Genomic DNA, 54,684 nt, shown 5'->3' with positions numbered 1-54,684 from the left:
CCCTCGTGCCGCTGTCGACGATGGCCTCGAATCTCGTCGGCGGCTCGCAGGCGAACTCGGTCTCGACGGTCTACCTGCAGGCGAAATCGGCGGATGCCCTGCCGGCCGCCTACCAGGAGGCCAAGGCGCTGCTGCTGAACCGGCACAACATCGCCTCGGCCGATGATGCGGACTTCACGATCTCGAGCCAGGACGCGCTCGTCGGGGCGGCGACCAGCGTGTACAAGACGCTGACGATCCTGCTCACGGGCATCGCCGCGCTGTCGCTGCTGGTGGGCGGCATCGGCGTGATGAACATCATGCTCGTGTCGGTCTCGGAGCGGACCCGCGAGATCGGCCTGCGCAAGGCGCTCGGCGCACCGCCTGGGGCGATCCGCAACCAGTTCCTGGTCGAGGCAGGCACGCTCGGCCTCACCGGCGGCATCATCGGCGCCGCTTTGGGTATCGTCGCGGCGCTCGTGCTGCCCGGCGTGATCGGCTCGTCGATCGAGGTCTCCGGGCTGGCGATCGGGCTCTCGCTCATCGTCTCGATCGGCATCGGGATCATCTTCGGGGTCTATCCGGCCACCCGCGCGGCGCGGCTCGCGCCCATCGACGCATTGCGCACCGAGTAGCGCACAGAACCATGAGGAATTCAACAATGAACAGCAAATTCTCCATCGTCGCCACTGCTTCGGCACTGGTGGTCGGCGCCGCACTGGTGCTGACCGGCTGCTCGTCGAACTCGTCGACCGGCGCTTCGAGCACGTCGAAGAGCAGCAGCCCGACGCAGGGTCAAGGCCAGGGCGGCGCGGGTGGTCAGGGCGGCTTCGGCGGCGGTGGCACGACGGGTGAGATCGCCGCGGTCAACGGCAGCACGCTGCAGGTGCAGTCCAGCTCGTCACAGACCGCGGTCGACGTCAGCTCGTCCACGACGATCACGAAGACCGTCGACGTCGCACTCTCTGCCGTGAAGGTCGGGGAGTGCGTCACGGCCAGCACGAGGCCGTCACAGGGCTCGTCGAGCTCATCCAGCTCATCTAGCTCGGCCAGCAGCGCCGTGAGCACCGTCGCGATCTCACAGCCGACGAACGGCAGCTGCGACGCCGGCTTCGGTGGGCAGGGCGGCCAGCGCCCGAGCGGACAACCCACCAACCGTCCGAGCAGCCGGCCGTCGAACTTCCCCTCCGGTGCGCCGAGCGGCGGCCGCGGCGGCAACTTCGTGCTGCCGACCAACGGCAAGGTGACCGCGGTCACCGGTTCGTCCATCACCGTCGACGCGCTCGACTTCCAGACCCAGAAGACGAGCTCGAAGACCGTCACGGTCGACAGCTCGACGACGTATACCGAGCAGCAGAGCGGCGCGAGCTCCGACCTCGTGGTCGGGCAGTGCGTGGTCGCCCGCGGCAAGGCGGACGACACGGGCACCGTCGCTGCGACCGCGATCACCGTGTCGGCGCCCGTGAACGGCAGCTGCGAGACCGGCTTCGGCGGACGCGGCTTCGGCGGAGGCCGTGGCGGAAACGGCGGCAACGGCGGCAACGGCGGCAACGGCAGCAACGGCAGCAGCTCGGGCAGCAGCAATGGCTGACCCGAAGCGCGCTCGCGTCCGTCGGCGGGGTCGAATCATCGCCGGGGTGTCGGTCGGCGTGGTGATCTGCCTCGCCGGCGGCACCGCCGCCTGGGCGGCTCTGCGCCCCGACACCCCCAGCTACCGGCTGGCCTCGGCGGAGAAGGCGGATGTCACACAGACCGCATCCCTCGCCGGCACGGTCGCCTCGGCGACGCGCTCCGATCGGGCGTTCCAGGTCTCGGGCACGGTCTCGGGTGTCGACGTCAAGGTGGGCGACAAGGTCACGGCCGGCCAGACTCTCGCGACGCTCGACGCGAGCACGCTGAACGATGAGGTCACCCAGTCGCAGCAGGCGGTCACCACCGCCCAGCAGAAGCTGAACGACGACCTCGCCTCGCAGACGTCGAGCGCGAGCACGAGCACGTCGAGCACAGCGGACGCGGCCGCGGCGACGGATGCCCCGGATGACGCCCTCGCCACCGCGACCTTCGTCGCCGCGGCCACACCGACGAAATCGAGCGCGAACTCGACCATCGCCGCCGACGTGAAGGCCGTGCAGGCCGCGCAAGCCGCTCTGATCGACCTGTACACGGGCACGAGCGGCGTCGATGCCGTCACCAACGACGTCAAGGCCCAGCTGACCGCGGTGCAGGCGACACTCACCGGCCTCGGGGACAGCAACGGCGCCTGCGCCGTGTTCACCGCGCTGCCCGCGGGCACCGACCAGGCGACGGCGGACACCGATCTCACGGCATGCCAGGACGCCGTGACCGCGGCGCTGTCCTCCACGGACGCCGGCGACACGAGCACCAGCGTCGCCGAGGCGCTGACCCAGCTCGGCACCGAGCTGAGCGCGCTGAACGAGTTGCAGACCAAGATCACCGCGGCGGAGTCGGCCCTCGACAACGCCGTGACCAAGCTGCAGAACGACGCCGACGCGGCCGGGCAGAGCAGCGGGTCCTCCCCCAGCTCGCCGAGCACGCCCACGAAGCCGAGCGCCGGCGGCTCGGGTTCGTCGTCGGGTGGCTCCGGCACCTCGGGCGCACCGAGCCGCTCGGGCAGCGCACCGAGCGAGGGCAGCACAGGCAGCGGCTCCGGAAATGGAACCGGCACCGGCACCGGCAGCAGAAGCGGAAACGGAAGCGGCTCAAGCAGCGGAGGCAGCACAGGGACCAAGACCACCCAGGTGGCGACCGCCGAGGACATCGTCTCCGATCAGGCATCCCTCGCCTCCGCCCAGGCGAACCTGGCCGTCGCTCAGCAAAACGTCGGCCTCGCCACTCTCACCACGCCGATCGCGGGCACCGTCGCGGCGGTGGGCATCTCGGCGGGCTCGTCGGTGAGTGCCGGCTCGACCAGTGAGGTGATCAGCGTGATCGGCGACGACGGGTGGGTCATCGACACCTCGGCCACCGCGAGCGCCATCGGGCCGCTGAAGGTCGGACAGACCGCGGACGTCACCGTTTCGGGCGTTTCCGGCACCCAGCACGCGAAGGTCTCGTCCATCGGATTCCTCAACACCGCGACCGACTCCTCCACGCCGTCGTACGACGTGACGCTGTCGATCACCGACCCGGCGAGCGGGCTGCTCAACGGCGCCTCCGCCCGCACGACGGTCGACGTCGACACGGCGCGCGATGTGCTCACCGTGCCGAGCTCTGCGGTGCATCTCGGCACCGGGAACAGCTACACGGTCGACGTGCTGGCCGACGGCAAGGAGACGAGCCGCACGGTCAAGGTGGGCGCGGTCGGCTCCGATCGTGTGCAGATCACGAGCGGGCTCTCGGCCGGCGACCAGGTGGTCCTCGCCGACCTCTCGTCAACGGTCTCGAGCGACAGCTCGAGCACCAGCAGCACCGGCGGTGGCCTGGGCGGCCTCGGCGGCGGCACTCGCGTGCCGGGCACCGGCGGCGGCTTCGGCGGCGGTGGTTTCGGGGGCGGGAACTTCCAGCCCCGGCAGGGCGGCTGACGCGCCCAACGACAACCCAGACCCCTCGGCGACCTCCTGCGCCGAGGGGCCTTGTCGTCTTCCGTGTCAGGCACTCTCGCGCTAGGCTGTTCGCAGAAAGAACGTCTGTTCGCATAGCGAACACGTGCAGCGACATGACACGACGAGGTGGCGAGTGATCGACAAGGAGCGGGCGGATGCCGCGGCCGCGGTTTCCGGCATAGAAGACGGCGCGACCGTCATGATCAGCGGCTTCGGGCGCGCCGGCCAGCCGGTCGAACTCATCGACGCGCTCATCGAGCAGGGCGCGAGCGGGCTCACGATCGTGAACAACAACGCGGGCAACGGCGACGTCGGGCTCGCACGGCTGCTGGCAAAGGGCCGCGTGCGGAAGATCATCTGCTCGTTCCCCCGCCAGGTCGACTCCTGGGTGTTCGACGGGCTGTATCGCGACGGCAAGATCGAGCTCGAGCTGGTGCCGCAGGGCAACCTCGCCGAGCGCATCCGCGCCGCGGGCGCCGGCATCGGCGCCTTCTTCACCCCGACGGGCTTCGGCACGCCGCTTGCCGAGGGCAAGGAGACCCGGAAGATCGACGGCAGGGACTACGTGCTCGAGTACCCGATCCGCGCCGACTACGCGCTCATCGGCGGCTACCTCGCCGACCGGCTCGGCAACGTCATCTACCGCAAGACGAGCCGCAACTTCGGGCCGATCATGGCCGCCGCCGCGGCGACCAGCATCGTGCAGGTCGACGCCGTCGTCCCCGTCGGCGAACTCGACCCCGAGGCCGTCGTCACGCCGGGCATCTTCGTCGACCGCGTCGTCGCCGTCGGCGAGCGCGCCTGGCTCGAAGACGGCGTCTTCGTCGGCGCGGACGACGCCGAGGGCCACCGCGGCGACCGGAAGGAGGGCGCAGCATGAGCCTCGACCGCAAGCAGCTCGCCGCGCGCATCGCGCAGGACATTCCCGAGGGGGCATACGTCAACCTCGGCATCGGCGCCCCGACGCTCATCAGCGACTATCTGCCGAGCGATGCCGAGATCATCCTGCATACCGAGAACGGCATGCTCGGCATGGGCCCGCAGCCCGAGGCAGGGCGCATCGATCCCGACCTCATCAACGCGGGCAAGATCCCCGTCACAGAGCTTCCCGGCGCCGCGTACTTCCACCACGCCGACAGCTTCGGCATGATGCGCGGCGGCCACATCGACGTGTGCGTGCTCGGCGCCTTCCAGGTGGCCGAGAACGGCGACCTCGCCAACTGGTCGACGGGCGCACCGGGCGCGATCCCCGCCGTCGGCGGCGCGATGGACCTCGCGATCGGCGCCAAGCAGGTCTTCGTCATGACCGACCTGCTCACGAAGAACGGCGAGAGCAAGCTCGTCGCCGCCTGCAGCTACCCGCTCACGGGCGTCGGCTGCGTGACCCGCGTCTACACCGACCGCGCGGTCTTCGACGTGACCCCTGGCGGCTTCACCGTGACCGAGGCCTTCGACACGACCATCGATGAGCTGCGCGAGCTCACCGGGCTCACACTGGTGGATGGCACAGCCGCCGACAACACCCGCACCCGCGCCAACACCCAGGAGGCATCATGACCGCGTCCTTCGTCTACGACGCCGTCCGCACCCCGTTCGGCCGTGCGGGCGGAGCGCTGTCGGGCATCCGCCCCGACGACCTCGCCGCCGTGGTCATGAAGGCGGTCGTCGAGCGCAACGGCCTCGATCCGGCATCCGTCGACGATGTGATCTTCGGCGATGCCAACCAGGCCGGCGAGGACAACCGGAACGTCGCCCGCTTCGGCGCCCTCCTCGCAGGCTTCCCGACGAGCGTGACGGGCGTGACGGTCAACCGGCTGTGCTCCTCCAGCATGGAGGCGGTCATCCAGGCCGCGCGCGCGGTCGAGACCGGGGATGCCGGCATCGTGCTCGCCGGCGGCGTCGAGTCCATGAGCCGCGCCCCCTTCATCGTCGAGAAGTCCCCGAAGGGCTGGCCCGCGACCGGCAACCAGACGCTGTGGAACACGAGCATCGGCTGGCGCATGGTCAACCCGAAGCTGCCGAAGGAATGGACCATCTCCAACGGCGAATCCGCCGAGAAGGTCGCCCAGCTCACCGGCCTCACCCGCGAGGCGCAGGACGCCTGGGCGCTGCGCTCGCACCAGCTCGCCGCCGCGGCCTGGGCCGAGGGCCGCTACGACGCCGAGATCGTGCAGGTGCCGGGCGCCGAGCTCGCCCGTGACGAGGGCATCCGCGACGACACGAGCCTCGAGAAGCTCGCCGGCCTGCGCCCGCTGTTCGCACCGGCGGGCCAGGGCACCGTCACCGCCGGCAACTCGAGCCCCATCAACGACGGCGCCTCGGCCATCTTGGTGGGCGTCGAGGGCGCCCTCGAGACCGAGCCGCTCGCGCGCATCGCCGCCCGCGCCGCCCACGGCGTCGACCCCGACGTGTTCCCCCTCGCCCCCATCGAGGCCGCCAACACGGCGCTCGCCAAGGCCGGCCGCACCTGGGCCGACGTCGACCTCGTCGAGCTCAACGAGGCCTTCGCCTCGCAGGTGCTCGCCGACATCAAGGGCTGGCCAGACCTCGACTCCGAGAAGGTCAACATGCACGGCGGGGCACTCGCGATCGGGCATCCGCTCGGCGCCTCGGGCGGCCGCATCATCGGGCACGCGGCCCACGAGCTGAAGCGCCGCGGCGGCGGCGTCGCGGTCGCCGCGATCTGCATCGGAGTGGGTCAGGGCCTCGCCGTCGTTCTGGAACGATAGGCGACATGACCGACGAGGCCGCCCCCGAGCGCGAGTTCGTCCAGTCGCTCGCCCGCGGCCTCGCGGTCATCCGGGCGTTCGGCGCCGAGCGGCCCGAGCTCAGCCTCAGCGAGCTCGCCACTGCCACGGGCTTCAGCCGTGCGGCCACGCGACGCTTCCTGCACACGCTGCTCGCGCTCGGCTACGTGCGCACCGACGGGCGCCTGTTCGCGCTCACCCCGCGGGTGCTCGAGCTCGGCTTCTCCTACCTCAGCAGCCAGGAGCTGCCCGAACTCGCCCAGCCGCATCTCGAGGAGCTCTCGCGCGCGCTCGGGGAATCGACGTCGGCATCCGTTCTCGACGGCCCTGACATCGTGTACGTCGCGCGCGTGCCCACGCACCGCATCATGCGCACGGCGATCACGATCGGCACCCGCTTCCCGGCGTACGCGACGAGCATGGGCCGCGTGCTGATCGCCGGGCTGACGGATGCCGCACGCGATGGGTACCTCGCCGCACTGCGCCCCGAGGCCCTCACGAGCACCACCCTCACCGACCCGGCGGCGCTGCGGAAAGAGCTCGACGCGACCCGGGAGCGCGGCTGGGCGATCGTCGACCAGGAGCTCGAGCCGGGGCTCAGGTCCGTCGCCGCGCCGCTGACCCGCCGTGGCGCGGTCGTCGGCGCGGTCAACGTCTCGACCACGGCGAGCGCGTCGACGCTCGAGCGCATCAGGGACGAGTTCGTGCCCGCCCTGCAGGCAACCGCCGCCGCGATCAGCCGCGACCTCGAGCTCGCGGGCGGCTGACGCGCCGCAACCGGCCGGCCGGGGCCGCATGCCGCTTTCAGGCCCCCTGCGGGGCGAGGACGATGTCGAAGCGCACGCTGCTCCAGCTCCGGTCCGGCGGCAGCTGCCGCCCGTCGGGCGTCGGCTCGCCGGCCTCGTGGCGGCTGAAGGTCTTGATGAGCGAGTCCTTCACGCCGAAGACCGAATCGCCGCGCTCCAGCTGCGGGTCGCCCTCGACGAAGATGTGCGTGACGAGCGTGCGATACCCCTCCGCGACCACCATGAAGTGCAGGTGCGCGGCGCGATAGGGCGAGCGCCCGACGGCGTCGAGCAGCTTGCCGACGGGGCCGTCGTTCGGGATCGGGTACGGCGTCGGCGTGAGGCCCCAGAAGCGGTAGCCGCCGTGCTCGTCGCTGAACAGGTGCGCGCGGCCGTACACCTGCTGCTCCTCCGTGTGCTGCACGTCGTAGAGCCCCTCGTCGTCGGCCTCCCACACCTCGATGCGGGCGCCGGGGATCGGCGTGCCGTCGGTGTCGGTGACGGTCCCCTCGACCCAGCTCGGCTCGCCGGGCGCGCCGCCGGCGATGTCGCCGCCGTTCTCGATCAGCGGGGCGTCGTCGACGAAGAACGGCCCGAACACCGTGGCCTCGGTCGCGTCGCGGTACGCCTCGTTGTTCACGGCGATGGTCTGCATCGAGATGCCGAGGACGTCGGAGAGCAGCACGAACTCCTGACGGCGGTCGTCCGTGATGTGGCCCGCCTTGGTCAGGAAGTCGATCCAGAGGTTCCACTCCTGCTCGGTGAGCCGCACCTCGCGCACGAAGGCGTGGGCGTGCTTCACGAACGTCTCCATCAGGTACTTGAGCCGCGGGTTGCCCGGCGTGTTCGCGAACGAGGCGACGACGCGGTCGGTCAGCTCCTGCTCGCGGCGCGCCTGCTCGGCGGAGATCGGCGCGCCGGGGCCGCCGTGGTGCTCGCTCGCACCAGGGATCATCGCGTCGGTCATAGCTGTCCTTTCGAGACGGGCTCGCCCGCCCACGCGAGCCGCAGGAGCTTCTCCAGCTCGGCCTGGGTGACGGGCCGGGGGTTCGACGGCGGGATCGCCTCCAGCGCGAGGGCCGCCGCTTCGGGAAGGTCGCGCTCGGCGAGTCCGAGCTCGGCGAGCGACGTCGGCGCGCCGATCTCGGCTCGGAACCGGAACAGCGCCTCCCCGGCGGGCACGCCGTCGAACGCCTGCGAGACGCGCCGTGCGGCGTCGGGGGCGGCCGGCGCGTTGAACGCCGTCACGTAGCCGAGCACGACCGCGTGCAGCTCGGCGTGATTCAGGCCGAAACGGCCGCCGAGCACGTGGCAGATCTTGTGGTGCATCCCGCTGCCGGCCGAGGCGAACGCGACGGCGGCGAGGTACGCGCCGTAGAGCGTCTGCTCGACGGCGTCGATCTCGCCGGAGGGCAGCGCCCGCAGGCCGCCGACCAGCGCGCCCAGCCCCTCCGTGCCCATGGCGCGGTTGATCGGGTCGGCGCGCGGCGCCCAGAATCCGTCGATCGCGTGCGCGATCGCGTTGAGGCCCGAGGCCTTCGCCAATCGGGACGGCAGGGTGGTGAGCAGCCCGGCGTCGTAGACGACGACCTTCGGCAGCACGCGCGGGTCGGTGCCCGTGGTCTTCCGCTCGTTCTCGGTCAGGCCCCACACGCTCGTGGCCTCGCTGCCGGCGAACGTCGTCGGCAGCGCCACGATCGGCAGAGCGGTGCGGAGTGCGACCGCCTTCGCCAGACCGGTCGACGAGCCGCCGCCGACGGCGAGGATCGCGTCGACGCCGTGCGCGAGGGCGGCATCCGTCGCCCTGTTCGCGTTCTCGACCGGCACGTGCTGCACGACCTCGCCGATGCGCACCGCGACCGGAATCCGTGCGGCGATCGCATCCGCGGTCTCTGCGGCAGAGACGCCCGCGATCAGCATCACGCGCTCGCTGCCGAGCTCGGCGAGCTGCGCGACCGTGTTCTCCACGCCCTGCCCTGTGCCGAAGACGACGCGCTGGCCGAGTGTCGTGTGGTCGAAGGCGATGCCCATTCCGGAACCCTCCGTCACGCCACGGCCGGAACGCGGCTCAGGAGCGTGCTCAGCACGTCCTCGAGCGTGCGCTCGGGGTCGGCGACGAGGCTCTTCGAGCGCCAGGCGATGATCTTGTCCGGGCGCACCAGCAGCACGCCGTCCTCATCGATGCCGCGCAGCTTCGCCCAGTCGTGGTAGAGGTCGGTCACGCCCTGACCCGGCCCGATCACGACCGCCCCGATCGGCAGGCCGAGCCTCGCACCGACCTTCGCCGCGGCATCCGCCCATGCCTGACCGCTGATGCCGGTGAACACCGTGAACTGCGTCGAGGGCGCGAGGTCGAGGGTCGAGTGCTTGCGCGTGCCGATGCCGAGCCACGCGTGCGGCAGGGGTGAGCCCGGCACCGTCGACGGCTCGTAATACAGCTCGGGGTCGCGGCTCGGCGCGGGTTTCACGGAACCGTCCGAGACCACGGCCGATGACGTGTAGAACTGACCGAGCTCGACGCCGTGGGCGTTGAACTCGTAGTGCTTGGTCTCCATCGCCCTGTGCAGCGCCTCGCGCTTGGCGAGACCGGCAGGCGTGTCCGCCTTGCGCTCCTCGATCTCGGCGAGCATCTCCTCCATCGTCGCGACGCGCGTGATGCCGAGCGCCTCGAAGAAATCGCCGAACTCGCGCGCCGATTTGTTCGCACGGGTCACGATCTGCTTCGCGACGGGCGCCCGCTCGGCCGTGTACGTGTCAAGCAGCGCGGAACCCGCCTGTCCGCGCAGCACCGCGGCGAGCTTCCACGCCAGGTTGTAGGAGTCCTGCACCGAGGTGTTCGAGCCGAGGCCATTCGACGGCGGATGCCGATGAATCGCGTCGCCGACGCAGAACACCCGGCCGCGCTGCAGCCTCGTGGCGTACCACTCGTTGTTCCCCCACAGGCTCGTCCCTGTGATTTCCGGCTCGAGCTCGGGCATCCCGAGCAGATTGCGCACGATCTGCACGGCGGCGTCGTGATCGACGACGGGCGGCGGCTGCGTGATGTCATAGCCCCACACGATCAGCCACTCGTTCCACGGCCGCACCATGCGCACGAGCCCGGCGCCGATGCCGCCGACGTTCGCGCCCGGCTGGACGACCCAGTAGAGCACAGAGGGGCGATGGCCGACGAGCTCCTCGAGGTCTGCTTTGAAGGTGATGTTCATCGAGCCGGCGATGTCCATCGCGCCCTCGCTCGGCAGGCCGAGGTCGGCGGCGACTTTGCTGCGCGCTCCGTCGGCGCCGATCAGGTACCGGGATCGGATGCGGTACCGCAGGCCGGTCGCCCGGTCGAGCACGGTCGTCGTCACGCCGTCCTCGTCCTGCACGTGCGACACGTACTCGCTCGAGAAGCGCGTCTGGGTGCCGCGCTTGGTCGCGTTGGCGACGAGGATCGGCTCGAGGTAGGTCTGCGGGATGTCGCAGTTGAGCGTCGGCGACGCGGCGACGTAATCGGCCTCGCGCGCGGGACTCGTGCCCCAGGTGAGGATGCGCCCGAGCTCCTCCCCGGCGATCGAGGTGCAGAAGACGGTGTCGCCGATCAGAGCGTGCGGGGTGGAGTCCCTCTTGACCTGCTCCTCGATGCCCATGTCGCGGAAGAACTCCATGGCGCGCTGATTGGTGATGTGCGCCCGTGGCGTGTTCGCGGTCCACCGGTACTTGGTGATCATGATGTTCGGGATGCCGTAGGTCGACAGCGCGAGCGCGGCGGAGGCGCCGCTGGGACCCGAGCCCACGATCAGGACGTCCGTCTCGACGAGGTCGCCCTGGGGCAGCGAGGTCTCCGAGATCCCGTCGTTGAATACCGCCATCTGCAGTCCTCCCAGACCCGGCCACACCGGCGTGGCTGCCTCCAGCATGAGGCCGCGGTGCGGCGAGCGCGCCCGGATGTCCGAAACGGGCAAGCCCATGTCCCGTTCGGGCAAGCGACCGCACGGGTGCGGCCGTCACCCGCGCGAGCGCACCTCGGCGGGGCTCAGCTCGAAGCGCTCGCGGAAGACGCGGGCGAAGTGGGCAGGCGAGGCGAAGCCGCAGTATGCCGCGATCTCCGCGACCGGCGCGGTGCCCCGGCTCGTCAGCAGCCGGTGCGCGAGGTCGAGGCGCCGCTCGAGGATCGTGCGCGCAACGCCCGTGCCGGCCTCGCTGAACGCCCGCGCGAGGTGCCGCTCCGACACGCCGACCGCCGCCGCGACGCGGGCCACGGACAGACCGGGGTCGCGCAGCTGCCGTTCGATGACGGCGATCGCGGCCCTGCGGTAGGACGCCGCGGAATGGGCGCCGTCGCTCGAGAACATGGCGCGCAGCAGCTCCAGCGCGGATTCCTCCGTCGCCGCGTACGCCTGCGGGTCCGGGTCGACGAGCGTGCGCTGCACGAGCCGCGCCAGCTCGGCCGCCGCCGCATCGCCGCCGGGGGCGTCGCCGAAGCTCATCGTGATCGGAGAGGCGGGCATCGCTCGCTCCGTGACCGCCTCGAACACGGCGCGGGGCACCGTGAGCACGTATTCCTCGAGACCGCGCGCGAAGCCGCGCATGAAGGGCATCGAGACATCCGCGACCAGCAGGGTGCCCGGCTGCTGCAGCAGCACGCCGTTCTCGTGGTAGAAGAACGCCTCGCCGTGCAGGCTGAAGTAGAGCGCGACGCCCTCCATGGCGGCCCGCTCGATCTCACGCCGGGTGCGCTCGACGAGGTGCGCGCCCGCGGCGACCTCGGCGAGGCGCAGTTCGGGCAGGCTGACGTTCAGCTCGCGTGCCTCGAGCGGACGCTCGTCGAGCGCCCGGCAGCTGAGCCCGATGAGGGCGCGCTCGTTGTGCTCCTCCCACCGCTCGACGCGTTCCCGGTCGGCGAGGCCGGCCGTGCTGAAGAACTCCACATCGGTCCGCCGGTCGGTCATGGACCGGCCGCGCGGCGCGGTTCCGCGCGCCACCTGCGCTGCCGTCGTCATCCGTCGCTCCATTGCGTGAGGCCTCAGCTCGTTGCAGGGCAGACTACCCGTCCCAGCCCTGCTGCGGCGTCTCGCACGACTCGCGGAACACGAACTGCGACGGCAGCTTGCGCTCGTGCGAGGTCCAGTCGATCGCCGGCCGCCGCGCGTGCTCGGGCACGTAGCCGAGCCGATACACCGCCATGAGCTCCAGTGAATCCGGCACCCGCAGCAGCGACACGATGCGCTCCCACTGCCCCGGCGCCTCCATCGGGAACGAGATGAACTGGATGCCCATGCCGAGCTCGACCGTCGTCAGCCAGATGTTCTCCATCGCGGCGCCCATGCTGAACACCGAGTAGAACGACGACAGCTCGCCCGGCCGGTTCTCGCTGCGGTCGAGCATCACCCCGATCAGCAGCGGCGAGCCGGCGACGAGCTTCCGGTTCTCGTCGCCGAGGGTCTGCGGCACGCGCAGCAGGTTCATCAGCTTCTGCCCGCGCGGGGTGAACGCCTGCGAGGTGAAGGGGCGCAGCGGCGCGGGCAGCTTGTCGAACAGCATGCCGCTGCGCTTCTCCTCCATCTCGGCCTGCGAGAAGCGGAAGTACGGCTTGTACCGCTCGAAGAAGGTGCCGTTCGACATCGCCGTCGTCATGCTCGTGCCGCTGATCTCGGCGATCTGCTCGATCGTGTTCTTGTCTTCCACGAGCACGAAGCGCCACGGCTGGCTGTTCAGCTGGCTCGGGGCGCGGCTGGCGGCCTCGATCAGCAGCCGCTGATGCTCTTCGGAGACCGGGTCAGGCAGGAACGGCCCGTTCGTCGTCTTCCGGCGGCGCACGACGTCAAGGAACTCCACGTCTTCCTCCTAGGCGAGCAGCGCGACCGCTGCGGCGAGATAGAACGGCGCGGGCACGAGGCCCGTGATCGGATGCCGCACGCCATGCGTTCCCACGAACGGGATCAGCGCGAACGGCACGAGCGCGGGAAGCAGCACCCACCCGACGCGCGGCTCGCGCCAGAGCCCGGCGGCCACCGCCGCGGCGGCCAGCACGAAGGTGGAGGTGTAGAGCGCGTGGTGCAGCCAGTGGAACCGAGAAGAGTCCACGCGGCGCGTCGCGACCAGCATGCCCAGCGCGATGCTGGCGAGATAGCTGACGGATGCCACGGCCAGCGCCGCCCCGACGATCACAGGTCCCTCGCGAGCACAGCTCGCTCGGCGCGCGACACGCGACGACCCACTGGGTCGTCGCCGCTGTGTGTCGCGCGCACCAGCAGCAGCCGCCAGGGGAACATGCGCTCCACGCGCCAGCCGGGCGCGAGCGCCGCGAGCTCGCGCGCCGCGTAGCTGCGCCGGATCGACCGCAGCCCGTCGACGTGCGCGAACGAGTCCGCGGCGAACGGCAGCGCGCCGACGGCCCACGCGGCGTAGGCGAGCCGGCTGCGCTCGATGTCGTCGTGCACGATGAGCCGCGCCCCGAAGCCCGCGCTGTCGGCGAGCAGCGCTCCGCGCTCGGCCTCCCCGAGGTGGTGCAGCACATGATTCGAGACGACGACGTCGAAGCGCTCGCCCGCCGCGAGCAGCTCGCGCGCGCTCGCGGCGCGGTACCGCACCCGCCCGCCGCGGTCGACGCCGCGGGCGAACCGCAGGGCGCGCTCGTCGGGGTCGACCGCGGTGACGTCGAGACGCAGGCCGTCGGCATCCGCCCATGCTGCGAGCGCGCGCGGGATGTCCCCGCCGCCGAAGCCGATGTCGAGCAGCCGCGCGGGCACCGCAGCCGAGCGCGCGGCGAGCAGCGGCCGCACCCGCCCGACGTAGACCCGCCGCCACCCGCTCACGACGCGGTTCGCGAGCGCGAAGTGGCGGTAGGTGGCGAACAGGCGCGCCTCGTCGCAGGGCCCGTCCATGACCTCGGCGAGCCCCGGTTCGCGTGCTGCGAGCGTCAACTCTCACCGCCATCGACGGTCAACAGCGCGCTCTCGATCGTCACGCCCGGTCCGAACGCCGTCGCGACCACGCGCTCCCCCGCTCGCGCGGTGCGCAGCACCCGTTCGAGCACGAACAGCACCGTCGGCGACGACATGTTGCCGAACTCGCGCAGCACGGCGCGCGAGGGCGCGAGCTGCGCGTCCGAGAGGCCGAGCGCGTGCTGCGCACGGTCGAGGATCGCGCGACCGCCGGGGTGGATCGCCCAGTGCGCGATGCGCGACCAGCTCTCGCCCGGGTCGAGCGGCGCGAGCGCCGGCCCGATCTCATGCTCGAGCAGCTTCGGCACATACGAGCTGAGCGCGAGATCGAAGCCCTGGTCGCCGATCGACCACGCGAGCTCGGCCTCGGTCGCCTTCCCCGCGAGCTCAGAGTGCAGCGCGTCGATGCGCAGCCCCGCTCGCGGATGCGAGGTCACGATCGCAGCGGCCGCACCATCGCCGAACACCGAGGCGGACACGATCTGATCGGGGTCTTCCGACGAGCGCAGGTGCAGCGTGCACAGCTCGACGCAGACGACGAGCACCACGGCCGCCGGGTCGGCGCGGCACGCGTCGACCGCCGCACGCAGCGCCGGGAACGCGCCGTGGCAGCCCATGAAGCCCACGTGCAGCCGCCGCACGTCGGTCCGCAGCCCCAGCCCGCGCACGAGCGCGACGTCGGGCCCTGGCGCGAAGAACCCGGTGCACGACACGGTGATCACATGCGTCACGTCGCGGGCGGCGACGGGTGCGGAAGCCAGCGCCGAGCGTGCCGCGGCGAGCGCCAGCGGCGGGCTCTGCCGCACATACTCCTCGTTGCGCTGCCCCGTCGTCGGCCGCAGCAGTCGCGACGTCGCGGCATCGAAGAACACGGGTGACGCAGGAGACACCGGGGATGCCTCGCGCGCGACCTCCGCGCAGGCATCCGCCTCTCCCCCGACCCCGGCGAACTCCGCGATCACCGTGCGCCGCGCGTCGATGGCCGAGCCGTCGATCGCCGCGCCGATCAGCCGCTGCGCGACCCGGCCGAGGCCGGGCTGCGCGAGCAGGATCTCGCGGGCGGCCCGCTGCGGCACCACGTGGGGCGGCACGGCGGTGCCGATCGCGACGATGCGGGCATCGGCCATGACGGCATCCTCCTCCCGAGAGAGCACACGAGAACGGATGCTCAGGGGTTCAGCACGATCTTGCCGCCCGGGTGGCCCGTCTCGATCAGCTCGTGGGCGCGGGCGGCCTCGGCGAGCGGGAAGCTCTGGGCCAGCTCGACCTCGAAACGCCCCTCGGCGATCAGCGCGGCCGTGTACGGGATCGCCTCGTCGCGGAGCGCGCTCACCTCGGGCGTGATCGACCCGGGCAGCCCGCCGCTGAACACGGTCACGCCGTATTCGGCGGCCCACCCGGGCACGACGATCTCGACGATGCGCGTGCGGTCATCCACCAGCGCGAGCGACACGTCGAGCGCCTCCTGGGTCCCCGCCGCCTCGAGCACCACGTCGATGCCCTGCGACGCGGCGGCGCGCACCCGATCGAGCAGCCCGTCGCCGTAGGCGACCGGCACCGCGCCGAGCGCGCGCAGCCTGTCATGGTTGCGCGAGCTCGCCGTGGCGACGACGCTCGCGCCCCACAGCCTGGCGAACTGGATCGCGGCCTGCCCGACCGCACCCGCGCCCGCGTGCACGAGCAGGGTCTCGCCCGCGGCGAGGCCGGCCGACTTCAGGCACTGATAGGCGGTCGACGCGGGCACGCCGAGCGCGGCACCCTGCGCGAAGCTCACCCCGGCGGGCAGGGCGGTCCACGTGGCGGCGGGGCCCGTGACGTATTCGGAGTAGGTGCCCGGCTGCCCCCAGCCGATCACCGCGTCCCCGACCGCAAAGGGGGCGCCCTCGCCCACCGCGACGACCTCGCCTGCGGCGTCCGCCCCGATCCGCTTGGGCTCGGCGATCTCGCCGCGCGTGCCCTTGCGGATCTTCGCGTCGACGGGGTTCACGCCGGCCGCGCGCACACGGACCAGCACCTCGCCCGGCCCCGGCGGCACGACGGGCACATCGCGCACCTCCAGCACCTCGGGCCCGCCCGCGCGGGTGATCAGAACGGCTTTCGCAACCTCAGGGAACGTCATCCCTTCATCCTGTCGCGGTGATGAAGGCGCTGAAAGGGGTACCCCTCGCTCGAGGGACATGCATAGGGTCGAAGTGATGCGGATACTCGGTCGATTCGGTGCACTGATCGGCTTCGTCGTCGCGGCGGCGGTGGCGGGGGTGCTGGCCGCGGCCACCCTGGCGCCGTTTGCGGTCATCGGCTCCGACGGCGTGCGGGGCACGCTCGGCACCTACTTCGCGATGCCGGATTACCTCAAGATCGACACCCCGCAGCAGATCAGCACGATGTACGCGCAGGACGGCACGGGCCACGACGTGCCGATCGCGACCTTCTACTCCGAGGACCGGGTCGACGTGAACCCCGACCAGATCGCGCAGACCGTGAAAGACGCGGCGATCGACACGGAAGACCCGCGCTTCTACACCGAGGGCGGCGTCGACATCATCGGCACTGTGCGCGCGACGCTCGCGACGGCGCTCGGCCACGGCGACAACATCCAGGGCGGGTCGACGATCACGCAGCAGTACGTCAAGAACGTGCTCGTGCAGGAGTGCGAACAGCTGTCGACAAAGAAGGCGGTCGACGCCTGCTACAACAAGGCAATCGAGATCACCCCGCAGCGCAAGCTGCAGGAGATGCGCTACGCCTCCGCCATCGATCGGCAGTACCCGAAGGAGCAGGTGCTCACCGGCTACCTGAACATCGTCGGTTTGGGCGGCACGGTGTACGGCGTGCAGGCGGGCGCCAAGTACTACTTCGACACGGATGCCGCGCACCTCTCGATCCCGCAGGCGGCCACTCTCGTGGCGATCCTCAACAACCCGTCGAACCTGCGCATCGACCAGCCGGGCAACCCGAAGAACGGCAAGGCGAACGGCTACGCCCTCACCCTCGAGCGGCGCAACTACGTGCTCGACAAGATGCGCTCGCACGACTCGATCTCGCAGGCCCAGTACGAGGCGGCGGTGAAGACCCCCATCGCACCCAAGATCACGCCGCAGGCATCCGGCTGCTCCGCCGCCACGCAGTACGACGCCGCCTACTACTGCTCCTACGTGCGCGACGAGCTGCTGGCCGACCCGAAGCTCGGGAAGACGCCGGCCGACCGGGCCGCCGAGCTCAACACGGCGGGCCTCAAGATCCACACGCCGCTGCGCCTGGACCTGCAGCAGGCGGCGCAGAAGTCCCTCAGCGACTACGTGCCGAAGTCGGCGGCCGGTGTCTCCCTGGGCGGCGCGGACGTCACCATCCAGCCGGGCACGGGCCAGATCGTCACGATGGTGCAGAACACCGACTTCGGCAACAGCGACCAGCCCGGCATCACGAGCGTGAACTACAACGCCGATCAGGGCTATGGAGGGTCGATCGGATTCCAGACCGGGTCGACCTTCAAGGCGTTCACCCTCGCCGAATGGCTGGAAGAGGGCCACACGCTGAACCAGTCCGTCTCGACGGCGGGCCGCGTCTTTCCCTTCGGGGACTTCCACAACAGCTGCTTCAACATCGGCGCCCCGACTCAGCAGTGGTCCGTGCAGAACAACGACAACGAGAAGGTGCCCGGCTCGATGTCGGTGCTGCAGGCGACGGCGGAGTCGATCAACACCGCCTACGCCCACATGGGCATGCAGGTGGATCTGTGCGGCATCGCCAACAACGCCAAGGCGATGGGAATCCACCTCGGCAGCGGCGGCACCTTCCTGGAGTACCCATCGGAGATCCTCGGGACGAACGAGATCTCGCCGCTCACGATGGCGGAGGCATACGCCGGCTTCTCGAACGGCGGCACCGTCTGCACGCCCGTCGCAGTGACGAAGATCACGGATGCCACGGGCAAGGATGTCCCGTTCACCGGGTCGACGTGCCACGGCAGCATCCCCTCGAACATCGCCAACACGGTGCAGTACGCCCTGCAGTCCGTGTTGAAGCCGGGCGGGACGGCGGCGACCGCCAACCCGAACGACGGCGTGCCTCTGTTCGCGAAGACCGGCACGACCGACGGCGACCAGCAGAACTGGCTGATCACCTCGTCGACGAACTACACGACGGCGATCTGGGTGGGCAACTCGATCGGCCAGGTCGGACTCGAGCACTTCCCCCTGCTGCAGGGCACGACCGGGTACACGGCCAAGTTCTCGATCGGGCACGAGCTGCTGCCGGTGCTCGATGCGGCCTTCGGCGGCAATCCGCTGCCGGCGCCCGACCCGGCGCTCGTCGGCGCCGTGAAGCGGGCTGCGCCGAAGCCCAAGGCACCCGCCCCGGCCGCGCCCGCCCCGCCTGCGCCCCCAGCACCGGCCCCGCCCGCCCCGCCCCAGCCGGGCCACGGCGGTGGCGGCCACGGCGGCCACTGACCCGCCTGCCCCAGCCGGTCGTCACACAGGTACGGGATCGCCGCCACGAAGCGCGCAAACGTGACGACCGGGCAGGCGCTACGCGACCGTGCCCGCGTAGCTCTCGAAGTCGGGGCGCGCGAAGCGGTTCACAGCCGGCCACAGCTCGGCGATCACCTCGAGGCCTCTGCGCAGGTCCTCGGGGTCCGCGGCGATCGGGATGCGCAGGTTGCGCTCGAAGGCACCGTCCACCCCGAAGCGCGGGCCGGCGGCGACGAGCAGGCCGCGTGCGTGCGCGGCGAGGGCGAGCTGCGAGCTGACCGGCGCGCCCAGGTTCACCCAGGCGGCGAGGCCGCCCTCGAGCCGGGCCGGGAAGGCCCAGTCGGGCAGCAGCTCGGCGATCGCGGCGCGCGCTGCCTCGCGCCCGGCGCGCAGCTGCTCGCGGCGCTCCTCGACGATCTCCGCGGAGCGGGGCAGCAGGCGCTCGACGACGAGCTGCTCGAAGACGGGCACGGCGAGGTCGGTCGAGCCGCGCTCTGCCGCGATGCGGCGCGCGAGCTGGGGCGTGGCGCGCAGCCAGCCGATGCGCAGCCCGCCCCAGATCTGCTTGCTGGCCGAGCCGATCAGCACCACCTCGGCGCCGTGGGCGTCGGCGAGCGCGCCGAGGGAGGGCAGCACCGCGTGCCGGTCGATGTCCATCTCGCTCGTCACCTCGTCGGCGATGACGACCGTGCCCGCGCCCGCGGCGGCTTCGAGGAAGCGCTCACGGTCGCGCACCGACATCGAGCGCCCCGTCGGGTTCTGGAAGTCGGGGATCACGTAGGCGGCGGTCGGCGCCGAGCGCTGGAACGCGGCTTCGAGGGCCGCCATGTCCCAGCCGTCTTCGACGGTGACCGGGGTCGTGATCAGCCGCGCGCCCGCGTCGCGCAGCGCGTCGTAGGCGTTCGGGTACGACGGGCTCTCTGCCCACACCCGGTCGCCGCGGCTCACGAGTGCCTTCGCTGCGAGGGCGATCGCGTTCTGCGAGCCTGTCGTCACGACGATCTGCTCGGGGTCGGTCGGCACGCCGCGGCGGCCATACCAGTCGGCGATCGCCTGGCGCAGCCCGGGCTGGCCGACGCCGTCGTAGCCGATCGTGTCGAAGTGCCCGCGGTAGTCGTCGAGCAGCTCGTCGTCGAGCACGGTCGACAGCAGCTTCGTGGCGGGCAGCGACGCGTGCGTGAATCCGATCAGGGTGCCGCCGACAGCCGGGGCGCCGGGGCGGGAGTGCGGCAGCTGCGTCGTCGTTCCCGAGCCCTGCAGACTCGAGGCAAAGCCGGCCTCGCGCAGCGAGCGGTACGCGGCGGCGACCGTCGTGCGGCTCAGGCCGAGCGCTTCGGCGAGCTCGCGCTCGGCAGGCAGACGGATGCCGGAGGAGATGCGCCCGTCGAGCAGCAGCAGCCGCACCCGATCCGAGAGGGACTCGTAGGCGGGCGCGTCGCCGCGCCAGTCGCCCAGTTGATCGCGCAGCGCCCGCGCACCGATTCGGCCTCGTGTCATGTGGCCAATTTATCGCATGCGGCATCTTGAGCGCGAGCCAATTGCACGATTGGCTCTAGATGTTCAGTCCACTCAACCCAAGGCACCACCATGAGCAACCTTATTGGCTTCATCATCTGCACCGTTCTCTCCCTCGGCACGATCGCCGCACTGTTCCGGGTCGGCCTGCGCGACGGCGACGTCTTCGGCGACGCGCTCGTGCGCGTGCGCACCATGCGCCTCGCCGCAGAGGGCGCGACGACGCTCTACGCAGAGATCGAGGTCGACAACCAGAACGACAGCCCGGTCATGGTGACGGCACGCGTGCGGCAGGCATCCGTTCTCACCCGGCTGCTCATCGAGCCGCACGTGCGCCGCACGGCGATGTCGCACCGCAGCCGGCTCTCGGGCGCCGAGTTGCTCGGGGCGGTCGACGGGCGCGGCGTGCGGCGCTTCCTGCTTCCGGCGCCCACGGACTGCCGCACGCTACGGGTGACGACGATCGTCGACCAGGTCGGCGGCCGCACCCGCGTGATCACCTCGACCGTGCGCGTCTCGCGCGCCCTCGACGGGGTGCTGCCCGCCGTCCGCAGCTCCGTACCGCGTCGGTAGGAACCGCACCGCCTGCGCCGCCAGCTCGTTGTCGCGGCGGCGCAGGCGCGCGATGCGGCGGTCGTCGCGCAGCGGCAGGCGCAGGTCCCGCGTGGCATCTTCGCCGCCGCGCAGCTCGCGCACCCGCTCGAGCTCGACGTCGAGCCCCGCGCCGAACAGCAGCATGAGGTTCATCAGCCACAGCCAGACGAGGAACACGATGAGGCCGGCGAGCGCGCCGTACTCGCGGTGGAACGATGAGAAGCGGGAGACGTAGAGCGCGAAGGCGGCGGATGCCGCGGCCATCAGCACGAGTGCCGTGATGCCGCCGGCGGTCATCCACCTGAGGCGCGGCTGCCGGACGTTCGGCGTGCCCCAGTAGAGCAGCACGATGATCACGAGCATCGCCGCGGCCGCGATCACCCAGCGTGCGACCGCCCACACTGCGGCAGCGGCATCGCCGAGACTGGCGATGCCGTGCGGGCCGAACACCGGGCCGGAGAACAGCAGCACGAACAGCACGATCGCGACGAGCACCACCACGGCGAGGGTGATGGCGAGCTGCACAAGGCGGTACTTCCAGTAGGGCCGTCCCTCCTGCACGCCGTAGATGCGGTTGAGGGCGCCGCTGAAGGCGTAGACGTAGCGCGACGCCGTCCAGAGCGCGACGACGAGGGCCACCACGGTTCCGATGCCCGCGCCTGCGCCGCCCACTCCCGCAAGATGCTCGATCGTCGAGCGCAACGGGGTCACGAGGTCATTCGGCGCCACCTGCTCTGCGACGTCGAGCAGGGCGCGCGCCGTGTGCCGCCCCTGCCCGGCCAGCCCGAAGATGCCGAACACCGCCAGCAGGGCGGGGAACAGCGACAGCACGCTGAAGAACGCGAGCGTGCCCGCGATGTCGACGACGCGCTCGACGATCAGCACGTGGAGCGCGCGGCGCGCCGCGTAGGGCCAGGCGGACGGCGTGCGTGACATGCCGGTCCGGTACCCGGGGCGGGCGCGACGGATGCCTCAGCCGCTGCCTTCGCGTCGGTTGCGCTGCTCGGATCCGCAGTGCGCTGCCCGGATCCGAGCAGCGCACTGCGGATCGCAGCAGCGCACGCGCGGCCAGAGCGCGCCGCTACTGCTTCCCCAGCGTGAGCGTCGTCGTGTGCCGCGCCCCGTCGCGCACATAGCCGATCGAGACTTCGTCACCCGGCTGCTTGGTGAGCACGACGTGGTTCAGCGCGGACAGATCCGTCGCAGCCGTGCCGTCGATGTCCGTGATGAGGTCGCCGAGCTGCAGTCCGGCGGCCTCGGCCGGCCCACTCGCCGTCACGGACTGCACGAACAGGCCGACCGCGTGCCCCGCCTGCGTGCGCGCCGGCACGGCCTGCAGCCCGAGATACGCGTAGCCGATCGGGTCGCCCTTGATGATCTGCCCGGCCACATGGGCGGTCAGGTTCGACGGCACCGCGAAGCCGATGCCGACGCTTCCGCCGCCGGCCTGGCCGGCCGCGTTCGGCACGGTCGCGATCGCCGTGTTCACGCCGATCAGACGCCCCCGGCAGTCGACGAGCGCACCGCCCGAGTTGCCCGGGTTGATCGACGCGTCGGTCTGGATCGCCCCCTGCAGCACCGTCGTCGTGCCCCCGTCACTCGGCACGGGCACGTTGCGATCGAGGGCGCTCACGATGCCCGTGGTCACCGTGCTCGAGAGCCCAAGGGGCGCGCCGAGTGCCACGACGGGCTGCCCCACGATGGCGCGGTCGGAGTCGGCGAACGGGATCACCGGCAGGTTCCCGTTCTCATTCACCTTGAGCACCGCGAGGTCGGAACGCGGGTCGCGGCCCGTCAGCTCGGCGGGCACGGTGTTGCCGTTCGAGAAGGTGACCGTGATCTGGCCGCCGTCCACGGCGGAGGAGATGACGTGGTTGTTCGTGACGATGTAGCCGTCCTTGCGGATCACCTCGCCGCTGCCGACGCCGCTGGCGCCCGCGGCGCTCACCGTCGAGACGGTGACGACAGAGGGCAGCACGGTGCGCGCGATGTGCGCCGCGTCGCAGACCACGTCGCTCGAGGTGTTGACGCTCACGGCCTCCGTCTTGTGCAGCGCGAGCGCCGTAGCCGCGCCGCCGGCGGCCCCCAGCACCAGCGCGGCGACGACGGTCCCGATCAGCGTCCAGCGCAGAGCGCGGGAGATCGGATTCCTGGCCGGCGGCGGAGCGCTCTGCTCGACAGGCTCCCCCGGCCCTGGCATCCGCTCGCTCATCTGCGCACCTTTCTCTCCCCGATCCGCCTGGTCAACGCCTTGTTCAGCTCCGCGAGGAAGAAGATCACCACGGCGAGCGCCGCCGACAGCACCCACTGGTGCCAATCGATCGCATCCGAGCTGAACCAGTCGTTCATGAACGGCAGGTACACGAAGGCGAGCTGCAGCACGACGAGCGCCGCGGCCGAGATGTAGATGACCCGGTTGCCGCGGAACACCGCCGGCGTGACGCTCGAGCGGTCCAGGAAGCGGCAGCTGAACAGGTAGGCGAGCTGGCTGAGCGCGAGCGTCGTGACCGCCGTGGTCTGCGACTGCCGCAGGTTCTCGCCGTAGCCGATCTCGAAGTAGAAGGTGAACAGGGTCGCGGCGCCGATGAGCAGCGAGACGACCCCGATGCGCACGCCCATGCGGGCGTCGAGCAGGGGCGCGTTCTTTCCGCGCGGCAGCTGGTCCATGAGCCCGGGCTCCGCGCCCGCTCCCGCGAGGGCGAGCGACAGGGTGACCGAGGTCGCCATGTTGATCCACAGGACCTGCACCGGCTCGAGCGGCAGCTGTGTCGCGCCGACGAGCACCGCGATGAGGATGACGAGCGCCTGCGCGCCGTTCGTCGGCAGCAGGAACAGGATCGACTTGCGGATGTTCGAGTAGATCCGCCGCCCCTCTTCCACGGCCCGCTCGATGGTCGCGAAGTTGTCGTCGGTGAGCACGAGGTCGGCGGCTTCCTTGGTCGCCTCGGTGCCCTTCAGCCCCATTGCCACGCCGACGTCGGCCTGCGTCAGCGCCGGTGCGTCGTTCACCCCGTCGCCCGTCATCGCGACGACCTCGCCCTCGTGCTGCAGCGCCGAGACGATGCGGATCTTGTGCTCGGGGCTCGTGCGCGCGTACACGTCGACCGATCCGGCCATGACCCGCAGCTCGTCGTCACTCATCGCCTCGAGCTCGGCGCCGGTCAGCACGCGAGGTTCGGCGGCCCCAGACGTGATGCCCATCTCGCGGGCGATCGACAGCGCCGTGTCGGGGTGGTCGCCCGTGATCATCTTCACGGCGACTCCCGCGCGATGGCTCGTCGCGATCGCCTCGATCGCCTCGGGGCGCGGCGGGTCGACGATGCCGACGACGCCGATGAACTCGAAGCCGCCGGCGAGGTCGTCGTGCGAGAGGGTGCTCTGCCCGGCATCCGGCACCCGGCGCGCCGCCGCCAGCACGCGCAGCCCGCGCTGCCCCAGCTCGCTGATCTGACGCTGCCAGTGCTCCAGATCGATCGGCGCGGACGAGCCGTCGGGCTGCGTCTGCGTCGCGGCGCGCGGCAGCACGCGGTCGGGCGCGCCCTTGAGAAAGACGGATGCCTCACCCGAGGCGTTCCGCGCGAGAACCGCCATGTACTTGGTCTCGGAGTCGAACGGAACCTCGGCCTCGCGCCGCCACTCCGCCGCATCGACGCCCGCCTTGAGGCCGAGCACTGCGAGCGCGCCCTCGGTGGGTGCGCCGATGATGCTCCAACTGCCGGCCGACCCCACCACGCGTGCGTCGTTGCACACCGCCACCGCCTCGGCGAGCGCCCGCAGGTCCGCGTTCTCGGCCGCCGGAGCCGCCGCCCCATCGCGCGTGACCGCGCCCACCGGCGCATACCCGGTGCCGTCGACCTCGTATTCGCGGGCGGCCGTGCGCACGGCCCGCGCGGTCATCTCGTTCTTGGTCAGCGTGCCCGTCTTGTCGGAGCAGATCACGGTCACCGAGCCGAGCGCCTCGACGGCGGGCAGGCGACGCGTGATCGCGTTCCGCCTGGCCATCTGCTGCACGCCGAGCGCGAGGGTGATGGTGACGAGGGCCGGCAGGCCCTCCGGGATCGCGGCGACCGCGAAGCCGATGGCCGCCGAGACGATCTCCTGCAGGCCGAAGCCGTGCACGAAGAATCCGATCGCCGTCATCACGACCGTCATCGCGACGATCGTCCAGGCGATCAGCCGGCCGAAGCGGGCGAGCGCGATCGCAAGCGGCGTCTCGACGGTCTCGACCTCGCTCACCAGGGTCTGGATGTGCCCGATCTCGGTGTTCCCGCCCGTCGCGACGACCACGCCGCGACCCGTGCCTGCGGCGACCAGCGTGCCGGAGAACATCATCGAGGTGCGGTCGCCGAGCTCGGCCGTGGGCGCGACGGGATCGACGAACTTCGTCGACGGCTCGGCCTCGCCCGTGAGCGCGGACTCGTCGACCTGCAGGTTCGCGGCGTCGAGCAGCCGGAGGTCGGCGGGCACGCGGTCCCCTGCGCGCACGCGCACCACGTCGCCGGGCACGAGCTGCGCGGCATCCGCCTCGATCCAGACGCCCGCGCGCATCACGTGCGCCTGCGTCGAGAGCATGCCGCGGATCGCGTTGAGCGCCTGCTCCGCGCGACCCTCCTGCACGAGGCCGATCACGGCGTTGATGACCGCGACGGCCAGGATCACCGCGAAGTCGACCCAGTCGCCGATGATCGCCTTCAGCAGCGCAGAGGCGAGCAGCACGTAGATCAGCACGTCCTTGAACTGCAGCAGCACGCGCTTCCACCACGGCGCCGGCTTCGGCGGCGTGAGCACATTGCGGCCGTGGCGTTGGAGGCGATCGGATGCCTCGGCCGCGGTCAGCCCCTCATGCGAGCCACCCAGCTCGGCGAGCACGGCTTCGGCGGGCGACGCCCACGGCTCACTGGTCTGGATCGTTCGATCGAGGTCCATGGAAATCAGTATGGTTCGCACAGCCTCGATGCGCTAGACTCATCTCAGATACAAGATGCATGGCAACTAGCCAGGCCAGACAGTGAGGAAATGATGAACGAGCACACCACCGTGAAGCGCGAGCTTGTCGTCGGCATCGACGGCTCGCCCGAGGCCCTCGGCGCGTTGCGCGAGAGCCTGCAGATCGCCGAGGCCCTCGACGCGCGAGTGCGCGTGATCGCCGCCTGGAACTGGCCGGTCGGCCAGGGCTTCGTCCCCGGGCCGCCGGTGCACTGGAACCCGGAGGCCGACGCGCTGGAGATCCTGAAGACGTCGATGGCGAAGGTCGAGGTGCCCGCGGGCGTCGAGGTCATCACCGAGGCCGCCTACGGCGACGCCGCCGACATCCTGATCGAGGCGAGCCGCCGCGCCTACATGGTGCTGACCGGAAGCACGGGTGCGGGAATGGCCCGGGCGCTGTTCCTGGGCTCCGTCAGCACGCGCGTCGCGCAGCGCGCGCTCTGTCCCGTGATGGTGTGGCGCCCGTCCGCGATCGGGCTGGCCGCTGACACCGCGATCCGCGAGGAGCTGGCGCTCAGCCGCTAGCACCGCAGCCGCGGATTGCCAGGGGACTGCCGGTTTCGACCGGCAGTCCCTCGGTAGTTTTGGGCGTAGCGATCGGCGCCTTGCCGTTTGTGTCCACGGCCCGGCTGGGCCGCCGAACGAACGGGGGCCGAATGGCCGCACCCACCTCCGCCGCCGCACTGCTCGAAGGCCGCCTCGGCGCAATCCGGTCTACGTCGCCGAAGGGCGACAGCGTCGATGTCACAGCCTCGTACACGGCCGTCTCGCGCGCCGTGAAGGCCGAGGGGCTGCTGCGACGGGCACGGGGGTTCTACCTGCTGCTCGCGATCGGTCTGCTGGCGGCGACGGCAGCAGACATCGTCGGCATGGTGCTGATGGGCCATAGCTGGTTCCAGCTGATCCTCGCCGGAGTGCTCGGCCTGATCCTCACCCAGTTCGCCTTCCTCGCCCACGAGGCGGCGCACAAGCAGATCCTCGTGTCCGGCTCGGCGAACGACTGGGTCGGCCGCATCCTCGGCACCTTCGTGATCGGCATGAGCTACGCGTGGTGGCAGAACAAGCACAGCAGGCATCATGCGAACCCGAACCAGCTCGGCAAGGACCCCGACATCGCGTTCGACACGATCTCGTTCACCGAAGAGGATGCCGCGCGCCAGACCGGCCTGCTCGCATGGATCACCCGCCGGCAGGGATACCTGTTCTTCCCGCTGCTCAGCCTCGAGGGCCTCAACCTGCACTGGACGTCGTTCAAGCTGCTCGGGCGCCCGGAGCCCGTGAAGCACCGCGCGACCGAGATCGCACTCATCGCGGCGCGCTTCGGGATCTACCTCGGCCTGCTGTTCTGGTTCCTGCCGCCCGGCATCGCCGGCGCGTTCCTCGGTGTGCAGCTCGCCGTCTTCGGCATCTACATGGGCGCCTCGTTCGCCCCCAACCACAAGGGCATGCCGATCATCCCGGCATCCGTCAAGCTCGACTTCTTCTCGAAGCAGGTGCGCACCTCCCGCAACGTCGCGGGCGGGTGGTGGGCGACCGCTCTCTTCGGCGGCCTCAACTACCAGGTCGAGCACCATCTCTTCCCGAGCATGGCCCGGCCGCGACTCGCCAAAGCACGTCTCATCGTGCGCGAGCACTGCGCCCAGGCCGGAGTCCCGTACACTGAGACGACACTGGCGCAGTCATACGCCATCGTCATCGCCTATCTCAACAAGGTCGGGCTGCAGGCACGGGATCCGTTCGCCTGCCCCGTCATCGCACAGTACCGGGGCGCATAGCCCCCACGAACTTCCCGCGGAACGCGGCCATCGTCGGCCGAGACCGCGGCTCACGAAACGAATTCTGATTCACCTCTCTGCTTCACCGAACACCTTCGCCCCAGCCGAACCACTTTGGCGCCAGGCCGCGGACGACGTCCACGTCGCCACGGTCTTCGGCGATTTCGCCGGCTTCGTCACCGAAGTCGCCGACGGTTTTCTGTTACGCGATGCGCACGCGACTTCGCGCGGGGTCTTCCCCACGCTTGCGCTCGCATGCCAGGCTCTCACTGACGACGCGCGCGATGCTCCGCTGAGCACCGCGCTGCACGTCCCCCTACGTCCGCGCCGGCGCCGCCGCCGCGGAACGCCGGACAGCAACAGCCGTCCGGGAACACGAAAGAAAGACGACGACATGGCCACCGGCACCGTCAAATGGTTCAACTCGGAGAAGGGCTACGGCTTCATCTCCCCCGACGACGGCTCGGCCGACGTTTTCGCTCACTTTTCCGCCATCTCGGGCAGCGGCTTCCGCAACCTCGAAGAGGGGCAGAAGGTCGAATTCGAGACCGAGCGCGGCCAGAAGGGCCCCCAGGCGGCGAACATCCGCCCCGTTCAGGGCTGACTCGCGGCACAACGGGTGATCGGCGGGGTCAGCCCCGCCGATCACCCGTTTGCGTGCGCGGCATCCCAGATGTGTGCGGTGCCCTATAGAGCGCCGAGGGGGTGGAGGTCAAGGGATTTCTTGCGTCTCGCGAGCTGCGTACGGTCGAGTGCGATTGGCTTGACCGGAAAGACAAAAGAACAGGGGGTCACCGCCATGACTCGATCGGACGCCGATACCCGAGACGTCTGCCCGATTTGCGGAACCACCCTGGTCGTGCGCGGCCACTCGCTGTACTGCCCGAGCTGCGACCTCGTCTACGAGGCCGATGACGGTGACGACGCCGGCGGCGAGGGCGACAGCGACGACGACACATCGTCGTCATGATCATCGACGAGGCATTCCAGAGCGACGACATCGGCGAGGCGGAGCAGATCGCGCGCCGCGTGTACCCGCGCGCCGAGTTGCGCGATTCCACCGGCGGCCACTTCCACTACGAGCACCTCGCCCGCGGCGCCGACGGCATCAACTTCACGCGCTTCAAACTCAACTCGCAGATGGACATCGCGGTCGAGTTCGACAACGTGGCCGCCTTCGGGGTGCGGATCGCGGGCCGCTACGCCGTCGAGTCGAACGATCACCGCGTCGACTCCTCGCAGCCCTTCCTCTTCACACCGGGCCCGGGCAGCTCGACCTCGGAGCGGCTCGACGTGCTGATGATCAACGTCGACACCGACGTGCTCGCGCACTCGGCGGCGCGGCACCTGGGCGTCGACCGCGTCAGGCTGCGCTTCGACCGGCATGAGCCGACCAGCCCGGCGATGCGCGCGCACTGGCTGCGCACGGTCAACTACGCGTGGAACAGCGTGCTCCAGGTTCGGGATGTCTTCGCCAACGACGCGATCCGCACGGCGACGCTCGACGCGGTGGTCGCCAGCGCGCTCGCCGCGTTCCCCATCGAGGTGGCGGCTTCGGTCCGGGCATCTGAACTCTCCACATCGGCGGCGATCCGCCGGGCACAGGCGTTCATCGAAGACAGCGCCGATCGGGCGGTGACCGTCGCCGATATCGCGGAGGCGGCTCGCCTGTCCGTGCGCGCGCTGCAGCTCGGGTTCCAGCGCGAGTTCGAGACCACGCCGATGGGCTATCTGCGGCAGGTGCGCCTCGAGGCCGCGCGCGAGGAGCTGCTCGAAGCCGACGAGGACACGCGTGTCGCCGATGTCGCGCGGCACTGGGCGTTCGCCAACGTCGGGCGCTTCGCCGCGCAGTACCGCGCGCGCTTCGGGGAGAACCCGGGCGACACCCTGCGGGGCTGAGTGCCGTCGCGCGCCGGGTGCGTGGAGCGGACAGCGGCTGCGCCATCCGGACATCCACATCGCGCGAATTGGACCGGATGCCCGCGCATCCGCTCCACTGAGAAAGTGGCACGACTCATCTACGGCTCCGACGAGGGCTACGAATTCGACGAGCGCACGCTCGCCCATCTCAAGATCGCAATGACATCCAAGCTCCGCGTGCGTGAGTCGTTCCTGCTGAACTGGGTGATTCCGGCGGAGAGGGGGTCCGGCCGCATGAGCCTCTGGATCTCCCCAGAGGTCCCGTTGGTGTTCGTCTTCAACGGCTCGAAGCCGCCCCAGCTCAACAAGGTCTGGGTCGATGCGATGGCACGTTCGGCCCACGGCATCCGCGGAATGACCGTCATGCCCGAGGCGGAGGCCGAGGCCTATCTCAAAGCGGCGGGTTCCCCTGCGGCGCCATAGGGACAAGGCTTGAGAGCGTGAAATATACGCATCTCGGACGCTCAGGACTCACCGTCTCCCGCATCGTGCTCGGCACGATGAACTTCGGCCCGCAGATCGGCGGGGCCGACGCGCACACGATCATGGACGACGCGCGCGAGCAGGGCATCAACTTCTTCGACTAGTGCGAGGCGGCGCCCTGCTGCTGGGCCTGCTCGGCCGCGGCGGCCGCCTCGCTCGCGGCCTTCAGCTTCGCCTGCAGCTCCGCGGCCGCGGCCGCGGTCGGCTGGGGCCCTGGGTCGCGCTCGTTCAGATTGTTGACGAGGCATCGCGTTCCCTGCCGTAGATCAAGGGCATCGACGCGGATCGCGACGCCGAAATTCTGGATCGTCGCCACGGTGAACAACAACGCCTGCCCGGCGTTCTCACCGGCGGCATCGAGCACATAGCCGCCATTCGTCACGGTATCAGAACCGACCTGCCAGATGCCGGCGCGCACCGGCATGCCGCTCGGCGGGTTCTGCGTCAGCCAACTCAGCGCGTCGTCGACGCTCAGGTCCGCGACGGTCCAGAAACGCGCGTCGGTCGAGACCGTGCCGCACACGCTGCCGTCGTTGTCGAACGGCAAGCCCGGCGACGCCTGCGTGCCGGCGATCGCCCCGGACGGCAGCTTCGCCTTCGCCAGCAGCCCCGAGCTCGGGATGGACGCCGTGGCCGGCGGTGCGGACGTCACGACCGGCGCGCCCGCGTCGATCTTCAGAGGTCCGGCCGCGTTCCCGAACCCCCGGAAGGCCGAGATCCCGCCGAACACGACGGCCACAGCCGCGATCACGACGGCGGCGCCGACGAGCACGCGCCACGGCTGAGCGCGCGCCGGCACAGGCATCCGCCCGTGCTCCGGGTACAGCCTGACGGGCTGCCAGCGCGCGTCGTCCCTGAGCGCTTCAAGCCGTTCTTCCGGACCCATTCAGCTCACCTCCCTGCATTGCGCGGTCGCCCGCGTCGGTCTTCTCGCGCAGCTTCGCGAGTCCGCGGGACGCCTGCGAGCGCACCGTCGCCTGCGTGCAGCCGAGCACCCGCGCGATCTCGCGGTCATCGAGCTGCTGGTGGTAGCGCAGCACCAGCACCGCGCGCTGTCTCTCGGGCAGCTCCTGCAGCATGCGGGTGAACTCGATGTCGCCCTCAAGGCGCAGGTAGCCCGCGTCGGGCCGCCCGAGATCGAGCACCTCGTCGAGCGGCAGGTGCCGCCGCCTGCGCACGATGTCGATCGCGCGGCGCGTGACCGCCGTGCGCAGATAGCCCGCCGGCGACTGCTTCGACATGGCCTGCCAGTTGCGCGCGACCGAGATCACGGCATCCTGCACGGCGTCCTCGGCGTCCGCGCGATTCCCGGTCAGCAGGAACGCGAGCCGCGCGAGCCGCTCGCCGTGCTCGGCGAGCAACGAGGTGTACTCCTCGTCGGGCCACTCGAAGCCGATGCCCACGCGTCCTCCGTTCCCGCACGTCCACAAGAAGAACGGACCAGGGCCGGCATCCGTTGCATCACGCCAAGAATCGATGGGGAGAACGGATGCCGCAACCCAGGCTGTCTCGGAGGGCCCGGCCGCACTGCACCCGAGGGGTGCCTTCGGGTCCCCGCCGTTCAGCACAGACGACCCGAGCTGCGACTTCGCAGCACTTTCGTCCAACCCGGTACCGTCGAGCCATGGCCCTCATCCACAACGCGGCGCTCACGCCGACGAAGACCGAGCTGCTGACCACGTGGCTGCCGCGCCAGCCGTGGTTCCCCGCCGGCGCCGAACCGGTCGAGCCCGAGCGCATCGGCGCGTTCCGCTTCGACGACCCCGAGGGCGAGGTCGGCGTCGAGACGCTGATCGTGCGCGTGCCGGGCGCGCCGCCGCTGCAGGTGCCGCTGACCTACCGCGGCGCGCCGCTCGCCGGGGCCCAAGCGTGGCTGATCGGCACGATGGAGCACTCCGTGCTCGGCACCCGCTGGGTTTACGACGCGCTCGGCGACCCGGTCTACCTGAGCGAGCTCGCGAAGGCCGTGCTGCAGGGCGGCACCGAGGTCGAGCAGCATCGCGACGGGCCGGACGGGCCGGTGCCCGTGCCGTCCACTGCGCAGGTGCGCGGCGACGGCGAGCCGGGTGCCGCGGTGCCCGAGCTCGCACAGCTCGGGATCGAGGTCGTGCGCGTGCTCGATGGGTCGACGGATGCCGTGTCTCGAAGCACCCTCCGAGGGACCTGGCCCGGGCAAGAGGAGCCGGTCGTTCTCGCGATGGTGCGCCCCGCGTGACCGACACCACAACCCTCACCGCCGAGTTCCTGCCCGACGGGCTCATCGTGCGCAGCGCGCGGCCCGTCACGGGCGGCAGCGCCAACGCCGTGTTCTGGTGCGAGCTCGACGACGGGAGCGAGGTCGTGGTCAAGCTCGCGCGCGCCGATCAGCCCGACCTCAGCGAGCTCGAGGCGGAAGGCCTCACCGCCCTCTCCGAGCTCGGCGGCCTCGCGACTCCGCGCGTCATCGCGTTCTCACCGCGCACGCTCGTGCTCGAGGCGGTCGGCACCGGTGGGCTGCCGCCCGACGACGCCGGGTTCTGGGCCAACGCGGGGCACGCCGTCGCCCGCCTGCACGCGGTGCGCAGCGAACGGTTCGGCTGGGCGCACGACGGCTGGCTCGGCCAGTTCCGGCAGCGCAACGGGTGGGATGCCGACGGCCACCGCTTCTTCGCCGAGAAGCGCATCCTCAGCTTCCTCGACAAGCCGGGCGCCGAGGCGGCGCTCGACGCGGGCGACCGCGCGGGCCTCGAGCGCCTCTGCGCGCGGCTGCCCGAGCTCATCCCCGACACGGGTGCCGTCCTCACGCACGGTGACCTGTGGCGGAACAACCTGCTCGCAGGCGATGCCGGGGAACCCGTCTTCATCGACCCCGCGGTGAGCTACGCCTGGGCCGAGATCGACGTCGCCATGATGCTGCTCGCGGGTCCCGTCGTGCCCGAGAGCTTCTTCGCCGCCTATCAGGAGCTGCGGCCGCTTCACCCCGGCTGGCGCGAGCAGGCGCGCATCCTGAACCTGCGCGAGCTGCTGTCCATGATCGCGACCTTCGGCACCGCGTTCCCCGGCAACCCGGAGCGCATCGCCGAGCTGCGCGCGGTGGTCCGGCAGTACGCATAGCCGGCTCCGGTCTCACCTCGCGGGCTGCGCCCGCTGGATGCGCTGTGACAGGGCGTGCGCCTGCTCCATGAGCAGGCGACCGAGCTCGGGCCGGCGATCCGCGCCGAAGCGCGGCTGGATCCCCGTCAGGCTCAGGGCCCACTCGGGCGCGCCGCCCGCGTCGAACACCGCGGCGCCCATGCCCCAGCTGCCTTCGACGATCAGGCCCGGGTTGACCGCATAGCCGGCGCGGCGGGTCTGCCTGAGCCGCGCCGCCAGCGGCGCCGCGGCGTGCTGCTCACCGAACCGGGCCACCAAGTCCGCATTCGCCAGATACTCATCGATCGCCTGGTCGTCGAGGAACGCGAGGATGGCGAGCCCAGCGGAGGCGACGCCGAGCGGGAAGCGCACGCCCTCGTACAGCACGAAGGAGCGGATCGGGAAGCTTCCCTCCTCCCGCAGCAGGCAGACGGTCTCGTTGCCGCGCCGCGCAGAGAAGAACGCGCTCTCACCGGTCCGGGCGGCGAGCTCGCGCACGCTCTCGCGCGCGAGCTCGGTGACGTCGTAGCGCTCGGCGGCGACCGCGCCCATGAGGTAGAGCTCGGGGCCGAGCACCCACCGCGCCGTGCGCGCATCCCGGTCGAGGAAGCCGTTGGCGGCCAGCGCGGCGAGGATCCGGTACGCCGTAGGGCGTGACAGCGCTGCGCGCTCAGCCACCTCGGCCGTCGTGAGGCCGCGCGGCATCATCCCGCTCACGGCACGCAGCGCCGCTGCGGCGCGGCCCAGGAGCTGCGTGCCGGCCACTTCTCCCGTCATGCTCACATTATGAACATATCGCCGCCCACTCGTTCACCATCTGCCCAGTGTTGCCGCACTCTCAGGGCATCGCTACGGTTTCCTCACTGCACATCGTGGACAGCGAAGGGGCTGGAATGACCGGGAAGACGCGCCGCACCGCCGCGGAGGCGCTGCACGGGCTGCTGTTCGACGGCATGACGATCGCGGTCGGGGGCTTCGGCTTGAGCGGGAATCCGTCGGATCTGATCGAGGCGGTGCGCGACTCCGGGGTGCGTGACCTGACCATCGTGTCGAACAACATGGGCGTCGACGGCAAGGGCCTCGGGCTGCTGCTCGAGAGCAAGCAGGTGCGCAAGGTGCTCGCGAGCTATGTCGGCGAGAACAAGCTCTTCGCCGAGCAGTACCTCGACGGCACGCTCGAGGTCGAGTTCGTGCCCCAGGGCACGCTCGCCGAGCGGCTGCGGGCGGGCGGCGCAGGCATCCCCGGCTTCTACACCGCCACCGGCGTCGGCACGCTCGTCGCCGAGGGCAAGCCCACCGCCGAGTTCGACGGGCGGCGCTACGTGCTCGAGCGCGGCATCGTGGCCGACCTCGCGCTCGTGCACGCGCATACCGCCGATGCGGAGGGCAATCTCGCCTATCGGCTGTCGGCGCGCAACTTCAACCCCGTGGTCGCCACCGCAGGCCGGGTGACGGTCGCTGAGGCGGAGATCGTGCGAGACGACGGATTCCTCGACCCGGACGCCATCGTGACGCCGGGCGTCTTCGTGCAGCGCCTCGTGCGGTCGATCCCGCGGGCGAAGGACATCGAGCAGCGCACGGTGCGCTCCCGACCGGCATCCGCTGCCGCGCAGAGCGCCGAGCAGAAAGCGGTGGCGTGATGCCCTGGAGTCGTGACGAGATGGCCGCCATCGCCGCCGAGGAGCTGCGCGACGGGGACTACGTGAACCTCGGCATCGGCATTCCGACCCTGGTCGCCAACCATGTGCCGGCGGGGGTGTCGGTGACGCTGCAGAGCGAGAACGGGCTGCTCGGCGTCGGCCCCTTCCCCTTCGAGGGCGAAGAGGACGCCGACCTGATCAACGCCGGCAAGCAGACGGTGACGCTGTTGCCGGGGGCATCCGTCTTCGACTCCGCCACGAGCTTCGCGATGATCCGCGGCGGCCACGTGCAGCTCGCGATCCTCGGCGCGCTGCAGGTCGCCGCGAACGGCGACCTCGCGAACTGGCAGATCCCCGGAAAGCTCGTCAAGGGCATGGGCGGGGCAATGGACCTCGTCGCCGGCACCCCGCGCGTCATCGTGCTCACCGAGCACAACGCGAAGGACGGCACCCCCAAGATCGTCGAGCGCTGCGAGCTGCCGCTCACCGGCGCAGGCGTCGTGCAGCGCATCATCACCGACCTCGCCGTCTTCGACGTGACGGATGCCGGGCTCGTGCTGCGCCGCACCGCACCCGACGTGACCGCCGACGAGTTGCGAGAGCGCACCGGCGCTCCCTTCATCGTCGACCCCGGCACGAGATCAGCCGCCGACGAAACGGAGCTGCAGCAGGCATGAGCGCCCTCATCGCGGGCTACGCCCGCACCCCCTTCGTCAAGTACAACGGCGTCTTCGCCGCCGTCCCGGCCACCGCGCTCGGCGCCCATGCGATCGCCGCCGCGCTCGCGAACGCGGGTGTTGCACCGGATGCCGTGCAATACGTCTTCGGCGGCCAGGTCGTCCAGGCCGGGGCCGGGCAGAACCCGGCCCGGCAGGCGGCCGTCGGCGCAGGCATCCCCTTCGCCGTCCCTGCTGTCACGCTCAACGCCGTGTGCCTGTCCGGCATGCTCGCCGTCTCGGCCGCGGCGCAGCTCATCGAGGGCGGCGGCGCCGACGTCGTGGTCGCCGTCGGTCAGGAGTCGATGTCGCGCGCCCCGCACGCGTGGCCCGGCTCGCGCGTCGGGAAGAAGTACGGCGCGATCGAGCTGCTGGACACCCTCGAGGTGGACGGCCTGTCGGACGCCTTCGAGAAGACCTCCATGGGCGCCTCCACCGAGGAGCACGGGCGCGGTCTCGGCATCACGCGTGCGGAGCAGGACGCCTGGTCTGCGGAGTCCCACCGCCGGCTGGCCGCCGGCCGCGAGTTCCTTGCTGGCGAGATCGCCGCGTATGAGGTGGCCGGCCGCGGCGGATCGACCGCGTACGAGCTCGACGACGGCCTGCGCGAGGACACCACGGTCGAGACGCTGAGCCGGCTGCGGCCGGCGTTCTCACCCGACGGCGCCATCACCGCGGGGAACTCCTCGCAGGTCACCGACGGCGCGGCCGCGATCGTGCTGGTCAGCGAGCGCTACGCCCGGGCGCAGGCGCCGATCGCGCGCGTGTCCGCACACGCCTTCGTCGCCGGGCCCGACGTCTCACTGCACGCCCAGCCCGCCAACGCCATCGCCGCGGCGCTGAGCACGGCCGGCCTGCCCGCCTCCGAACTCGGCGCGATCGAGATCAACGAGGCGTTCGCCGCCGTCGCCGTCCACTCCACCCGGCTGCTCGGCGCCGACCCCGCCATCGTCAACGCCCACGGCGGAGCCATCGCCCTCGGCCACCCCATCGGCGCCTCCGGCACCCGCATCGTCGGTCACCTCGCCCGCCGCCTCGCAGCGCTCGGCTCTGGCGCACTCGGCGCCGCCGGTATCTGCGGCGGTGGCGGCCAGGGCGCCGCCCTCGTGCTCGAGAGCGTGTAGCGCCTCGCACTCAGACGGTCGCGATGAGCCCGGCGACCGCGTCGAGCGAGCCGGGCACGAGCCGGTAGTAGGCCCAAGTCCCCCGCTTCGAGCGGCTGAGGAAGCCGGCATCGGTGAGCACCTTGAGATGGTGCGAGACCGTCGGCTGCGAGAGCCCGAGAGGCTCGGTCAGGTCGCACACGCACGCCTCCTGCGCCTCGTGCGCCGCAACGATCGAGACGAGCCGCAGCCGCGCCGGGTCGGCGAGCGCCTTCAACGAGCGCGCGAGGCTCTCGGCGTTCTGTGCCGTCATGACCTCGCCGGTGATGGGCGGGCAGCATGCCCGCACGTCGCGAAGGGGCAGCAGCTCGGCGGTCGTCATGCGCCGATCATCGCACATGCATTGACACCCGTCGATGAATGCCGACAGACTGGCAATGCATCGATGGTCATCGATGAAAGGAGGTGGATGATGGACACCACGCATGAGACGCAGGACCACCGGCCCGAGCTGCTCGTTCTGAACCAGGCGGAAAGCTGCTGCATCCCCGGCTGCTGCTGATCATCCCCAAGCCGCACCTGAGTGCACCAGGCGCGGCCGCCCTGTCCGACGAACCGAAAGTGCAGGCATCCGTGACCCCCAGCGTGCTGTTCGTCTGCGTCCACAACGCGGGCCGCTCCCAGATGGCGGCAGGCTTCCTGCGCGCGCTGGCCGGCGACCGCGTGCAGGTCTTCTCGGCGGGCAGCGAGCCCGCCGACCGCCTCAACCCCGTCGCCGTCGCCGCGATGGCCGAGGTCGGCATCGACATCACGGCGAACGAGCCCAGGATCTTGACGACGGATGCCGTCAAGGCCGCCGACGTCGTCATCACAATGGGCTGCGGCGACACCTGCCCGATCTTCCCCGGCAAGCGCTATGAGGACTGGGACCTCACCGACCCGGCGGGCCTTCCGATCGACGAGGTGCGGCCGATCCGCGACGAGATCAGAGCGCGCGTCGAGGCGCTCGTCACCGAGTTGACGAGCTGACCACGGTCTAGCGCCAACCTCTGTTCATATGAATAATTGTTCATATGAACGTGGTCGAGCTGCGGAAAGCCATGCCCGAAGGCAACGACATCCTCGATGTCGCCGACGTGTTCTCCCTGCTGGGGGATCCGGCGCGGCTGCGCATCCTGGTGGCGTTGAGCTCCGGGCAGCTGCGGGTGCGCGACATCGCGGAGGTGGTGGAGGCCAGCGAGTCCTCGGTGTCCCACGCCCTGCGGCTGCTGCGCGCGCACCGGGTCGTCGAGGCCCGCCGGCTCGGCCGCGAGGTGCGCTACGTGCTCGCGGACTCCCACGTGCGCGCCCTGCTGGAGCTCGCGATGGACCACGTGGGCCACTCCACGCTGATGCACCGGCTCGGGGACACCCACGAGCCGGCGGGCTCCTCGTGCGCGAACGGCTCGGACGCCTGACCCGCATGTTTCACGATCACGATCACGGCTCCCCCGCTCCGAGCAACCGCACCCGGCTGACCATCGCCTTCGCCATCACCAGCACGATCCTGCTGGCCGAAGTGGCCGGCGCCATCCTCACCGGATCGCTCGCGCTCATCGTCGACGCCGGCCACATGCTCACCGACGCCGGCGGCCTCGGCATGGCCCTGTTCGCCGCCAACCTCGCTGAGCGCCCGGCAACCAGCCGCCGCACCTGGGGCTACGCCCGCGCCGAGGTGCTGGCCGCGACCGCCCAGGCGGCGGTGCTGCTCGGCGTCGGCCTGTTCGTGCTGGTCGAGGGCATCCAGCGCCTCATCTCTCCGCCGGAGCTCGAATCCGGCGGCCTGCTGATCTTCGGCGTCATCGGCCTGCTCGGCAACATCGCCTCGATTCTCGTGCTCGCCTCCGGCCGCAACGCGAACTTCAACCTGAGGGCCGCCTTCCTCGAGGTCGTCAACGACGCCCTCGGCTCGGTCGGCGTCATCATCGCCGCCCTCGTGATCGCCGCCACCGGGTGGGAGGGCGCGGACGCCGTCGCCGCCATCCTGATCGGCATCCTCATCCTGCCGCGTGCGTTCACGCTGCTGCGCCAGACCATCGACGTCCTGCTGGAGTCCACCCCCGCCGGCCTCGATATCGACGCCGTCCGCGAGCACATCCTCGGCGTCGAGCACGTGCAGGAGGTCCACGACCTGCACGCCAGCCAGATCGCCACCGGCCTTCCGGTGCTCACCGCCCACGTGACCGTCGACGCCGACTGCTTCCGCGATGGCCACACCCCGCAGATCCTCGACCGGCTGCAGGAATGCGTCGCCGGGCACTTCCCGATCAGCGTCGAGCACTCCACCTTCCAGCTCGAACCCGCCACCCACAGGGAACACGAGCACACCCCGCACGCCGCCGGCTGATCCTCGCGACGAGAGAAGCGCGCGATGCGAGCGGAGAACTATCCGGTTCGCGCAGATCGGCGTAGCGTCGGAGTGTGACGATCTCTCTCGGTTACCAGATCCCCAACTTCACCTACCCCGGCGGCGTCGAGACGCTCTTCGACACCGTCAAGGCCCAGGCCCTCGAAGCAGAGGCCAGCGGCTTCGACACGGTCCTCGTGATGGACCACTTCTACCAGCTGCCCGGCATCGGCACCCCCGACCAGCCGATGATGGAGGCATACTCGACGCTGGCCGCGCTCGCGGCATCCACCAGCACCATCCAGCTCTCCACGCTGGTGACGGGCAACACCTACCGCAACCCGGCGATCCTCGCCAAGACGGTGTCGACGCTCGACGTGATCAGCCACGGCCGGGCGATCCTCGGGCTCGGTGCCGGCTGGTTCGAGCTCGAGCACGAGCAGCTCGGCGTCCAGTTCGACACCTTCACCGAGCGCTTCGAGAAGCTTGACGAGGCACTGCAGATCATCCACCCGATGCTGCGCGACCAGCGGCCCGAGTTCACGGGCAAGTGGTACCAGGTGCACGGCGCGATGAACGTGCCGCGCTTCCGCGACAGCATCCCGATCATGCTCGGCGGCCAGGGCGAGCGGAAGACCTTCCGACTGGCGGCGCGCTATGCCGACCACATGAACATCATCTGCCCCCTCGAGGACCTGCCCCGCAAGGTGCAGGTGCTCAGGCAGCGCCTCGAGGAGATCGACCGCGACCCCGCCACTCTCAAGACGAGCTACCTGGCGAGCGCGATGATCGTCGAGACGCAGGCCGAGGCGGATGCCGCGCTCGAGAAGGTCCCCGAGGACCGCCGCAACCGTGCCTTCGTCGGCACCGCAGACGTGCTCGCCGAGCGCATCAAGACCCAGATCCTCGACGCAGGCGTCGACGGCATCATCGTCAACGCGCCGCTGAACGGCCATGTGCCCGGCGTCGTGACGGCTCTGGGTGAGGCGCTCTCGCCGCTCGTCGCGCAGTGATACCCCGGCGTGGGCCGGGGCCGGTGCACGACCGACCCGGCCCACGCCGACGGGCCAGCCGACCTGGGCGCGTTACCGCCTGCCGACGATCAGCCCGATGACGAACCCGAACACGGCGGCGACCGCCGCCACGACGGCGACGGATTGCACCGGCCGCTCCTGCACCGCGCCGATCGCCGTGTCGCGGACGTCCGCGGCCGACTCGGCGATCTGATCGGCCCCCTTCGCCACCGCGCGGCGGGCCTCGGCCGCGGCGTCGTTGGCCGCGCGAGTCGCCGAAGACGCCACATGCGACGCGCTGTCTCGCGCGTCGTCGACGACATCGTGCACGGCGCCGCCTGCTTTGTTGACGGCATCGGATGCCGCACCGGAGGCCGCTGCGACGCGATCGGCCGCGGCATCCGTCGCCCTGTCCACGGCGGCGTGCGCGCCGGCACTCGCGGAATCCAGCCCGTCCTGGGCGGACTTGTCATTCAGTTCGGCCATCTCGACCACTCCCGTCTCGATTTCCAGACTCCGGCTACAGCGACTTCGCCGCCTTCTCGGCGCGCTTCACCGCCCGCTTGCGTGCCTTCTTGACGCGCGGGTCGTTCCAGAGCGCGTCGAAGCTCGCCTGGATCTCGCGGTAGCGGCCGCGGCCGGCCTTGGCGCCGTACGTGTACGCGACGAAGGCGATGATGCTGAGCATCAGCAGGGTGAAGAACTTTCGCATGACTGCTGTGGTTCCCGGAATCCGGAATCCTATTCTTCGCTCTGCGCCTCGCCGCGTCGCGGCTTCCAGGCGACCCCGAGCCCGATGAAGGCGCACGCCGCGACCGCCGCCGCGATGACGAACACCCCCGGTCCCGTGACGATCGGAGCGAACAGGCTGTCGAGCAGCGGGAAGGCGAAGCCGACGTAGGTGGCGCTGTAGAAGATGCCGGTGAGGGTGGCGAGCTCGCCGGGCGGTGCGAGGTCCTCGACGACGCCGAGCCCGCTGACCAGCAGCAGGCCGTAGGCCGCGCCCAGGAACACCGCCGCGATTGCGAGCAGCACCGGCGAATGCGTCGCGACGGTCGCCGCGCCGAGCAGCAGCCCGACAACCGCCGAGCCGGCGCCGACCCGGAACGGCAGCGGCCGCGCACGCTGGGCGAGCGCACGCGCCCACGGCTGGATGAGGATGCCGGTGCCGAGGGCGACGATCGCGACGACTCCGCTCGTCACCTCCACGTAGCCGTGCACGTCGACGTTGGCGGGCAGCGCGGCGAGCGCCGCGGAGGCCGAGCCGAACACCCAGGGCGCCGTCGGCAGGATCGCGGCGAGGAAGATACGGGACCCTAGCGCGGGGCGCAGTCCGGGGCGGGCAGCGGCGGGTGCGGCATCCGTCTGTCCCTGTGTGTCACCGCTCGCGTCGCGCACGACGGTCTCGGGCGTCGCCCACACCAGCGCGGCGACGACGAGGGCGAGCGCGATCTGGACGAGGTACGGCACGTGCTCGGGCAGCGGCGCCCACTGGGTGAGGATGCCTGTGATGAGGGGGCCGACCGCGAATCCCGCCGTCAGCGCGACCGCGGCACGGCGCGCGCCCGATGAGCCGCGCCCGGCGCGCTCGGACAGCTCCTTGACCCATGCGGTGCCCGGCCCGAACGCGGCGCCCGCGGCGACGCCGACGACGATGCGGCCGATCAGCAGGCCGAGGAACGACTCGCCGGCGAGCATCAGCACGAGCGAGCCGACGGCCGACAGGAGCACGACGGGCCGCAGCACGGCGCGCCGGCCGAAGCGGTCGGACACCGGGGCGACGAGGAGCAGCGCGGGGATCAGCCCGAGCACGTAGGCCCCGAACAGCCCCGTGACCTCGACGCCGCTGAGCGCGCCGCGGTAGACGTCGAGCAGCGGCACGAACATGTTGGCGCCCCACCCGACGATGAAGAGCGCGATGGCGGGGCGCAGCCACGTGCCGCGCAACGGGCCGGACTCAGTCATGCCCGAGCGCCGCCGCGATATCGGCGATCTTCTGCACGAGCATCAGACTGCCCGGAATCCTGGTGAAACCGAGACCCTCGTAGAACCGGGCGACGCGCTCATGCAGAGCGTCGACGACCACGACGCGGGCACCGACCGTCTGCGTCGCGTCGACGACGCGCGCCAGCGCATCCGCCACCAGCACCGCGCCGAGACCCCGCCCGCGAAGCTCGCGCGAAAGCGCAAGCCGTGCGAGCAGCACAGCCGGGATCTCCTGCGGGCCGCCGCGACCGACCCGGCTGGGGACCTGTTCGCGGGCGACCTTGTGGGCCGCCAGCGCGTAATAGCCCAGCACGCGCCCGTCATCGTCGGACCACACCCAGGTCCGTGCGGTGCCGCGCTTGGTTGACACGGATGCCTGCTCGCGCAGCCAGGCGTCAAAGGATTCCTCGCCGCAGGAGAACCTCGAGACGTCGTGCCGCTCGGGGTCGTATCGCTCGGACCGGAACCGGTCAGCCACGGACGACGGTCTCGTCCAAGCGGGCGGCCGCGTCGGCGAGGGCGGCACTCGGCTGCGGCGCGGCGTCGAATGCGGCGAGAAGATCGTCGAAGAACTCGGCGGGCACCGTCGTCGTCGCCTCGTGCTCGCGGATGACGCGCGCCGCCCGCTCCTCCGCAGCCGACCGGGCGAAAGCCGTGACCGGCTCGCCGCTGAGCCGGGCCGCGCGCTCGATGAGAGCCCTGTCGGCCGGCGTCACCCGGAATTCCAGTCGCGCACTTGCCCCCGCCATCGCAGCACCCCTTTCATGTACGGACAATCGTACGGCATCCGGCTCACGCAGTGCTCAGGCGCGACGCAGAAGGGCCGGCCTCGACGAGATGTCGACACCGGCCCCGTGAGGCGCGCCCGCGATCAGTCGGCGACGATGCCTTCGCCGCCCACGCCGTTCGGAACCGTGACGGCACCGATCTTCTGCAGGCCCCCGTCCGCCGCGACCCGGTACTCGTCGACGATGCCGGCAGCACCGGTCTGCACGTAGAGGTAGCGGCCATCTGCGCTCGTGGCGGCATCGACGGTGCCGGCGTCGGTGGTGGTCACGCCGGTGGGGGCGAGTGCGCCATCGCGGCCGAGCTGGTATCCGCTGAGGGTGCCGCTGCCGGCGTTCGAGGCGTACACATGGGTGCCGTCGACGACGATCCAGCAGGTGGCCTGCTGCCCCGTGGCCTGCTCGGCGTCCTTCGTCAGGGTGCCGTTCGGGTGCACGGTGAAGCTCGCGACCGCGTTGGGGCCGGCCTCGCTGGCGATGAGCTGCCCGGCGGCGTCGAACTGGAAGCCGAAGGGCACGTCGCCGGCGAAGGTGCTGACGACCGGCTTGGCCGCGGGGCCGAGCAGTCCGAGCGGGAAGACCTCGAAGGCGCTCGTGTTGCCCTTGGTCGAGACGACGATCTTCGACCCGTCCGGGGTGAAGGCGATCTGGGCCGGCGTGTGGGTGAACTCGGGGGTCGCGTTCGGGTCGAGGCCCAGCGACCGGTGCCACGAGGGCACCGCCACGAGCGAGCCGCCCAGGTTCAGGTAGCCCTGGATCGACCCGCCGCCGCGGGCGTTGAGCACGTAGACCAGGTTTCTGCGGGCAGCGATCGAGACCGGCGCCTGCCCGCCGGAGCCGAGCGTCTGGTGGCGCACCAGCCGGTCGCCGGCGACCGCGAAGTTCGTGATGGTGTTGCTGCCGGCGTTCACGGCGAACAAGCTCTGCCCCGACCGAGCGAGTGAGCTCTGCGAGGCGAGGTGATCGACGACGGAGCCGTCGAGAGCGAGCCCCCGGCCGCCGGTCGTGTAGACCCCGGCCTGGCGAAGCGTGCCGTCCTGCAGGCGGTCGAAGCTCACGATCTGGTTGCCGAAGACGGCGTCGTTCTGGACGAACACGGTGCCGACGGCCGGGTTCGGGTGCCAAGCCGGCGCTGCGGGCGCCGCGTCGGCGGCGGTTGCGCCGAGGCCGACGAACAGGCCGGCTGCGGCGGTGGCGATTCCGAGACGGGCGATGGTTTTCATCTCTTGCTCCTTCGGTGAGGCGGGCCGCAACCCGCGGTCCTCGACGAGTGAAGCAAGCGGCATCCCCCGATCCGGCCAAGATTTCAGGGCCGTAATCGGACATTTCAGAGCCGTAAGAATTCCCGCCCCGACGCCGGGCTCGCGCGCGCTTAGGCTCCAAGTCATGCAGGCAGGAACACGCGTCGCGATCGTCGAGGACGACCCAGCGGTGCGCACCGTCGTCGCCGATCATCTGCGTGCGGCCGGGTGCGAGGTCCAGCAGTTCGCGGACGGCGCCGACGCATGGCAGGCGATCCGAGAACGGATGCCTGACCTGCTGATCCTCGACCGGATGCTGCCCGGTCTCGACGGTGACGAGCTTGCCGTGCGCATCCGTGCGATCTCGAGCGTGCCGATCATCATGCTCACCGCGCTCGACGGCCTCGAGCACCGCATCGAGGGCCTCGAGCACGGCGCCGACGACTACCTCGGCAAGCCGTTCTCGCTGCGCGAGCTGCAGCTGCGGGTCAACGCCCAGCTGCGCCGCAGCAGCGCGGTCGCACCGCTCGGGTTCACGGCCGGCCGCTTCCGCGTCGACCCGGAGCACCGCCGCGTGTGGTCGGGCGAGCGGGAGATCGCGCTCACCACTCGCGAATACGAGCTCTTCCTCTATCTCGTCCGCAACCCTGATCGCGTCGTCAGCCGTGAGGAGATCCTGCGCGAGGTGTGGCAGTGGGGCTTCGGCGACGCCTCCACCGTCACCGTGCACGTGCGCCGGCTGCGGGAGAAGATCGAGCCGGACCCCCGCATCCCCTCTTTCCTGCACACCGAATGGGGTGCCGGATACCGGTTCACCCTGCAGGAGGTTCCGGCATGATCGGCGCCCCGCAGCTGCTGCTCATCGCCGGCACCACACTGGCGGCGACGGCCGTCGTGACAGCGCTGACGGTGCTGGGGTTGCGGCTCGCCCGCCGCGGCGGTGCGGGCGCCCGCGCCGCCATCGTCCTCGCCGGAGCCCTCGTGTCCGTGATCGCCTCGACCATCGCCGTGGCGCACGAGATGTACCTGGAAGACCATGACGTCCTCGTCCTCGCCTGGGTCATCGGGATCTCGGCCGCGATGAGCATGGTCGCGACCTCGATCGTCACGGGCCGCAGCGCCCGGGCATCCGTCGCCACTGTCGTCGGTGACACGCGCCGCGTCGGCGACGGCGATGTCGTGTCGGCCACCGCGACCGGGTGGCGCGAGTTCGACGAGGTCTCGGCGGAGCTCGCGGCAACCTCGCAGCGTCTTGCGGAGGCACGGGCGCAGATCACGGAGCTGGATGCCGCCCGGCGGCAGTTCTTCGCGTGGATCTCCCACGATCTGCGCACTCCCCTGGCCGGCATGGGCGCCATGGCCGAGGCCCTCGAGGCCGGCACCGCCCCCGATCCGGCCGCCTACGTCCGCGTCATCCGCTCCAAGGTCGACACCGTGAACCAGATGGTCGGCGATCTCTTCGAGCTCTCCCGGCTCCAGACCGGCACCCTCGAGCTGCACCCCGAGCCCGTCGTTCTCCTCGACCTCGTCAGCGACGCCGTCGCCGACGTTCAGGCCCTCGCCGCAGCCCGCGGCATCGTCATCGCGCAGGACGGCGTCGACGGGCATCTCATCTGGGCCGACCCTCGCGAGCTCACGCGCGCCATCGGCAACCTGCTGGCCAACAGCCTGCGCCACTCACCGGACGACAGCACGGTCCTCATCCGCGCCGACACCGTCGACGGCACACAGCTCATCGTGAGCGTCATCGACCAGGGGCCGGGCGTCGCGGCCGAGAACCTCGGCCACATGTTCGACGTCGGCTGGCGCGCCGACGCGGCCCGCAGCAGCGATCTCGCCGACGGCGCGAGCGGGGGCGCAGGCCTCGGCCTCGCCATCGTGCGCGGCATCGTCGAGGCCCACGGCGGCACTGTCCGGGCGCGCCGCACGGATGCCGGATTCCAGCTGGATCTGCTGCTGCCCGTCGGCGCCACCTGAGCACGAGGCGCCCGATGCCTTCCGCGCCGAGCGGCCCCGCGCCAGATTCGTCGCGGCCTACCCGCCCGCTAGCTTCGTGGTGTGGACAACGACTACATCACGACGGGAACCGTCTGGTTCTTCCTGATCTTCGCCAACGCTGCCCTCGCCGCCGCACTCGGGCGCAGCAGACTGCTGGTCGGAATGTGCTCGGTCATCCTCGGGCCGCTGGTGACCGTCTACCTCGCCATCGCGGGGCGCCGCCTGGCCTGAAGGCCAGCCCGTCCGCTCCCGCGTTCGCGTTCGCGTTCGACAACCCGACGAAACGTCGCGCTGTGAGCCCGCAGCATGCCGCGGACTGACTAACTGCGTTTCGGGCCGGGAAGGCGGGGAATGACGGCCTGCGGCGAGGCCAGCACTTCGAGCAGCTTGTCCGCATATTCCGACGCGGCGCTCGGCGAGAGCGTTGAGCGCCGGAAATCGAGCGCCATCTCGGCGACCATCATGGTCGTGTGGGCGGCGATGCCGACCCACATCTCCGTGGGCTCAACCCCTGCGCGAGCGGCGATGGCATCCTCGAGCAGGGTGCGCTGCTGCGCCCACAGGTCCCAGAGCTTGGCACGGGGGCCGCTGGCACGGTCGAGCTGGGCGCGCAGTCGCTCAATCTGCTCGGCCTGCCGGTCGGTGTCGGCGAGAAGATCATGCAACGCGTGGCCGAGCACCTCGTCGAGCGGTTCGTCCAACGGACGCCCGGCCACATAGTCGGCAAGCGCACTGATGGAGTCGGTGACCTGGCCGAGGAGCACTTGATCCTTGGTCGGGAAATAGCGGTACAAGGTCGCGACGCCGACCTCTGCCACCTCGGCGATCTGCTCCATCGTGGTCTGCTCGAAGCCCTGTTTCTCGAAGAGCCTGAGTGCGGCCTCGCGGATGGCACCCCGCGTTCGCTCGGCTTTTCTCTCACGCAGTCCCATGCGCTTAGTCTAGTGAAACTCTCGTTTGATAGTGGCTATCAATTGATATACGCTCTCGCCGTTGGATCCCCCAACCCACCCGATGGCACCTCACCACTGCACGAAGGAGTGCACATGTCCCTTACCGATCCGGCTGCCGCCGCTGCGCTTCCAGGAACCGCCGAGGCCGCCCCCGCGACGCCCCTCGGCCGCCTTGTCCCGGCCCTGATGCTCTCTCAGGTCGGCAACTACATCGCGCTGCTCACGCCGCTGCAGCTGCTGCTGACGCTGCGGTTGAGCGAGCTCGCGAGCGGCACGGCTGCGACGTCCGCCTTCGGCATCGTCACCGGTTTCGGCGCCTTGTTCGCGCTCGTCTTCAACCCGATCGGCGGTCGCATCAGCGACCTGACGACCGCCCGCTTCGGGCGGCGCCGCACCTGGATCCTGTTCGGTGCCCTGGCAGGCGCCGCCGCGCTCGTCGCGCTCGCCTTCGCCACCGCGATCTGGCAGATCGTCGTGCTGTGGTGTGCGACACAGGCGCTCTTCAACTTCCAGTCGGCCGCGACCACGGCCACCATCGCCGATCAGGTCCCCGCCAAGCGCCGCGGCGGCGTCTCGGGCCTGATGGGCTTCACCATCGCCGCCGGCCCTCTGCTCGGCCTCGGCATCGCGAACACCCAAAAGGCGGGCAGCCACAACCAGTGGCTCATCATCGCCGGCATCGCGGCAGTGCTCGGCATTGTGGCGGTGGTCCTGATCAAGGAGCACCGGCAGCCACCCCGCAACGAGGGCTTCGGCTGGGCGGGCATCGGCCAGACGTTCTGGCGCAACCCCGCGCGCTACCCCGCGTTCGCCTGGGCCTGGCTCGTGCGCTTCCTCATCACCTGTGCGTACGCGAGCAGCACCTACAACGCGTTCTACCTGATCCAGCGCTTCCACGAGAGCACCGACGAGGTCGGCGGGGTGGTCCTCACCCTGTCGCTCATCAGCGTCGTCCTGCTCGCGGTCGCGAGCGTCGTGGGCGGATACATCTCCGACGCGATCAAACGGCAGAAGCCGTTCGTCGTCGTGGCGGGCGTCATCGCCGCGATCGGCCTGCTGCTGATGGCATTCGCGCCCTCCATCGCTTTCGTCTATGTGGCGACCGCGCTCACCGGCCTCGGCACCGGCATCTTCTTCGCCATCGATCTCGCCATGTGTGTGCGCGTGCTGCCCAACAGCGAGGATGCCGGAAAGGACCTCGCCATCATCAACATGGCGAACTCGCTGCCGCAGTCGATCGTCCCCTTCATCGCACCGGTGCTGCTCGCCATCGGCGGGTACACCGCGTTCTTCGCCTTCCTCGCGGTCCTGGGCGTCGCCGGCGCGATCGCGGTCGCCTTCGTCCCCGAGGTCGGCAAGGAGAACGCCGGCGGCATCTTCGCCGCACCGCTCCACCGCCCCAAGACGCCCACCGCAGCCGCTTCCAGCCCCAGGCTCGCCGACTGAGACCCCACGCCACCCACCGCAGGAAAGGAGGCGGCCGTGAGCCGCTCCCCCATCACCCTCTCCGACTTCGAGATCGCAGAGGCCCCGCTCGGATCGACCCTCGCATCGCTCGATGCGCTCACCCCCGGCGACTGGATCCCCGCCGTCGTCCCGGGTGGAGTGCATGAGTCCCTTCTTGCCGCAGGCCGCATCGAGCACCCCTACCGGAACACGAACGAGAAGGACATCCGGTGGATCGAGGAGCGCGACTGGTGGTACCGCGGCAGCTTCGCGGCACCCACCGATCTCAGCGCCGATGAGCGGCTGCGGCTGAGCTTCCTCGGCCTCGACACCGTCGTCGACATCTGGCTCAACGGCGAGAAGCTCGGCTCACATCAGAACATGTTCCGGCCAGCGGTCTTCGACGTGACCGAGCGGCTGCAAGCGCAGAACGAGCTGCTGCTGCGCTTCGCCCCACCGCTCGCCGGGCTGGAGGTGCCGGCGAGCGCCGCCGAGATGTTCGCCCGCCTGGGCGACGTGTTCGCCGCTCTGGCCCCCGAGGGCGACGACCTCTCCGGCGGTGGTGAGGGCATGGGCTCTGAGGCGCTGCCCCTGTCCACGCTGCGCCGCAAGGCGACGTTCTCGTGGGGCTGGGACTTCGGCCCCCGCGTGCCCTCCGTCGGCATCTGGCGACCGGTCGAGCTCAGCCGTGAGAAGAAGGCCGCGATCACCGGCCACCACGTGCGCACCGACACGATCGACGCCGACGGCACCGCCCACGTCACGCTGGTCGTGGAGGTCGACGGATTCCACGCCGAGGCGCTCTCTGTCGAGGCATCCGTCACCACCCCCTCCGGCATCACGCATGAACTGACCATTCGGGTGCAGGGCGGCCGCGGCGAGGCGGTGCTCGCGCTGCCGCACGCCGAGCTCTGGTGGTCCCACGATCTCGGCGAGCCCGCGCTGCACAACGTCCGGTTGCAGCTCTTCGCCGACCGCGAGCTCGTCGGCGAGGTGCGCGACCGCGTCGGCATCCGCACCATCGCCCTCGATCAGCCGGACGACCCCGAGGGCGGCCGCCTGTTCCGCTTCCTGCTCAACGGCGTGCCGGTCTTCGCGCGCGGCGCCGCCTGGCTGCCGGCCAGCATGCTGGTCGGCTCCGTCGCGCCGGAAACGCACCGTGCGCTCGTGCGCACGGCTCGCGACGGCGGCATGAACATGCTGCGCATCTGGGGCGGCGGGATCTATGAGCAGGATGCCTTCTACGAAGCGTGCGATGAAGAGGGCGTGCTCATCTGGCACGACTTCATGTTCGCCTGCATCGACTACCCGAGCGAACTGCCGGAGCTGCAAGCCGAGGTCGCCGCCGAGGCCGAGTACCAGGTGCGGCGCCTGCGCAACCGGGCGAGCCTCGCGCTGTGGAGCGGAAACAACGAGGTGCAGCTCATCCACGGCTTCGCGTATCAGAACTACGAGCCCGGCAACTGGGGCTGGGACTTCTTCTACCGGATCCTGCCCGAGACCGTCGCCCGCGAGGACGGCCGCACCCCCTACTGGCCCGGCAGCCCGTGGGGCGAGGCGCCGGAGGAGGGCTTCATGGCCGCCAACGGCGTGCTCGACGGCGACCGGCACGCCTGGGAGGTCTGGCACGGCTTCGACTTCGGCGCCGGCGGCGGCGACTACGCCTCGGTCGGCGAGGCGCGGCACTACCGCCGCTACGCGCAGGACCGCGGCAAGTTCATCTCCGAGTTCGGCATCCACGCCTCGCCCGAACTCGGCACCCTGCGCCGCTGGATCGACGACGAGCTGCTCGAAGTGCACAGCCCGACCTTCGACGCCCACAACAAGGACAACCCGAAGGACAAAGGCGACGCCCTGCTCGAGATCATCACCGGCCTGCCGGAGTCGATCGAGCAGTACGTCGACTTCACGATGGTCTCGCAGGCCGAAGGACTCAAGTTCGGTATCGAGCACTACCGCCGCCGCCAGCCGCACAACAATGGCGCCCTGATCTGGCAGTTCAACGACGTCTGGCCCGGCTTCAGCTGGTCCGTCGTCGACCACGACGGCGTGCCCAAGGCCGGCTACTACTTCGCCAAGCGCGCCTTCGCGCCCATCCTCGCGAGCTTCCGGCTGGACGGCGACGAGCTCGAGCTCTGGGTCTCCAACAGCACCGCCGCCGAGGCATCCGTCGAGGCGCTCGTGACCATCGCCGGATTCGACGGCGGCGGCACGCAGACACACGCCGTGACGGCAACCGTGGCGCCCGCGCGGTCCCAGCCGGTGTGGCGTGGCCCCGCGCCTGCGGACGGCCAGTTCGCCTGGGTCTCGAGCCCGAGCGGCGCCTTCCCCGACAACCGGGTCTACCCTCGCGAGATCAAGGACACCCCGTTCGGAGACGCGCGTCTCGACCACGAGATCGTCGACACAGGGGCAGGCGCCGCCGAGATCACGGTCACGGCGCACGGGCACGCGTACTTCGTGCACATTCCGAGCGCCGTGCCCGGAATCCGGTTCAGCGACAACTATCTCGACCTGCGCGACGGGACGTCCGTGACCATCCGCGTCGAGGGGCTGCCCGCGGGCTTCGACCTCGACGCACTCGAGGTGGCCGGCTACGTCGGCACGCCGGTGCGCCGATGAGCGCGATCGCCGTCTCGAGCTTCAGCCTGCGCCAGCAGCTGGGACCGGTGCGCATCGAGTACATCGACGAATTCGGGCACGAGCAGGAGTACGTGATGGCCTATCCCGCGCTGCTGGGGTTCGGCGAGTTCGCGCGGCGGGTTCGGGAGGAGTTCGGCGTCGACGAGATCGAGCTCTGCCAGATCCAGCTCGGCCCCCTCGACGAGCTCGAGGACGGCGGCGCGGCGCGGCTGCGTACCGAGCTCGACGCGGCGGGCGTGCGCGTGCGCAACGTCCCGATCGACATCGGCGATCTGGGATCCACGGATGCCGCGCGCCGCGCCCGCGATGCCGAACTGACCCTGCGCTGGTTCGACGTCGCCGCCACCCTCGGCAGCCGCTTCGTGCGTGTCAACGCCGGCACACCGCTCGGCAGCGGCCCCGACCGCAACGCACTCGTCGCCGAGTTGGCGGCGCTCGGCGACGCGGCGGCCGAGCGAGGACTGCGGATGCTGGTCGAGAACCACGGCGGACTGAGCTCGGATCCCGAGTTCCTGACGGGACTGGTGGATGCCGTAGGCGGCGCCCACCTCGGCATCCTGCTCGACCTGGGGAACCTCGAGCCCATGCTCGCGATCACGCACGCCGCGTTCACCGGGGCCCCCGTGCCGACCGCGCCGGACTTCGCCCCGCTCTACGCGGCGATCAGCCGGCTCGCGCCGCACGCTGAGCTCGTACACGCTAAGTCGTACGGCATCGACGCGACGGGGCGCCCTAGCTCGTTCGACGCGCGCGCCGCGCTCGAAGCCCTCGCCGCCTCGAGCTACGCCGGACCCGTCACCATCGAGTACGAGGGCGAGCACGGAGACCCCTGGCAGTGGACGCAGCGCGTCACCGCGCTCGCGCGCGAAGTGCTCGGCTAAACCCGTCACCCCAGCGCAGCCGCCGATGAGCCCGCAACATAGACGACAACGGCCTCTGCTACGCAAAAATCCCGATCAGAAAATGCTTCTGATCGGGATTTTTTTGTGGACCCTAGGGGATTCGAACCCCTGACCTTCTCATTGCGAACGAGACGCGCTACCAACTGCGCCAAGGGCCCAAGTGCTCAGAAAGACTATCACGGCAGAAACGGCGCTCCTGACCGGTGACCAAGGTCCCTGTCGGCCGGCGGCAGCGCGAGTAATGTTCGATACGTCATAGATACCAGAGTCACTCACAGGAGGGCGCATCTCATGACCACCGCAACGGCCAGCCACAGACTGGTCACCACCACGCCGGCTCGTACGCGCACGGCCGTGCGCGACGAGGCCCAGATCGTCACGAGCGCCATCGGCCGCCGCGCGCTCGCCGTGCTCCGCCTCGCGACCGGCTTCATCTTCCTCTGGGCCTTCCTCGACAAGACCTTCGGCCTCGGCTTCTCGACGCCGGCCGCCCGCGCGTGGATCAACGGCGGCGCACCCAGCCAGGGGTTCCTCAACAGCGACGCGGTCGTCGGACCGCTCAAGGGCACTTTCGCCGCGATCGCGAGCCCCGCGACCGACTGGCTCTTCATGGCCGCGATGCTCGGCATCGGCGTCGCCGTGATGGCCGGCATCGGGCTGCGCGTCAGCGCCGTCGCCGGCAGCGCCGTGCTGCTGCTGATGTACCTCGCCGAGTGGCCCTTCGGCGCGAACGCCGCCTCGACCAACCCCCTCGTCGACTACCACATCATCTACGCGCTGGCTCTGATCGTCATCGCGGCCGTCTCGGCCGGAGACACCTGGGGTCTCGGCCGCCAGTGGAAGCGCCTCGGACTCGTGCAGAAGCAGCGCTGGCTGATCTGACCGCCGGCTGCGCCGCCGCCCGCTACACCGCGCGGCGGCGGCGCAGCGCTGCGTCGAGGTCGAGCGAGGGTGCCTCCCCCTCGCCGACGATGCCCATGCGGGCGTAGCGCGAATCGGGGGCGACGGATGCCACGGCCGGGGCCGCTTCGGCGGACTGCTCGCTTCGAGTCGCGGGCGTCGCCCGCTCCGGGGCCTGCGGGGCGGCGACCGGCACCGGCGCAGAGTCGGTGCCGAGGTGCCCACCGAGCACACCTGCACGGCCGGCATCCGCCGCGGGCTTCGTCACGAGCGTGGCGATCTGCGGCCCGCGCTGCGCCGCGAGCGCGGCTGCGCGCTCCTCGAGCTCTGCCCGTCCAGCGACGCGCCGCAGCTCGGCAGCGGCGGAGATCGACGCCATCGTCGCCGCAGCCACGGTGCCGCGCGACAAATGCAGGGGTCGGGGCAGCGGCTGCGGGGTCCACGGTGCAGACGTCTCGACCTCGGTCTCCTCGTATTCGGCCGTGGCAGCCTCGTAGTCGGCATGGTCGTACAGCGCGCCAGCGGGAGCGAGGCCGCGCGCGACGGCGCGAGCGCCGCGGCGGGCATCCGTCACCCGCTTGGCCAGCCGCGCGAGAGCCGCGAGCGCGCCTACGACCAGCACCGCGCCGACCGCGAGCAGCACGATCGCCCAGCCCGACAGCGCGCCTGCCGCCAGCGCGATCAGGCCCACGACGAGCACGCAGGTCGAGAGCATGCGGCCGCGACGGATGCCGCGCGCGATGTTCGCCGGAAGCACCGCTCCGGCCGCCCGGGCCTTCCGCTCGGCGGCCTCAGTGCGCTCGCGCGTCGCGGCGATGCGGGCGCGTGCCTCGGCAGCCGCCCACGCACGTGCCTGCGCAGCCGCCTGGGCCTCTGCCCGGGCTTCAGCCTCGGCAGCCGCGCGCTTCTCGGCGAGCAGCTGCGCCTCGGCGCGGGCGGCGATCGCTGCGCGCTCCTTCGCCTCGGCGATCGCGCGCTGCTGCACCTTCCGGAGCGCCTTCTGGGTCTCCGCGACGTCGCGGGCGTTGGCCTCCACGTGAATCTCCTCAGGAACCTCGGCAGCCTCGGCAAGGATGCGCAGCGTCTGCTGCAGCCGAACGGCGTTGCGCTCGGTCGCCATGTATTCGCGGCGTCGCAGCCACGTCGGGATCAGGTAGGCGAGCCAGAGCGCCGCGGCCAGCGCCACGACGACGCCTCCCCCGAGCAGGTTCCCGTCCGCCATGGGGCGATGGTATGAGGAATCCGCCCCCGGACCTGGCTAATTACAAGCGTGTCAGTATTTGCGACCGGTTGTGTAGATCAGCCCACTACTTGATCACGGGCAGCTGCTGCTGCGCCGCCCGGACGTCGGCCTCGGGCCGCGTCGCGGCAAGCGCCGGCACGGCGCCGTCCTTCCAGCGCCGCAGCACCCCCTGCCGCACCTCTTCGACCACGAGGGCGAAGCAGAAGTGGTCGCGCCAGTCGCCGTTGATGTGGATGTATCGGCGGCGCAGCCCCTCGTAGCGGAATCCGAGCTTCTCGACCACACGCAGCGACGGCCGATTCTCCGGCCGGATGCAGATCTCGATGCGGTGCAGCCCCAGCTGGAAGAAGCAATAGTCGGTGGCGAGCGCGACCGAGATCGGGGTGATGTTCTTGCCCGCGAAGCGCTCGGACACCCAGTAGCCGATCGTCGCGCTCGACAGCGAGCCGTAGGTGATCGACGACACGTTCAGCTGCCCGGCGAGCTGCCCCTCGTACTCCATCAGGAACGGCAGGCCATGGCCTGCGCGCGCATTCGAGAGCAGGGCACGGATGCTGGATCGAGTGTCGAACCCCGCCGGGCCGTGCGGGTTCGTGGCCTCCCACTGCCGCAGCCAGCCGCGGTTGTCGAGCAACTCGCGCTCGAGGGCCCTGGCGTCGCGCACACGCACGGGGCGGACCGTGATGGGGCCGTCCGTCAGCGTCGGCAGAAACAGGGCCATGCCGATCAGGTTATAGGTGTCTGCTAGCTGTGGTGTCCGGGGAGGTTGGTCAGTCTGGTGACTGGTGGCTTGCCTCCGAGGGCGGAGTGGGCTCTGTGGTGATTGTAGAAGTGCAGCCAGGCCGGTAGCGCCTCGTCGCGTTGCGTGGTCGAGTC

At 70.7% G+C, this 54,684-nt stretch carries 57 protein-coding genes, 1 tRNA gene and 1 pseudogene (1 of these 59 only partly in view); 31 read left to right on the top strand and 28 right to left on the bottom strand.

The window, feature by feature from the left end; genetic code table 11:
- The 7 genes from ABD708_RS19215 to ABD708_RS19185 all read left to right on the top strand — a co-directional run.
- Positions 1–614 carry the 3' portion of an ABC transporter permease gene (locus tag ABD708_RS19215; RefSeq protein WP_344757525.1) on the top strand. It extends 610 nt beyond the left edge of the window, so the window shows 614 of its 1,224 coding nt (coding positions 611–1,224); the start codon falls outside the window, past its left edge; the stop codon is at positions 612–614.
- 26 nt (positions 615–640) lie between these two features.
- Complete coding sequence (locus tag ABD708_RS19210; protein ID WP_344757523.1) at positions 641–1,570, top strand: DUF5666 domain-containing protein; 930 nt, start codon at positions 641–643, stop codon at positions 1,568–1,570.
- The gene (locus tag ABD708_RS19205) at positions 1,563–3,521 is read left to right on the top strand and encodes an efflux RND transporter periplasmic adaptor subunit (RefSeq protein WP_344757521.1); all 1,959 of its coding nucleotides are present in this window, start codon (positions 1,563–1,565) and stop codon (positions 3,519–3,521) included. Before ABD708_RS19210 ends, ABD708_RS19205 begins: the two co-directional genes overlap by 8 nt.
- A 154-nt stretch (positions 3,522–3,675) precedes the next feature.
- Positions 3,676–4,422: a 3-oxoacid CoA-transferase subunit A gene (locus tag ABD708_RS19200; RefSeq protein WP_344757519.1), complete on the top strand. Its 747-nt coding sequence runs from the start codon at positions 3,676–3,678 to the stop codon at positions 4,420–4,422.
- Positions 4,419–5,099 carry a 3-oxoacid CoA-transferase subunit B gene (locus ABD708_RS19195; protein ID WP_344757517.1) on the top strand — a complete coding sequence of 227 codons (681 nt, stop codon included), beginning with the start codon at positions 4,419–4,421 and terminating at the stop codon, positions 5,097–5,099. Before ABD708_RS19200 ends, ABD708_RS19195 begins: the two co-directional genes overlap by 4 nt.
- Complete coding sequence (locus ABD708_RS19190; RefSeq protein ID WP_344757515.1) at positions 5,096–6,271, top strand: thiolase family protein; 1,176 nt, start codon at positions 5,096–5,098, stop codon at positions 6,269–6,271. Before ABD708_RS19195 ends, ABD708_RS19190 begins: the two co-directional genes overlap by 4 nt.
- 5 nt (positions 6,272–6,276) lie before the next feature.
- Positions 6,277–7,056 (top strand): IclR family transcriptional regulator domain-containing protein, encoded by a 780-nt coding sequence (locus tag ABD708_RS19185; RefSeq protein ID WP_344757513.1) that lies wholly within the window; start codon positions 6,277–6,279, stop codon positions 7,054–7,056.
- 37 nt (positions 7,057–7,093) lie between these two features.
- Here ABD708_RS19185 and ABD708_RS19180 read toward each other — a convergent pair whose 3' ends face one another.
- From ABD708_RS19180 to ABD708_RS19140, 9 genes are all read right to left on the bottom strand, one after another.
- The gene (locus tag ABD708_RS19180; RefSeq protein ID WP_344757511.1) at positions 7,094–8,041 is read right to left on the bottom strand and encodes a dioxygenase family protein; all 948 of its coding nucleotides are present in this window, start codon (positions 8,039–8,041) and stop codon (positions 7,094–7,096) included.
- Entirely contained in the window at positions 8,038–9,105 is a 1,068-nt protein-coding gene (locus tag ABD708_RS19175) for a maleylacetate reductase (RefSeq protein ID WP_344757509.1), read from the bottom strand. Before ABD708_RS19175 ends, ABD708_RS19180 begins: the two co-directional genes overlap by 4 nt.
- Positions 9,106–9,119: 14 nt before the next feature.
- Positions 9,120–10,925: an FAD-dependent oxidoreductase gene (locus tag ABD708_RS19170; protein ID WP_344757507.1), complete on the bottom strand. Its 1,806-nt coding sequence runs from the start codon at positions 10,923–10,925 to the stop codon at positions 9,120–9,122.
- 135 nt (positions 10,926–11,060) lie between these two features.
- Positions 11,061–12,056: a helix-turn-helix domain-containing protein gene (locus ABD708_RS19165; RefSeq protein ID WP_344757505.1), complete on the bottom strand. Its 996-nt coding sequence runs from the start codon at positions 12,054–12,056 to the stop codon at positions 11,061–11,063.
- A 43-nt stretch (positions 12,057–12,099) separates the two neighbouring features.
- Complete coding sequence (locus ABD708_RS19160) at positions 12,100–12,891, bottom strand: nitroreductase family protein (protein WP_344757503.1); 792 nt, start codon at positions 12,889–12,891, stop codon at positions 12,100–12,102.
- Positions 12,892–12,900: 9 nt separating this feature from the next.
- Positions 12,901–13,224: a hypothetical protein gene (locus ABD708_RS19155; RefSeq protein WP_344757501.1), complete on the bottom strand. Its 324-nt coding sequence runs from the start codon at positions 13,222–13,224 to the stop codon at positions 12,901–12,903.
- Positions 13,221–13,979, bottom strand: coding sequence for a methyltransferase domain-containing protein (locus ABD708_RS19150; protein ID WP_344757499.1), 759 nt, complete (start codon positions 13,977–13,979; stop codon positions 13,221–13,223). The genes ABD708_RS19155 and ABD708_RS19150 overlap by 4 nt, the downstream gene beginning before the upstream one ends.
- Complete coding sequence (locus tag ABD708_RS19145) at positions 13,976–15,127, bottom strand: type III polyketide synthase (RefSeq protein ID WP_344757497.1); 1,152 nt, start codon at positions 15,125–15,127, stop codon at positions 13,976–13,978. The genes ABD708_RS19150 and ABD708_RS19145 overlap by 4 nt, the downstream gene beginning before the upstream one ends.
- 41 nt (positions 15,128–15,168) lie before the next feature.
- Positions 15,169–16,119 (bottom strand): quinone oxidoreductase family protein, encoded by a 951-nt coding sequence (locus ABD708_RS19140; RefSeq protein ID WP_344757495.1) that lies wholly within the window; start codon positions 16,117–16,119, stop codon positions 15,169–15,171.
- A 76-nt stretch (positions 16,120–16,195) separates the two neighbouring features.
- Here ABD708_RS19140 and ABD708_RS19135 point away from each other — a divergent pair, with 76 nt between their 5' ends.
- Positions 16,196–18,448, top strand: a complete 2,253-nt coding sequence (locus ABD708_RS19135; RefSeq protein ID WP_344757493.1) for a transglycosylase domain-containing protein — start codon at positions 16,196–16,198, stop codon at positions 18,446–18,448.
- A gap of 78 nt (positions 18,449–18,526) precedes the next feature.
- On the opposite strand, the gene yczR is transcribed toward ABD708_RS19135, so the two are convergent.
- From yczR to ABD708_RS19115, 4 genes are all read right to left on the bottom strand, one after another.
- Entirely contained in the window at positions 18,527–19,966 is a 1,440-nt protein-coding gene (gene yczR / locus ABD708_RS19130; RefSeq protein WP_344757491.1) for a MocR-like transcription factor YczR, read from the bottom strand.
- Between the two features lie 465 nt (positions 19,967–20,431).
- Positions 20,432–21,514 (bottom strand): YihY/virulence factor BrkB family protein, encoded by a 1,083-nt coding sequence (locus tag ABD708_RS19125; protein WP_344757489.1) that lies wholly within the window; start codon positions 21,512–21,514, stop codon positions 20,432–20,434.
- 145 nt (positions 21,515–21,659) lie between these two features.
- Positions 21,660–22,790, bottom strand: a complete 1,131-nt coding sequence (locus ABD708_RS19120) for a S1C family serine protease (protein ID WP_344757487.1) — start codon at positions 22,788–22,790, stop codon at positions 21,660–21,662.
- Positions 22,787–25,504, bottom strand: coding sequence for a cation-translocating P-type ATPase (locus tag ABD708_RS19115; protein WP_344757485.1), 2,718 nt, complete (start codon positions 25,502–25,504; stop codon positions 22,787–22,789). Before ABD708_RS19115 ends, ABD708_RS19120 begins: the two co-directional genes overlap by 4 nt.
- 90 nt (positions 25,505–25,594) lie before the next feature.
- Here ABD708_RS19115 and ABD708_RS19110 point away from each other — a divergent pair, with 90 nt between their 5' ends.
- The 7 genes and pseudogenes from ABD708_RS19110 to ABD708_RS19080 form a co-directional block, all read left to right on the top strand.
- Entirely contained in the window at positions 25,595–26,089 is a 495-nt protein-coding gene (locus tag ABD708_RS19110; RefSeq protein WP_344757483.1) for a universal stress protein, read from the top strand.
- A gap of 131 nt (positions 26,090–26,220) precedes the next feature.
- The gene (locus ABD708_RS19105) at positions 26,221–27,339 is read left to right on the top strand and encodes a fatty acid desaturase family protein (RefSeq protein WP_344757481.1); all 1,119 of its coding nucleotides are present in this window, start codon (positions 26,221–26,223) and stop codon (positions 27,337–27,339) included.
- Between the two features lie 394 nt (positions 27,340–27,733).
- Entirely contained in the window at positions 27,734–27,943 is a 210-nt protein-coding gene (locus ABD708_RS19100; protein WP_344757479.1) for a cold-shock protein, read from the top strand.
- Positions 27,944–28,138: 195 nt separating this feature from the next.
- On the top strand, positions 28,139–28,309 hold the full coding sequence (locus tag ABD708_RS19095; protein ID WP_344757477.1) for a hypothetical protein: 171 nt from the start codon (positions 28,139–28,141) through the stop codon (positions 28,307–28,309).
- Entirely contained in the window at positions 28,306–29,238 is a 933-nt protein-coding gene (locus ABD708_RS19090; RefSeq protein ID WP_344757474.1) for a helix-turn-helix transcriptional regulator, read from the top strand. The genes ABD708_RS19095 and ABD708_RS19090 overlap by 4 nt, the downstream gene beginning before the upstream one ends.
- Positions 29,239–29,343: 105 nt before the next feature.
- The gene (locus ABD708_RS19085; protein ID WP_344757472.1) at positions 29,344–29,682 is read left to right on the top strand and encodes a DUF7882 family protein; all 339 of its coding nucleotides are present in this window, start codon (positions 29,344–29,346) and stop codon (positions 29,680–29,682) included.
- A 17-nt stretch (positions 29,683–29,699) separates the two neighbouring features.
- Positions 29,700–29,843, top strand: a pseudogene (locus ABD708_RS19080) (aldo/keto reductase); the annotation flags it as partial.
- Here the strand turns inward: ABD708_RS19080 and ABD708_RS19510 are convergent.
- Complete coding sequence (locus ABD708_RS19510; protein ID WP_425553332.1) at positions 29,843–30,628, bottom strand: hypothetical protein; 786 nt, start codon at positions 30,626–30,628, stop codon at positions 29,843–29,845. The pseudogene ABD708_RS19080 and the gene ABD708_RS19510 overlap by 1 nt on opposite strands.
- Positions 30,606–31,145: an RNA polymerase sigma factor gene (locus tag ABD708_RS19070; RefSeq protein ID WP_344757468.1), complete on the bottom strand. Its 540-nt coding sequence runs from the start codon at positions 31,143–31,145 to the stop codon at positions 30,606–30,608. The genes ABD708_RS19510 and ABD708_RS19070 overlap by 23 nt, the downstream gene beginning before the upstream one ends.
- 221 nt (positions 31,146–31,366) lie before the next feature.
- Between ABD708_RS19070 and ABD708_RS19065 the strand changes: the two genes are divergently transcribed.
- Together ABD708_RS19065 and ABD708_RS19060 are read left to right on the top strand one after the other, a co-directional pair.
- Entirely contained in the window at positions 31,367–31,957 is a 591-nt protein-coding gene (locus ABD708_RS19065) for a CG0192-related protein (protein WP_344757466.1), read from the top strand.
- A complete protein-coding gene (locus ABD708_RS19060; RefSeq protein WP_344757464.1) occupies positions 31,954–32,835 on the top strand; it encodes a fructosamine kinase family protein in 882 nt (293 codons plus the stop codon). The genes ABD708_RS19065 and ABD708_RS19060 overlap by 4 nt, the downstream gene beginning before the upstream one ends.
- Before the next feature lie 12 nt (positions 32,836–32,847).
- Here the strand turns inward: ABD708_RS19060 and ABD708_RS19055 are convergent, their stop codons facing one another.
- The gene (locus ABD708_RS19055; RefSeq protein WP_344757462.1) at positions 32,848–33,630 is read right to left on the bottom strand and encodes an IclR family transcriptional regulator; all 783 of its coding nucleotides are present in this window, start codon (positions 33,628–33,630) and stop codon (positions 32,848–32,850) included.
- Positions 33,631–33,746: 116 nt separating this feature from the next.
- Here ABD708_RS19055 and ABD708_RS19050 point away from each other — a divergent pair, with 116 nt between their 5' ends.
- Genes ABD708_RS19050 through ABD708_RS19040 form a run of 3 tightly spaced genes read left to right on the top strand, consistent with a single transcriptional unit; the run spans position 33,747 to position 36,333 of the window.
- Positions 33,747–34,493 (top strand): CoA transferase subunit A, encoded by a 747-nt coding sequence (locus tag ABD708_RS19050; RefSeq protein ID WP_344757460.1) that lies wholly within the window; start codon positions 33,747–33,749, stop codon positions 34,491–34,493.
- On the top strand, positions 34,493–35,170 hold the full coding sequence (locus tag ABD708_RS19045; protein WP_344757458.1) for a CoA transferase subunit B: 678 nt from the start codon (positions 34,493–34,495) through the stop codon (positions 35,168–35,170). The genes ABD708_RS19050 and ABD708_RS19045 overlap by 1 nt, the downstream gene beginning before the upstream one ends.
- Positions 35,167–36,333: an acetyl-CoA C-acyltransferase gene (locus ABD708_RS19040; protein ID WP_344757456.1), complete on the top strand. Its 1,167-nt coding sequence runs from the start codon at positions 35,167–35,169 to the stop codon at positions 36,331–36,333. Before ABD708_RS19045 ends, ABD708_RS19040 begins: the two co-directional genes overlap by 4 nt.
- 10 nt (positions 36,334–36,343) lie before the next feature.
- On the opposite strand, the gene ABD708_RS19035 is transcribed toward ABD708_RS19040, so the two are convergent.
- The gene (locus ABD708_RS19035; protein WP_344757454.1) at positions 36,344–36,694 is read right to left on the bottom strand and encodes a metalloregulator ArsR/SmtB family transcription factor; all 351 of its coding nucleotides are present in this window, start codon (positions 36,692–36,694) and stop codon (positions 36,344–36,346) included.
- A gap of 251 nt (positions 36,695–36,945) precedes the next feature.
- Between ABD708_RS19035 and ABD708_RS19030 the strand changes: the two genes are divergently transcribed.
- The 4 genes from ABD708_RS19030 to ABD708_RS19015 all read left to right on the top strand — a co-directional run bounded on the left by ABD708_RS19030 (position 36,946) and on the right by ABD708_RS19015 (position 39,711).
- Positions 36,946–37,341: an arsenate reductase ArsC gene (locus tag ABD708_RS19030; RefSeq protein WP_344757452.1), complete on the top strand. Its 396-nt coding sequence runs from the start codon at positions 36,946–36,948 to the stop codon at positions 37,339–37,341.
- 44 nt (positions 37,342–37,385) lie between these two features.
- A complete protein-coding gene (locus ABD708_RS19025; protein ID WP_344757450.1) occupies positions 37,386–37,769 on the top strand; it encodes an ArsR/SmtB family transcription factor in 384 nt (127 codons plus the stop codon).
- 5 nt (positions 37,770–37,774) lie between these two features.
- Complete coding sequence (locus tag ABD708_RS19020; protein WP_344757447.1) at positions 37,775–38,698, top strand: cation diffusion facilitator family transporter; 924 nt, start codon at positions 37,775–37,777, stop codon at positions 38,696–38,698.
- Positions 38,699–38,772: 74 nt separating this feature from the next.
- Positions 38,773–39,711, top strand: coding sequence for an LLM class F420-dependent oxidoreductase (locus tag ABD708_RS19015; RefSeq protein WP_344757445.1), 939 nt, complete (start codon positions 38,773–38,775; stop codon positions 39,709–39,711).
- A gap of 72 nt (positions 39,712–39,783) precedes the next feature.
- On the opposite strand, the gene ABD708_RS19010 is transcribed toward ABD708_RS19015, so the two are convergent.
- From ABD708_RS19010 to ABD708_RS18985, 6 genes are all read right to left on the bottom strand, one after another.
- Positions 39,784–40,197 carry a hypothetical protein gene (locus tag ABD708_RS19010; RefSeq protein WP_344757443.1) on the bottom strand — a complete coding sequence of 138 codons (414 nt, stop codon included), beginning with the start codon at positions 40,195–40,197 and terminating at the stop codon, positions 39,784–39,786.
- Positions 40,198–40,231: 34 nt separating this feature from the next.
- A complete protein-coding gene (locus tag ABD708_RS19005) occupies positions 40,232–40,423 on the bottom strand; it encodes a hypothetical protein (RefSeq protein ID WP_344757441.1) in 192 nt (63 codons plus the stop codon).
- 29 nt (positions 40,424–40,452) lie between these two features.
- Entirely contained in the window at positions 40,453–41,676 is a 1,224-nt protein-coding gene (locus ABD708_RS19000) for an MFS transporter (protein ID WP_344757439.1), read from the bottom strand.
- Positions 41,669–42,175, bottom strand: coding sequence for a GNAT family N-acetyltransferase (locus ABD708_RS18995; RefSeq protein ID WP_344757437.1), 507 nt, complete (start codon positions 42,173–42,175; stop codon positions 41,669–41,671). The genes ABD708_RS19000 and ABD708_RS18995 overlap by 8 nt, the downstream gene beginning before the upstream one ends.
- A complete protein-coding gene (locus ABD708_RS18990; RefSeq protein ID WP_344757435.1) occupies positions 42,168–42,446 on the bottom strand; it encodes a type II toxin-antitoxin system TacA family antitoxin in 279 nt (92 codons plus the stop codon). Before ABD708_RS18990 ends, ABD708_RS18995 begins: the two co-directional genes overlap by 8 nt.
- 122 nt (positions 42,447–42,568) lie before the next feature.
- Complete coding sequence (locus tag ABD708_RS18985; RefSeq protein WP_344757433.1) at positions 42,569–43,705, bottom strand: lactonase family protein; 1,137 nt, start codon at positions 43,703–43,705, stop codon at positions 42,569–42,571.
- A gap of 163 nt (positions 43,706–43,868) precedes the next feature.
- Here ABD708_RS18985 and ABD708_RS18980 point away from each other — a divergent pair, with 163 nt between their 5' ends.
- The 3 genes from ABD708_RS18980 (at position 43,869) to ABD708_RS18970 (ending at position 45,952) form a co-directional block, all read left to right on the top strand.
- Positions 43,869–44,561, top strand: coding sequence for a response regulator transcription factor (locus tag ABD708_RS18980; protein ID WP_344757431.1), 693 nt, complete (start codon positions 43,869–43,871; stop codon positions 44,559–44,561).
- Positions 44,558–45,700 carry a sensor histidine kinase gene (locus ABD708_RS18975; RefSeq protein WP_344757429.1) on the top strand — a complete coding sequence of 381 codons (1,143 nt, stop codon included), beginning with the start codon at positions 44,558–44,560 and terminating at the stop codon, positions 45,698–45,700. Before ABD708_RS18980 ends, ABD708_RS18975 begins: the two co-directional genes overlap by 4 nt.
- A gap of 81 nt (positions 45,701–45,781) precedes the next feature.
- On the top strand, positions 45,782–45,952 hold the full coding sequence (locus ABD708_RS18970; RefSeq protein WP_344757427.1) for a hypothetical protein: 171 nt from the start codon (positions 45,782–45,784) through the stop codon (positions 45,950–45,952).
- Between the two features lie 89 nt (positions 45,953–46,041).
- On the opposite strand, the gene ABD708_RS18965 is transcribed toward ABD708_RS18970, so the two are convergent.
- Complete coding sequence (locus ABD708_RS18965) at positions 46,042–46,653, bottom strand: TetR/AcrR family transcriptional regulator (RefSeq protein WP_344757425.1); 612 nt, start codon at positions 46,651–46,653, stop codon at positions 46,042–46,044.
- A 114-nt stretch (positions 46,654–46,767) separates the two neighbouring features.
- Between ABD708_RS18965 and ABD708_RS18960 the strand changes: the two genes are divergently transcribed.
- The 3 genes from ABD708_RS18960 to ABD708_RS18950 are packed head-to-tail and all read left to right on the top strand — an operon-like array spanning position 46,768 to position 51,644.
- Positions 46,768–48,120 (top strand): MFS transporter, encoded by a 1,353-nt coding sequence (locus ABD708_RS18960; protein ID WP_344757423.1) that lies wholly within the window; start codon positions 46,768–46,770, stop codon positions 48,118–48,120.
- Between the two features lie 36 nt (positions 48,121–48,156).
- Complete coding sequence (locus ABD708_RS18955) at positions 48,157–50,742, top strand: glycoside hydrolase family 2 protein (RefSeq protein WP_344757421.1); 2,586 nt, start codon at positions 48,157–48,159, stop codon at positions 50,740–50,742.
- Positions 50,739–51,644, top strand: coding sequence for a sugar phosphate isomerase/epimerase family protein (locus tag ABD708_RS18950; RefSeq protein ID WP_344757419.1), 906 nt, complete (start codon positions 50,739–50,741; stop codon positions 51,642–51,644). The genes ABD708_RS18955 and ABD708_RS18950 overlap by 4 nt, the downstream gene beginning before the upstream one ends.
- A 106-nt stretch (positions 51,645–51,750) precedes the next feature.
- On the opposite strand, the gene ABD708_RS18945 is transcribed toward ABD708_RS18950, so the two are convergent.
- Positions 51,751–51,823: transfer RNA gene (locus ABD708_RS18945), tRNA-Ala, on the bottom strand.
- 133 nt (positions 51,824–51,956) lie between these two features.
- Between ABD708_RS18945 and ABD708_RS18940 the strand changes: the two genes are divergently transcribed.
- A complete protein-coding gene (locus ABD708_RS18940) occupies positions 51,957–52,547 on the top strand; it encodes a DoxX family protein (protein ID WP_344757417.1) in 591 nt (196 codons plus the stop codon).
- A 22-nt stretch (positions 52,548–52,569) separates the two neighbouring features.
- On the opposite strand, the gene ABD708_RS18935 is transcribed toward ABD708_RS18940, so the two are convergent.
- The 3 genes from ABD708_RS18935 to ABD708_RS18925 form a co-directional block, all read right to left on the bottom strand.
- A complete protein-coding gene (locus ABD708_RS18935) occupies positions 52,570–53,787 on the bottom strand; it encodes a hypothetical protein (protein ID WP_344757415.1) in 1,218 nt (405 codons plus the stop codon).
- 85 nt (positions 53,788–53,872) lie between these two features.
- Positions 53,873–54,529 carry a GNAT family N-acetyltransferase gene (locus ABD708_RS18930; RefSeq protein ID WP_344757413.1) on the bottom strand — a complete coding sequence of 219 codons (657 nt, stop codon included), beginning with the start codon at positions 54,527–54,529 and terminating at the stop codon, positions 53,873–53,875.
- 23 nt (positions 54,530–54,552) lie between these two features.
- Positions 54,553–54,684: integrase core domain-containing protein (locus ABD708_RS18925; RefSeq protein ID WP_344757535.1), on the bottom strand; the 132-nt coding region annotated here is incomplete at its 5' end.

Source organism: Gryllotalpicola koreensis, assembly GCF_039538185.1.
GTDB lineage: Bacteria > Actinomycetota > Actinomycetes > Actinomycetales > Microbacteriaceae > Gryllotalpicola > Gryllotalpicola koreensis.
The sequence above is the reverse complement of the archived record's forward strand: the minus strand, read 5'-3'. Positions and strand labels throughout refer to the sequence as shown.

Excerpts from the sequence above, each read along its gene's own strand:
- ABD708_RS19090 (WP_344757474.1), top strand. The coding sequence starts at position 28,306 with ATGATCATCGACGAGGCATTCCAGAGCGACGACATCGGCGAGGCGGAG.
- ABD708_RS19125 (WP_344757489.1), bottom strand. The coding sequence starts at position 21,514 with ATGTCACGCACGCCGTCCGCCTGGCCCTACGCGGCGCGCCGCGCGCTC.
- ABD708_RS18975 (WP_344757429.1), top strand. The coding sequence starts at position 44,558 with ATGATCGGCGCCCCGCAGCTGCTGCTCATCGCCGGCACCACACTGGCG.
- ABD708_RS19100 (WP_344757479.1), top strand. The coding sequence starts at position 27,734 with ATGGCCACCGGCACCGTCAAATGGTTCAACTCGGAGAAGGGCTACGGC.
- ABD708_RS19210 (WP_344757523.1), top strand. The coding sequence starts at position 641 with ATGAACAGCAAATTCTCCATCGTCGCCACTGCTTCGGCACTGGTGGTC.
- ABD708_RS18935 (WP_344757415.1), bottom strand. The coding sequence starts at position 53,787 with ATGGCGGACGGGAACCTGCTCGGGGGAGGCGTCGTCGTGGCGCTGGCC.
- ABD708_RS18960 (WP_344757423.1), top strand. The coding sequence starts at position 46,768 with ATGTCCCTTACCGATCCGGCTGCCGCCGCTGCGCTTCCAGGAACCGCC.
- ABD708_RS18965 (WP_344757425.1), bottom strand. The coding sequence starts at position 46,653 with ATGGGACTGCGTGAGAGAAAAGCCGAGCGAACGCGGGGTGCCATCCGC.
- ABD708_RS19205 (WP_344757521.1), top strand. The coding sequence starts at position 1,563 with ATGGCTGACCCGAAGCGCGCTCGCGTCCGTCGGCGGGGTCGAATCATC.
- ABD708_RS19195 (WP_344757517.1), top strand. The coding sequence starts at position 4,419 with ATGAGCCTCGACCGCAAGCAGCTCGCCGCGCGCATCGCGCAGGACATT.
- ABD708_RS19135 (WP_344757493.1), top strand. The coding sequence starts at position 16,196 with ATGCGGATACTCGGTCGATTCGGTGCACTGATCGGCTTCGTCGTCGCG.
- ABD708_RS19110 (WP_344757483.1), top strand. The coding sequence starts at position 25,595 with ATGATGAACGAGCACACCACCGTGAAGCGCGAGCTTGTCGTCGGCATC.
- ABD708_RS19120 (WP_344757487.1), bottom strand. The coding sequence starts at position 22,790 with ATGAGCGAGCGGATGCCAGGGCCGGGGGAGCCTGTCGAGCAGAGCGCT.
- ABD708_RS19095 (WP_344757477.1), top strand. The coding sequence starts at position 28,139 with ATGACTCGATCGGACGCCGATACCCGAGACGTCTGCCCGATTTGCGGA.
- ABD708_RS19145 (WP_344757497.1), bottom strand. The coding sequence starts at position 15,127 with ATGGCCGATGCCCGCATCGTCGCGATCGGCACCGCCGTGCCGCCCCAC.
- ABD708_RS19165 (WP_344757505.1), bottom strand. The coding sequence starts at position 12,056 with ATGACGACGGCAGCGCAGGTGGCGCGCGGAACCGCGCCGCGCGGCCGG.
- ABD708_RS19105 (WP_344757481.1), top strand. The coding sequence starts at position 26,221 with ATGGCCGCACCCACCTCCGCCGCCGCACTGCTCGAAGGCCGCCTCGGC.
- yczR (WP_344757491.1), bottom strand. The coding sequence starts at position 19,966 with ATGACACGAGGCCGAATCGGTGCGCGGGCGCTGCGCGATCAACTGGGC.
- ABD708_RS19005 (WP_344757441.1), bottom strand. The coding sequence starts at position 40,423 with ATGCGAAAGTTCTTCACCCTGCTGATGCTCAGCATCATCGCCTTCGTC.
- ABD708_RS19035 (WP_344757454.1), bottom strand. The coding sequence starts at position 36,694 with ATGACGACCGCCGAGCTGCTGCCCCTTCGCGACGTGCGGGCATGCTGC.
- ABD708_RS19010 (WP_344757443.1), bottom strand. The coding sequence starts at position 40,197 with ATGGCCGAACTGAATGACAAGTCCGCCCAGGACGGGCTGGATTCCGCG.
- ABD708_RS19065 (WP_344757466.1), top strand. The coding sequence starts at position 31,367 with ATGGCCCTCATCCACAACGCGGCGCTCACGCCGACGAAGACCGAGCTG.
- ABD708_RS18930 (WP_344757413.1), bottom strand. The coding sequence starts at position 54,529 with ATGGCCCTGTTTCTGCCGACGCTGACGGACGGCCCCATCACGGTCCGC.
- ABD708_RS19000 (WP_344757439.1), bottom strand. The coding sequence starts at position 41,676 with ATGACTGAGTCCGGCCCGTTGCGCGGCACGTGGCTGCGCCCCGCCATC.
- ABD708_RS19045 (WP_344757458.1), top strand. The coding sequence starts at position 34,493 with ATGCCCTGGAGTCGTGACGAGATGGCCGCCATCGCCGCCGAGGAGCTG.
- ABD708_RS18950 (WP_344757419.1), top strand. The coding sequence starts at position 50,739 with ATGAGCGCGATCGCCGTCTCGAGCTTCAGCCTGCGCCAGCAGCTGGGA.
- ABD708_RS18980 (WP_344757431.1), top strand. The coding sequence starts at position 43,869 with ATGCAGGCAGGAACACGCGTCGCGATCGTCGAGGACGACCCAGCGGTG.
- ABD708_RS19020 (WP_344757447.1), top strand. The coding sequence starts at position 37,775 with ATGTTTCACGATCACGATCACGGCTCCCCCGCTCCGAGCAACCGCACC.
- ABD708_RS19185 (WP_344757513.1), top strand. The coding sequence starts at position 6,277 with ATGACCGACGAGGCCGCCCCCGAGCGCGAGTTCGTCCAGTCGCTCGCC.
- ABD708_RS19050 (WP_344757460.1), top strand. The coding sequence starts at position 33,747 with ATGACCGGGAAGACGCGCCGCACCGCCGCGGAGGCGCTGCACGGGCTG.
- ABD708_RS19170 (WP_344757507.1), bottom strand. The coding sequence starts at position 10,925 with ATGGCGGTATTCAACGACGGGATCTCGGAGACCTCGCTGCCCCAGGGC.
- ABD708_RS18990 (WP_344757435.1), bottom strand. The coding sequence starts at position 42,446 with ATGGCGGGGGCAAGTGCGCGACTGGAATTCCGGGTGACGCCGGCCGAC.
- ABD708_RS19510 (WP_425553332.1), bottom strand. The coding sequence starts at position 30,628 with ATGGGTCCGGAAGAACGGCTTGAAGCGCTCAGGGACGACGCGCGCTGG.
- ABD708_RS18985 (WP_344757433.1), bottom strand. The coding sequence starts at position 43,705 with ATGAAAACCATCGCCCGTCTCGGAATCGCCACCGCCGCAGCCGGCCTG.
- ABD708_RS19040 (WP_344757456.1), top strand. The coding sequence starts at position 35,167 with ATGAGCGCCCTCATCGCGGGCTACGCCCGCACCCCCTTCGTCAAGTAC.
- ABD708_RS19025 (WP_344757450.1), top strand. The coding sequence starts at position 37,386 with ATGAACGTGGTCGAGCTGCGGAAAGCCATGCCCGAAGGCAACGACATC.
- ABD708_RS19180 (WP_344757511.1), bottom strand. The coding sequence starts at position 8,041 with ATGACCGACGCGATGATCCCTGGTGCGAGCGAGCACCACGGCGGCCCC.
- ABD708_RS19190 (WP_344757515.1), top strand. The coding sequence starts at position 5,096 with ATGACCGCGTCCTTCGTCTACGACGCCGTCCGCACCCCGTTCGGCCGT.
- ABD708_RS19055 (WP_344757462.1), bottom strand. The coding sequence starts at position 33,630 with ATGACGGGAGAAGTGGCCGGCACGCAGCTCCTGGGCCGCGCCGCAGCG.
- ABD708_RS19140 (WP_344757495.1), bottom strand. The coding sequence starts at position 16,119 with ATGACGTTCCCTGAGGTTGCGAAAGCCGTTCTGATCACCCGCGCGGGC.
- ABD708_RS19175 (WP_344757509.1), bottom strand. The coding sequence starts at position 9,105 with ATGGGCATCGCCTTCGACCACACGACACTCGGCCAGCGCGTCGTCTTC.
- ABD708_RS18940 (WP_344757417.1), top strand. The coding sequence starts at position 51,957 with ATGACCACCGCAACGGCCAGCCACAGACTGGTCACCACCACGCCGGCT.
- ABD708_RS19115 (WP_344757485.1), bottom strand. The coding sequence starts at position 25,504 with ATGGACCTCGATCGAACGATCCAGACCAGTGAGCCGTGGGCGTCGCCC.